Consider the following 56,996-nt stretch of genomic DNA (forward strand, 5'->3'; position numbering starts at 1 on the left):
TTTCGGCCGACTCCTGCGGCCCGGATTTCTGTCTCATCTTCGCTCCCTTGGCGGGCTACGATGTGCCAGAAATCCTCCTTAGGCAATTTCGCCGATATGTCTCATGGTTGCTGACGGGGAACAAGCGGCAGTCCGTCCGCGATGCACTGGAGTACGAGGCATTGGCCATATAAGGCCGGACAAGTCCGCTGATGAATCAGCGAGTTGCGGCTTCAACCCAAGAAAACAAACGACCATGCCAACAAAACACCGGACCGACAGGTCTGCCATGTACTGTGGGATCTGGTTTAGCGATTTCGGCTTTGTAGCCGTGTACCGCCTGATGCATGATTTGGCCGCGGGCCCTACAAACCTGGTCACAGGGAACTTGGAGCGGGAACTCGGCAAGGGCAAGAGATCCGCTTGACCGCACCAGCATTTTCTAACCATCTTTCGTGAGGCACGACTAAGAATGATCACTTCCCTGACCCCAGACCATATAGCGCCGCCGGCCAGTCACTACACTCACGGGTTCTATATCGCGCCGGGCGCTGCCTTGATGATGCTTTCCGGGCAACTGGGTGAGCGGCCGGATGGCACCTGCCCGGACAACGTCAACGCACAGGCCCGGATCGCTTGGTCAAACGCGCTTGCGATCCTGGACCAGAAAGGGTTCGGAATTGAGAATGTCGTCAAAGTCATCAGCTTCATAGTCGGGGAGGAAAACATCCCGGGATATGTCGAAGTGCATCGCGAGGTCGTTGGTGAACACCGGCCACCCTGGACACTGGTTGTTGTCCCGGCCCTTGGGCGGCGGCAGTACAAGGTCGAAGTTGATATTACTGCGGCTGGATGATCTGACTGCTCGACATATGTGGATGCCCATTGTTCCGATACCAGTGAAGGTCTGCCGACGGGTGCATCTAGTGGAAACATCTGTTTCGACAGCGCCGATTAAACAACGGCAATCCAGAACACTGACTTCATATCCGCATCATCAAACGCGGGCTTCGTCTGCAGTGTCGGCGTCTGATTGCCAGCTGTCGTCGCAGATGCAACGAATGGCTGCTTGGAGCCCGAGCTGCCCATTCGACAGAGCGCAGCGAAGGTCAGCTTTTCATGGCTTGGCCATAAATGCGGCTCGGATAGCGGCCTTCATGGCTTCGTGAGGCCCTTGGTCTTTCGGCTTGCTGGATCTCATAACCAGCTTGGAGGCAGGGGTGTTTCCGAAGCCCAATGCCTCGTTCACCACTGATAAACCTGCGTGAAGCGATGAGCGGCCGAGCAGACCCACTCCGATCCCAGCTTCTACTGCTGCAATCACTCCAGAGACGCTTTGGCTGGAGTAGACAACGCGATATGGCTGTGCACGGGCTCGCAATGAAATGACTGCCACGTCTCGCCACCAGCAGGCATGATCGAACAAGGCCACCGGAAGGCATTCATCGATCTGAAAATTCCGGTGCGCCGACGACACCCAACAAGTCGGGTCTTCATAAAGAATCTCCTCGTGGCTGGACGGGTGTTCGACCTCATACACCGCAAGGTCTAGCGAACCCTTGTCGAGGGCTTCGGGAAAGCTTGTGCTCAAGGCGCAGGTGACATCCAATTCGACTTTCGGGTGATGGCGGGTAAAAGTCGCAATGATCTCTGCGAGTTTGGTTCGCCCGTGATCGTCGGGTATCCCCAATCGTAGCTTCCCGCTTACAGTGTTCTGGGAAATCTCTCGCAGTGCCGCGTCGAGACGGGCCATCACCTCCTGAGCGACAGGAAAGAGCTTTCGCCCCGTGTCGCTCAGGGCCACCCCGCGACCGTGCCGGTCAAAGACTGGCTGACCCAGGATCGCTTCGAGACGTTTGATCTGAAGACTCGTGGCAGACTGGGACCGATGAATGCGAGCTGCTCCGTCCGTCACGCTTCCGGCCTCAGCCACGGCGACAAAGGTTCGGAGAAGATCGCTATCCAGATTATCCATCTATTTTCCCAATATCCGAAATCGAAACTATGCGTTTTACAGATGTCTTGTGCCGCAGTATTTTTCAAGGTCAGAGGAGTATCCCATGTCCGATCAGACCGCTGCCCACCGACCATCCAACCGGAAACCCCTTGCATGGGGCGTGTCTCTGCTGCTGTTGGCAGGCGTCGGACTTGCCTGGCCGGAACACGCCGAACCCGCCGCAAGGTTCGTCGTATGGGGTCTAATTGCCGTTGCTCCCATCGTCATTCCGGGCATCGTTCTTGCAGCCTGGATCATCGCCAGCGACGCTGATACCCACATCGCTGGCGCATTCGAGGGCAGGACGCTCAGAACGGTTTTGGCCGCGTCGTTGATCGGAGCCATCACGCCTGTCTGCGGTGTGACTGTGCTGCCCTTGATGGCCGGATTGCTGGCAGCGGGCGTGCCACTCGCTCCGATCATGGCGTTCTGGCTGTCCTCCCCGATAACGGACCCGGCGATGCTCGCGACAACCGCCGCAACTCTGGGTCTGAGCTTCGCGATTGGCAAGACGCTCGCAGCGTTCGGTTTGGGCCTGTTCGGTGGCGCGATCACCGGCCTTATCGCCAAGAAACCTTGGGCAATGAACGCGCTTCGAGATAACCGTCTTGCGCGTCAACTGAGTGCTGCACGATGCGGCGAGGATGAACCATTCGAACCTTGGGTTTGGCGGTCCGAGACGCGCCGGAGATCGTTCAGCAGACAGTTCTGGGCGACCACTCTGCTGATCCTGATCTGCCTGATCCCGGCATTTGCCGCCGAGTATGCCCTGAACGCCGCACTGACACCTGGGACACTGGCAGCCTATGTTGGCGAAGACAAATGGTGGGCCATACCGGCCGCTGTCTTCGTGGGCGCTCCAGCCTATATCGACGGGTACGCCGCGCTCCCGCTTGCGCGAGGGTTGATGGACAACGGCATGTCCGAAGGCGCGGCGATGGCCTTCCTGGTCTCGGGCGGCGTGGTCAGCATTTGGGGCGCGATGGCCATCGCTCCGGTTCTCAAACTAAAACCGTTCATGCTTTATCTGCTGCTTGCGATCCTTGGGTCGCTCGGAGCGGGGTATGTCTTCGGATGGGCCGTCTGAGGTTGAATGTGATCGGTAAGCAGACATTCAGCCAACGGCAGCAAGGTCCGCATTGCCGGCGTCTGGTAGCCAGCCGCCTTCGCAGATGCAACGGATGGCGGGTTCAGCGGGCTGCATCGCAGCATCCTATCAGCAGGTGAATGGCAGGTTCGGGCCGTTTGTGTCGACCAGGCACCAGCCAAGGTCCGGATCGGGATGCTGCGCCGCCGCAAGTCCGCTTAGAGCCCCAAGCGGACGTGTAGTCCTCATTTTGCATCGCGGATTTAACCGTAGAGTAAGCTGGTTGCAATCTATTGGCGAAATGTTTGCCAGATTGCTGAAGGCGAATTCAAAACTCTTCAACGTCCTCCTGGCCGTATCGGGGGCGGGGTCGCTGATTGCCTACGTTCTTTTATATTTCTTCGTGCTCAGTCCGTTCACTTGGTTTGTGTGGATCTTTCTGGCCTTGCCGGCCCTTCTGCTATTTTGGGCTCCGCCGCTGTTCTTTTTACTTGTTGTATATTGGCTGGTATCGAGGCCGTTTATGCGTCTGCCTCGCTGGGGTCGCAGGATCATCGGCCTGCTTCTGACACTTGTCCTTATAATCGCGGTTCCGCGATGGGTTAAATTTCATTTTGTAGAACAGGCGCGTGACCTTGTGTCCGGTGATAATAAACTTCAGCCGCAGCCCATTAAACCGGAAATCCTGGCGTTAGTGGTAGCCAGCCGATTGATGCTAAAGTCAGCAGTCTTCGCGGTTGTGGAGACTTTTGTCTACGGGTTCTGCTAAACGATGTTGCAGACGGTGTTGCACTATTCACAACGCGCGTGCTGCCGAAAACTCCCAATCTTTCTTCCCGCGGAAAGCTCTATCGACTGGTCCAGCAAGAAGATTGTCCCAAGGTTCGAATTTCCGAGGCACGCTGGATCCAAATCAGGGGCGAGCCACGGCGGCATCGTTTCAAGAATGAAGAATTGGTCCAACGCGCGGCGAATGAAGGATTTTGCATTGTCACTGAGGAAATCACCCTGTCCCAGGCCGACGTCGTCATTAGTAATGGCCTAGTGAAACAGGGCCTGGAGAATTCAGAAGTTGGCTTCAACCTACTTGCAGACACGATTTCAGCAAAGCGGACTCAACTGCACGTGAGAACCAACGGCATTTTGCGCGAGGCATACCGTGCAACAGATGTGACCGCTCAATTGCCCACAACTCCCCTTATTTTAGCATTCAATATGAATGAGGTGACTTATGGGTACAGATGGAAGCCGGGCTTCCTTCGTGCCGAGAGGAGATTGGCAGGGTCCCACAACGCCGGCCTCAGCAAGTTCCTAACAACCACGCTGGGGCTAGATTTGCGACTGACCGAACTCAATCAACCCTAGTATCAAATCTAAATTTGCCATACTCCGAAACTCCGGTTCCAGACGAGGTTAAGCTAATTCTGCAATTGGCTGGACGTCCGTTTTGTCCGCGCTGCCGACCTTGCCGAATTACCTGGTTGAGCAGTTGCGGCGAATGTCTCCTTCGACTGGCCGCACCGCAGCGAAGTGGAACCGGACGAGCGGCAGCTCCGGGCCGAAAGCTACAAAAGTCTTGCTCTATTTGAGTGTCCGCTTCAACGACTGTGCGGAAAAACCGTCATTCCCCTTCCCCAAAGGAGCCCCCCCTTCAAATCTCCGTCCGCATCCGGTAACCCGGGGCGAAGATGAGGCGGACGTGGGTGATGGGCAGGGGGCCGGTCCAGGTGATGCGTTCCATGGCGAAGAGGGCCGCGCCCGTGGTGGCATCCAGTTTGCGGGACAGGGTCTTGTCGGCATTGACGGCGAAGAAGGAAATGTCGCCGTGGCTGTAGGGCGCGTTGTGGACCAGCCATTCGTTGGCGCTGACGTCCTCGAACGTCATGTCGCGGGCCGCGGGGGCCGCTTCCAGATTTATGTAGCGTTCCTCGAAGACATAGGGCCGGTTATCGGCAAAGTGCAGCGTCTTCAGAAACAGAACGTCCGCGCCGAGGCTGACCTGGAACGCGCCGTGCAACATCGGCGGCAGGGGCCGGAAGTCCCTTTCCAGAAGGCTGTGCCGGTAGGTGCGGCCAAGGGCTTCGACTTCCTCACGCAGGATCGGGATGGTAAGTGTTGCCCGCTGGGGCGGGTTGAGCGCGACCCGCGTTCCCGCCCGGCGCTTGCGCACCACAAGGCCGCTTTCGGCCAGATCCCTGAGGGCGCGGTTGACGGTGGTGCGGGCGCAGCCGAACTCTTCCGCAAGATCGGCCTCATGGGGGATCTGCTCCCCCGGCTGCCAGATCCGGTCATGGATCCTGCGAAGAAGTTCCTCGCGTATCCCCGTCCAGGAATTTGTGTCCGCCAGCGCCAAGTCGTCTTATCCGTTCAAGTCGTTCTTCAAGGCCGTTTGTCGAAGCCGTTGTTCAGAGCCGTTTACAAAGCCCTTTTCAAAGCCTGGCGCGCAACGAGGCCATGGTGGCCCGGTATTTCGCGCGGATGGCGTTGCCTTTTACATGGTTTCCGCCGGAAACAACATGCCGGCCGGCAGACCACACGTCCGTGACCATCCGGTCATCACCGGCAAAAATCCAGGCATCCAGAATTTCGTCGCCGTCCCGGCCTTCCAGATCGATGGCCGTGCCATCCAGCGCGACGAGATCGGCCAGCGCGCCTTCCGTAACCTTGCCTGCGGCACGCCCCGCCGCCTGCGCACCGCCGGCGACCACGCCGTCGAACAGCACACGCCCGGTGGATTTTTCCTTCGTGGCGACAGAGGCCCGGCAGGTGTCGCGCAGCCGCTGGGAATATTCCAGCGTGCGCAGCTCTTCCGATAGCGCGATGCGGATGTTGGAATCCGAGCCAATGCCGAAGCGACCGCCCGCCGCCAGATAGTCGACACCATCGAAGATGCCGTCGCCAAGGCTGGATTCGGTGATCGGACACAGGCCCGCAATGGCGCCGGTCGCCGCAAGGCCTGCGGTCTCGCTGGAGGTCATCTGCGTGCAGTGGATCAGGCACCAGTTTTCAGACACCGCGTGGTTGGCCAGCAACCATTCCACCGGCCGCTGCCCCGTCGCCTTCAGAACCTCGTCCACTTCCGGGATCTGCTCGGCAAGATGCATGTGCAGCGGATTGCCACCGGCAAGGGCAACGGCGTTCTTCAGGCCGTCCGCGTCCACCGCGCGCAGCGAATGCGGGGCAACGCCAATGACCGCATCATCCGGCAGGGCCTTGAGCGCCTGGGACGCAAGCGCGTGCAGTTTCTGGAAGCGGTCGAAATCATTGCCGAAGCGGATCTGCCCGGCCGCCAGCGGCCGCCCGTCGCAACCGCCGAACTGGTAAAAGACCGGCAGATGGGTGAGGCCGATGCCGGTGTCGCTGGCGGCCGCCATGATGCGTTCCGACATTTCCGCCAGATTGGCGTAGGGCGCCCCGCCCGGCTGGTGGTGCAGATAGTGGAACTCGCCAACGGCGGCATAGCCCGCCTCCAGCATTTCCATCTGCACGAAGGCGGCAATCGCTTCCACATCTTCCGGTGTCAGGGCATCGAGAAAGCGGAACATGATCTGGCGCCAGGTCCAGAAACTGTCGCGGCTTTCGCTGCCGCGCCGCTCGCTCATGCCGGCCATGGCCCGCTGAAAGGCATGGCTGTGCAGGTTGACGGGCGCCGGCAGAAGAATGCCAACGCGCTCGCCCTCCGGCCGGGCCTCTCTTTCAACGGTGGCGATGCGGCCGTCCGGGCCGACCCTGACGGCGACATTTTCCGCCCAGCCATCGGCCAGAAGCGCCTTTTCCGCAAAAACCGTCGCGCCCGAAACTGTCGACATGCCGTCTTTTCCTCCGTTGACACGTTAATATGTGCATGCATATTATCTTATAACGCAATCTAATCAAGCCGGAGATGGACGTGCTCAAACGCCTCCTCACAAACGCCAGGCTGGCGACGCTCACCGCGAACGGAGCGCCCTACGGCCTGATTGAAGACGGTGCGCTGGTCACAGAGGGCGGCCGGATTGCCTGGATCGGCAAGGCCGCCGATCTGCCGTCCCACTACACATCGCTCAACGCCGATGATCTTGACGGACGGCTGGTAACCCCGGGGCTGATCGACTGTCACACCCATGTTGTTTTCGGCGGCGACCGGGCGCGCGAATTCGAAATGCGCCTTGAGGGCGCCAGCTATGAAGAAGTTGCCCGCGCCGGCGGCGGCATCGTTTCCACGGTCAAGGCAACGCGGGCAGCCAGCGAAAAGCAGCTTCTGGAAGCCGCCCTGCCCCGTGTTGATGCGCTGATTGCCGAGGGCGTGACCGCCATCGAGATCAAGTCCGGCTATGGCCTCGACCGGGAAACCGAGCTGCGCATGCTGCGCGCCGCCCGCAAGATCGGCAAGCTGCGCCCGATCACCGTCAAGACCAGCTTTCTGGGCGCTCATGCCATTCCGGCCGAATACAAGGACAAGGCCGACACCTATCTGGAAAAGATCTGCCTGCCCGCTCTGGAAGCCGCACATGCCGAAGGTCTGGTGGATGCCGTCGACGGGTTTTGCGAAGGCATCGCCTTTTCGCCGGAACAAATCGGCAAGGTGTTCGACAAGGCAAAAGAGATCGGCCTGCCGGTGAAGCTGCACGCAGAGCAGCTCTCCAACCTGAACGGCGCGGCGTTGGCCGCCTCCTACAGCGCGCTATCCGCCGACCACCTGGAATATCTGGACGAAGCCGGTGTCAAGGCAATGGCCGAAAGCGGTTCCGTCGCGGTGCTTTTGCCCGGTGCGTTCTATACCTTGCGCGAAACACAATACCCGCCGCTGGATCTTTTGCGCCAGCACAAGGTGCCTGTCGCGCTGGCAACGGACTGCAATCCGGGGTCATCCCCCCTCACCTCGCTGCTGCTGACCATGAACATGGGCTGCACCTTGTTCCGCATGACACCGGAAGAAGCGCTGGCCGGTGTCACCCGCGAAGCTGCCAGGGCGCTTGGTCTGGGTGACCAGGGCACGCTGGCCCCCGGCAACCGGGCGGATCTGGCAGTGTGGAACGTCACCCACCCGGCGGAGCTTTCCTATCGGATCGGCTTCAACTCTCTCTTCAAACGCATTTTCGGAGGCTCTGAATGAGCGCCCTCACCCTGACGCCCGGTGCCGTGACCCTGGCGGATCTGGAACGCATCTACCGCGAAGAACTGCCGGTGCGCATCGACCGGGCGGCGGAAGCCGCGATCAATCTTGCCTCCGAGCGTGTTGCCAAGGCCGCACAGGGCGGCGACGCGGTTTACGGCGTCAACACCGGCTTCGGCAAGCTTGCCAGCGTGAAGATCGCCCCGGAAGACACGGCAACCCTGCAGCGGAACCTGATCCTTTCCCATTGCTGCGGCGTTGGCGAACCGCTCGACAGAACCACCACGCGCCTGATGATGGTGCTGAAGCTCATGTCGCTGGGCCGCGGCGCGTCTGGTGTGCGCTTTGATGTGATGAAGCTGATCGAGGCGTGCCTGGCAAAGAACGTCACGCCGATGGTACCCTCGCAAGGGTCTGTCGGCGCATCCGGCGATCTGGCCCCGCTGGCCCACATGACCGCCGTCCTGATCGGCGAAGGCGAAGCCGACTTCGGCGGCACCCGCATGCCCGGCGGCGAAGCCCTTGCCAAAGCCGGTCTTAAACCGGTGGTGCTTGGCCCCAAGGAGGGCCTCGGCCTGATCAACGGCACGCAGTTTTCGACCGCCTGCGCGCTCACCGGCCTCTTCGACGCCTGGCGTCTGGCCGAAGCGACCCTGATGACGGCAAGCCTTTCCACCGACGCCATCATGGGTTCGACGGCGCCGCTCCTGCCGGAAATCCACGAACTGCGCGGCCATCGCGGCCAGATCGAAGTGGCAAGGGCCATGCGCGCCATCATGGATGGCTCGGAAATCCGTGAAAGCCACCGCGAAGGCGACACCCGCGTGCAGGACCCCTACTGCATCCGCTGCCAGCCCCAGGTGGCCGGCGCCTGTGTCGATCTGCTGCGCATGGCCGCCCGCACGCTGGAGATCGAGGCCAATGCGGCGACCGACAACCCGCTGGTGCTGATCGATGCCGACCGGATCGTCTCCGGTGGCAACTTCCACGCCGAGCCGGTTGCCTTCGCCGCCGACCAGATTGCGCTGTCCATTGCCGAACTCGGCGCGATTTCCCAGCGCCGCGTCGCGCTGATGGTCGACCCCACCCTGTCGTTTGACCTGCCGCCGTTCCTCGCCAAGGACCCGGGCCTGAACTCCGGCATGATGATTGCCGAAGTCACCACCGCCGCCCTGATGAGCGAGAACAAGCATCTGGCCAATCCGTGCTCGACGGACTCCACCCCGACCAGCGCCAACCAGGAAGACCATGTCTCCATGGCCGCCCACGGCGCCCGCCGCCTTGCACGCATGAACGCCAACCTCAGCCAGATCCTGGGGGTTGAGCTGCTGTGTGCCGCAGAAGGCATCGAGCACCGCGCCCCGCTGAAGACCAGCGCCTCGCTGCAGACCGTGGTGGACAGCCTCCGCGGTATCGTTCCCTCGCTGGAAAAGGACCGCTACATGGCGCCGGACCTTGAAACCGCGGCCGGCCTGATCCGCAGCCGCGAGCTGGTTTCGGCAATCTCAGCCGGCCACATGATCACGCTGGGAGACGCCCATGCAGCCGGTTGATGTCATTCGCGGAGACAGCCCGGTCGTTCTCGGCGTGCCCCACGCGGGCACCTTCGTGCCGGACGACATCAAGGCCCGTTTCAACAACACCGGCCTGAAGCTGGCCGACACCGACTGGCATGTGGACCGGCTCTATTCCGGCCTGCTGCCCGGCGCGACCATGGTGAAGGCCAACTTCCACCGCTACGTGATCGACGCCAATCGCGACCCGAAGGGTGTCAGCCTTTATCCGGGCCAGAACACCACGACCCTTTGCCCGACGACCGATTTCGACGGCCGCCCGCTCTACCACCCCGGCATGGAGCCTGAGGCGGACGACATCGAAGCCCGGCGGCTTGCCTGGCACGCCCCGTACCACGCCGCCCTTCTGGCGGAAATGGAACGGGTGCGGGCAAAACACGGCGTCGCCATCTTGTGCGACTGCCACTCGATCCGCTCTGTCGTGCCGTTCCTGTTTGAAGGCACGCTGCCGGATTTCAACACCGGCACCAACAACGGAACGACCTGCGCCCGCGCGATTGAGGCTGCCGTTGTCGGCTGCACGCAAGCAGCGGAAGGCTACACGTCGATCCTCAACGGCCGCTTCAAGGGTGGCTGGACGACACGGCACTACGGCCAGCCGGCCGAAGGCTTTCACGCCATACAGATGGAGCTCGCCCAGAAGACCCATCTTGCCACCGAAGACACGCCCTTTGCCTATGACGAGGCCAGGGCCGACCGGCTTCGGGTCCATCTCAGAAAGATTCTGAGCGCACTGGAAACCCTTGCGCCGACCTTGTTCCAGAACAACACCCAGGGAGCGAACAATGACTGATCGCCGCCACAACGCCCGCGACGTATTCCCGCCCACCGGCACCGAACTCAACACCAAGTCGTGGCTGACCGAAGCCCCGCTGCGCATGCTGATGAACAACCTTCATCCGGATGTGGCGGAAAACCCGCATGAGCTGGTCGTCTACGGCGGCATCGGCCGCGCCGCGCGCACCTGGGACGACTTCGACCGCATCGTCGCAAGCCTCAAGACCCTTGAGGAAGACGAGACGCTGCTGGTCCAGTCCGGCAAGCCTGTCGGTGTTTTCCGGACCCACAAGGACGCCCCGCGTGTTCTGATCGCCAATTCCAACCTGGTGCCGAACTGGGCCAACTGGGACCATTTCCACGAGCTGGATAAGAAGGGCCTGGCCATGTACGGCCAGATGACCGCCGGGTCCTGGATCTATATCGGCACCCAGGGCATCGTGCAGGGCACCTATGAAACCTTCATGGAAGCCGGCCGCCAGCACTATGAAGGCAACCTGAAGGGCCGCTGGATCCTGACCGGCGGTCTCGGCGGCATGGGCGGCGCCCAGCCGCTTGCCGCCGTCATGGCAGGCGCCTGCTGCCTTGCAGTGGAGTGCGACGAGAAAAGCGCCGACTTCCGCCTGCGCACCCGCTATGTCGATGAAAAGACCCACTCTCTCGACGAGGCCCTGGCGCTGATCGACCGCTGGACAAAGGCGGGTGAAGCCAAGTCCGTCGCCCTGATCGGCAACGCCGCTGATGTGTTCTCCGAGTTGGTGAAGCGCGGCGTGAAGCCGGACATCGTCACAGACCAGACCTCCGCCCACGACCCGGTCAACGGCTACCTGCCACAGGGCTGGACCGTCGCCGAATGGCGTGCCAAGGCCGAGACCGATCCGAAGGCCGTCGAAAAGGCCGCGCGCGCATCCATGAAGGTGCATGTCGCTGCCATGGTCGATTTCTGGAATATGGGTGTGCCGACGCTGGACTATGGCAACAACATCCGTCAGGTGGCCAAGGAAGAAGGCCTGGAAAACGCCTTCGCCTTCCCGGGCTTCGTTCCGGCCTACATCCGCCCGCTGTTCTGCCGCGGCATCGGCCCGTTCCGCTGGTGCGCGCTTTCCGGCGATCCGGAGGACATCTACAAGACCGACGCCAAGGTGAAGGAACTCATCCCGGACGACGAGCACCTGCACAACTGGCTGGACATGGCGCGCGAGCGTATTGCCTTCCAGGGCCTGCCGGCACGCATCTGCTGGGTTGGCCTCGGCCAGCGCCACCGTCTGGGCCTTGCCTTCAACGAAATGGTCCGCGACGGCGAGCTGAAAGCCCCGATCGTGATCGGCCGCGACCACCTCGACAGTGGCTCGGTCGCTTCGCCCAACCGCGAGACCGAAGCCATGAAGGACGGCTCGGACGCCGTGTCCGACTGGCCGCTTCTGAACGCCCTGCTCAACACCGCGTCCGGTGCGACCTGGGTGTCGCTCCACCATGGCGGCGGCGTCGGCATGGGCTTTTCCCAGCACTCCGGCATGGTCATCTGCTGCGACGGCACGGAAGACGCCGACCGGCGGATTGGCCGGGTGCTCTGGAACGATCCGGCAACGGGCGTGATGCGTCACGCGGATGCCGGTTATGAGATCGCGCTCGACTGCGCGAAAGAACAGGGGCTCAACCTGCCGGCCATACTGGGTCATCCTGCGTCCTGACGGACGCAGAAAGATGACCCGGCAACGAAAGTGCGATCAAGCACGGCGAGATGCTCCGATCCTTGAACCTTACAGAGAGGTAACACCATGAAGAGACGCGATTTTCTGAAAGCCGGTGCCACCGGCACGGCCGCCGTTGCAGCCTCCACCCTGGCTGCACCTGCCATTGCGCAGGATGTGCAGCAATGGCGCATGGTCACCGCATGGCCGAAGAACCTGCCCGGCCCGGGCGTCGCCGCCCAGATGCTGGCAGACCGCATCACCGCGCTCTCTGCAGGCCGCATCGAGGTGAAACTCTTTGCAGCCGGCGAAATCGTTCCGGGCAATGGCGTGTTCGATGCAGTCGGTCAGGGCACGGCCGAGCTCTACCACGCGGTTCCCGCCTATTGGGGTTCCAAGTCGAAGGGCATCCTGCTGTTCGGTTCGCAGCCGTTCGGTCTGACTGCTCCCGAACAGGCCGGCTGGATGATCCATGGCGGCGGCCAGGCGCTCTATGACGAGATCTACGCCCGATTCAACCTGAAACCGTTCCTGTGCGGCAACTCCGGTCCGCAGTGGGCCGGCTGGTTCCGCAACGAGATCAACAGCGTTGACGACCTGAAGGGCCTGAAGTTCCGCTCCACGGGTCTGGCTTCCGAAATGTGCTCCAAGCTCGGCATGGCGGTTCAGGCCATGAGCGGCCCGGCCATGTTCCAGGCGCTCCAGTCCGGCGCACTGGATGCCGGCGAGTTCATCGGCCCCTGGACCGACAGCGCACTCGGCTACTACCAGATCGCCAAGAACTACTATTGGCCGGGTGTCGGCGAGCCGTCTTCGGCAGAAGAATGTGCCGTCAACCTGGAAGCCTACAACGCTCTGCCGGCCGACCTGCAGGAAGCCGTGCAGCGTGCCTGCGCCAGCCTCTACAATGATGTTCTGACGGAATACAACACCAAGCATGCCCAGGCGCTGACACAGCTGGTCAACGATCATGGCGTGATGGTGAGAAAGCTTCCGGACGAGGTCATGGTTGCCATGGGCAATGCCGCCGGTGAAGTCATCGCCGACCTGCGTGTGGACGAAGACGAACTGGTGCAGCGTATCACCGAAAGCTTCCTCGCCTACCGCAAGCTTATGCGCGAATACATGCCTTATGCCGACAACGGCCAGATGAACGCGCGCTTGCTCGACTACAGGTACGACTGATCGGGGCGGCGTCGCACATCGGGGAAATCCGTTTCCCCGATGTGCCGGCGTTTCATCGCCCTGTCTTTCGCCTGAGGGGAACCAGTGGCCTGTCTGACAGATCGGCACCTTGTTCCGGCACGCGTGGCCGAACCTTCGAGACAGCGCTTCGCGCTTCCTCAGGATGAGGCTCTGGGTGGGGATGGGGATGGGTCTTCCTCGTGACTTGGCAAATGGACAAATCACGTTGCCCCTGCTTTCGTCATCCAATGGCTCGACCATGGGATCTATTCCGTTTCCTCTCCACCCCTGAGGTCGTTTCTAGGTAACGGCATGGTTTGCAGGGTCGAGCCCTGCAATGACGAATATCCGAGAGGTTTGAAACTGCGGAGAGGCCAGGAGGTTTGAAGGCGCCTATCAATGCCCCCCACTTGTCATCCCGGACGGAGCGAAGCGCAGATCCGGGATCCAGTACACCGCAGCCGAGCGGTGTTCAGCATTGGGGTCAACGGTTACTGGTTCCCCGCCTTCGCGGGGATGACAATAACAGAGACTTCGACACCTTACCCCGCAGGCGGCAGAGGGGCCGCAAGCGGATCGAGAAAGCAGGACAGATTGCGATGGAAAAACTGGCGGGCGCGCTGGAGCGTGTCAATTCGGTCATAGGCAACACGCTGTGCTGGGCAGCGCTGTTGATGCTGCTGCTGCAATTCGCCATCGTTCTGCTGCGATACGTCTTCGGCTACAGCTTCATCTTCCTCGATGAGGGCGTGCTGTATTTTCATGCGGCGATCTTCATGCTCGGCGCAGGCTACACGTTTCTCGTCAATGCCCATGTCCGGGTCGACATCTTCTATGCCAAGGCCAGCGAGCGCGCGAAGGCGTGGATCGATATCTTCGGTCACCTGTTTCTGCTGACGCCGGCGCTCGTCCTGCTGATCTGGTTTTCCTGGCCCTCCGTGCGCGGCAGCTGGGCCATTCTGGAAGGACCCATTTCCGTTGGCGGCATCCCCGCCTCCTTCCTTTTGAAATCCCTCATTCCCGCCTATTGCGTGCTGCTGCTGATCCAGGGTGTGGCCGCCTTCATCCGCGATGTTCAGAAGCTGAAAGGCGCTGCAGCATGAGCCTGCCTCTCGATCTCATCATGTTCGGCGCGCTTATCGCCTTCATCCTGATGGGCTATCCGGTTGCCTTCACCATTGCGGGCGTCGCCACGGGATTTGCCCTGCTCGGCTGGATGATGGGCGACTTCAACATCCAGCTGATGGGCGCCATGGGCCAGCGGTTCTTCGGTGTTCTCACCAACCCGGTTCTGACCGCGATCCCTTTATTCGTCCTGATGGGCGTCATTCTGGAAAAGAGCCGCATTGCCGAGGATCTTCTGGAAACCATGGGCCGTCTCTTCGGCCGCATGAGAGGCGGCCTCGGCGTTTCAGTGATGCTGGTTGGCGCCCTGCTCGCAGCTTCCACCGGCATTGTCGGCGCCACCGTTGTTGCCATGGGCCTGATCGCCCTGCCCACGATGCTGCGCAACGGCTATGATCCGAAACTTGCCTCCGGCATGGTCTGTACCGCCGGCACGCTGGGTCAGATCATCCCGCCGTCTACGCTGCTGATCATCCTGGCCGATGTCATGTCCAACGCCTTCCAGCAGGCACAATACGCCCAGGGCAAGTTCACCATCGAGACGATTTCGGTCGGCCAGACCTTTGCCGCCGCCATGATCCCGGGCCTGCTGCTTGTCGCCGTTTATTGTGCCTACATCGTCGGCCGGGCCTACCTGTTCCCAAACGACGCACCGGCCATGACGGAAAACATCGACAAGCCATCCGGACGCGAGATTGCCGCGGCCATCGTACCGCCGATCCTTCTGATCATCGCAGTGCTCGGCTCGATCCTCGGCGGCATCGCCTCGCCCAACGAGGCGGCTTCCGTCGGCGCTGTCGGGGCGATCCTTCTGGCAGGGCGCCGCCTCGGTGTTTCCTCAAGGCTCATCGTGCTGGCAACGGCCGCCCTCCTCACGCTTGCCGTCGCCGCGTCCCTCCTGCCAATCCGCCTGCAGCGCTCCGATATCACCACCGGTGGCTACGTCATTGCAGCGATCTATGCGGGGCTTGCGCTGTTTGCCCTGGGCGTCGTTCTGCACATACTGAAGAAGGCTTTCGCGGACGGGTTGTTGAAAGCCTCGATGCTCTCGACGCTGACTGTCACCTCGATGATCTTCGCCACGATCCTGATGGCCAGCTTCTTCTCGCTGGTGTTCGTCGGTCTTGGCGGGGAAGACCGGGTGCATGACATTCTGCAGGAAATGCCGGGCGGCCCGACAGGCGCGCTGATCTTCGCGATGCTGTTTGTCTTCGTTCTCGGCTTCTTCCTGGATTTCGTCGAGATTTCGGTGATCCTGCTGCCGGTCCTGATCCCGCCGCTGATCCTGATGGGCATCGACCCGATCTGGCTGACGGTGCTGATTGCCATCAACCTGCAGACCTCGTTCCTGACCCCGCCGTTCGGCTTCTCGCTGTTCTATCTGAGAGGCGCGGCCCCGAAGGAAATCACCACCGGTCAGATCTACCGCGGCGTGGTGCCCTTCATCGTCCTGCAGATTGTAGCCGTGGCCATCCTCTGGAGCTTCCCGATGTTCGCGACCTGGCTCCCCGGCTGGCTTTATTAGGAAGTCGGCGCCCCGGTAAAAATCTCGATACCCCCGAAAAGCCGCAGCAGAACCCGCTGCGGCTTTTTTGTGCTTATCTATGTCGTACATGGAGTTTCATTCTTTGACGTTTTACGTTATTTTTTCCCAAAGCTAGGGAGAAATAAAAAGAATGGACAGTTTCTGGGGCGCATTTGCCGGTGCTTTTGGCTTGGTTATCGCGCTGGATCCGGATCTGATGGAGATCATCGGCCTGTCCATGCGGGTCACCCTGACGGCTGTCTTTCTGGCCTGCGTGATCGGCCTGCCCCTCGGCGCTGCGGTCGGCACTTTCAATTTTCCCGGAAGAACGCTTCTGGCCGTCATTCTCAATGCGCTGATGGGCCTTCCGCCTGTCGTGGTCGGGCTGCTCGTCTACCTCGTGCTGTCAGCCTCGGGCCCGCTCGGGCCACTGCGTCTGCTCTATACACCGACAGCCATGATCATCGCGCAGATGGTGCTTGTGACACCGATCGTCGCTGCGCTGACCCGGCAGGTGATTGAAGATCTCAACCGCGAATATTCCGAACAATTCGCCTCGCTCGGCGTCGGTGCCTTCGACCGGCTGACAGCCATGCTCTGGGATGCCCGTTACAGCCTGCTGACGGTTGCCCTGGCCGGTTTTGGTCGGGCGGTCGCCGAAGTCGGGGCGGTCATCATCGTCGGCGGCAACATCAACCACGTCACCCGCGTGATGACCACCACCATCGCGCTTGAAACCTCCAAGGGCAATCTCCAGCTCGCCCTGGCGCTTGGCGTGATCCTGCTGATGATCGCCTTTGCCGTGAATGCCGGTGTCATGGCCTTGCGTGCCTCAGCCGCGAGGGCCGCCTATGCGTGATGCAGCTTTCGACACTCCGGGCGTCGCCTCCACGATGCCACACGGCCAGGTGGCACACAATCCCTTGCTGGATGTCAGACGTCTCGGGTTTTCGGCAGGCGGCGAAAAGCTGCTGCACGACGTGGACGTCGCCATTCGCCGCGGATCGCGCACCCTTATCATGGGCCCCAACGGCGCCGGCAAGAGCCTGCTGCTGCGGCTCATGCACGGTCTGCTTCAGCCGCAGGAAGGCGCTATCCTGTGGCAAGGCGGCCGAATGGACGCCACGGCCCGGCGCGCCCAGGCCATGGTCTTCCAGCGGCCCGTGCTGCTGCGCCGGTCGGTCATCGCCAATCTCAAGTTCGCCTTGAGCGTTCGCGGCCTGCGTGGCAACGAACGCGCCGAAAAGATCAGGACCGCTTTGGAAACGGCGGGGCTCAGCCACCTTGCACGCCGTCCGGCGCGCGTTCTGTCCGGCGGCGAACAACAGCGTCTGTCTCTGGTGCGCGCGCTCGCCTGTGAACCTGACCTTCTGTTTCTCGACGAACCCACTGCCAATCTCGACCCGGCCTCCACCGCTGCCATCGAAACCCTGATCCTGGAAGCCAATGCCCGCGGCGTCACCATCGTTCTGGTGACCCATGACGCCGGACAGGCAAAACGCCTCGGCGAGGATCTGGTGTTTTTGCAGGACGGCACCGTTGTCGAAACGGGACCCGTCGAAAAAGTGCTGGCCAACCCCAGAAGCGAACCCGTTCGCGCCTGGCGGGACGGCCGGCTTTACCTTGGACCCAACACCCAATCACTCAATAATTATCCTGGGAGAAAAAATTGATCAGAAGAGCATTTCTGGCACTCGCCGCTGCAGTCCTGACGACCGTATTCGTCGGTCAGCCGAGCTTCGCGGAAGACAAATTCATCGTCGTCCAGTCCACCACCTCGACCCAGAATTCGGGTCTGTTCGACTATCTGTTGCCGATTTTCAAGGAAAAGACCGGCATTGAAGTGCGCGTGGTTGCCGTCGGCACAGGCCAGGCCATCAAGAACGCCGCCAATGGCGATGGCGACGTCCTGTTCGTTCATTCCAAACCGTCTGAAGAAAAATTCGTCGCCGACGGTCTCGGCGTCTCGCGCTCCGACGTGATGTACAACGACTTCGTCATTGTCGGCCCGGCTGATGATCCGGCAGGTGTTGCTGGTTCAGAAGATGTCGTTGCGTCCCTGAAGAAAATCGCCGAAGCGAAGGCTCCCTTTGCCTCCCGCGGCGATGACAGCGGCACGCACAAGGCAGAGCGTCGCCTTTGGAAAGCCGCCGGCATCGACCCGACCGAAGGTTCTGGCGACTGGTACCGTGAAACCGGCTCCGGCATGGGCGCAACCCTCAACACCGGCACCGGCATGGGCGCTTATGTCATGACCGACCGCGCCACCTGGATCTCTTTCGGCAACAAGGGCGACTACAAGGTTGCCGTTGAAGGCGACCCGATCCTGTTCAACCAGTACGGCGTCATTCTGGTGAACCCGGAAGTCCATACCCATGTGAAAGCCGACCTCGGTCAGGAGTTCATCGACTGGGTCCTGTCCAAGGAAGGTCAGCAGGCGATCGCCGATTACAAGGTCGACGGCCAGCAACTGTTTTTCCCGAATGCGGACAAGGGTTCGAGCTGAGCCAGCCGGTCAGCTTCCTCATCTCCGAAGTGAGCGGAGCCAGATAGATTTCTGTGTCGCTTTCTCCGCTCAAACTTTCCCCCTTCTCTCGTGAGGAGGGGGATTTTTTTTGACCTTGCCTGTGGCAGAAGAACCTGCCTCAAGGTTCAAGTGTCGCCCTGGCACTTGCGACGCTCCCCAGTGTGACCAGCCAAATGTCGGAAGGTTCCTGACTGTTGCCGACTGTCGGATGCGTAAACGCCGGAGGGAGATTCAGGTGCACCTTTCCCTCGAGCAAACCCCGCCTTTATCCTCCAGCTTATTCCCCCAGCCGCACGGACGAACTGGTGTTGAAGTCAGCACTGGAGAAGCCCAGGTGCTCCAGGGCCTGGTTGGCACCAATGGCAATCACGATGATGGCGGCAAACGCGATGAGCATGGCTTTCATTGGGTATCTCCTTCGGATGGCGCCGTCGCCGATTTCAGATAGTCGATCAGATCATCGCGGTCTTGCTGTTCGACAATCCGCTGCATCGGCATCTTTGAGCCGGGAATATAGTGGTCCGGTCCGTCGAGGAAAAGCTGATCGATCGTCGTTTCCGACCAGATAATATCAGATCCCGACAAGGTCGCAGAATAAGGGTAGTCCGGCACTGTGCCCGCACGCCGGCCGAAGACGTTGTGCAGCGTGGGCCCGGCCTTGCGCGCCGTATCGCCGGTCAGTGCATGGCAAATGGAGCACTTCCTCGCGAATTGCCGTTCGCCGTTGGACATCTCTTCCGGCTTCTTCAGGAATTTCGGTGTCTCGGTTGCCATAGGATCGAACGTGGCAAGCTCTGCCAGAGGCCAGGAATAGACGATGTTCTCGATGCCGCCCGCATGCAACACATCGCCATCTTTGGAAAAGGCAAGTGCCCAGATCGGCCCCTTCAAGGCTGCGCGGAAATCCGTTTCCAAGGCCCAGGACTGAGTGTTGAACACGGTGATGTAGCCGTGACCGTCGCCGGTCGCGAGACGGGAGCCGTCGGGACTGACCGCCATGGCCAATATCGGGCGGCGTTCGAAGGAGAAGTCTTGCAGCCGCTCGCCCGTTTCAATATCGACGATCCGCGTCACCCCATCCTGTGAGCCATAGGCAAGCCAGCTTTCCCGCTCGCCCTCGCCGCCAACGGCCATGACGTTGATGCCGAAACCGTTGCGATCGATGACCCGTTTTTCACTGCTGCTTGCCAGATCCCAGAGCTTGATCGACCCGTCGACCGAAGCGGAATAAAGCTGCTGCCCGTCTCGTGAAAACGCGACCGCATTCACACCGGCAGTGTGCCCGGCCAGAAAGACCGGTGCGCCACTGTCAACCGGCCACAGGCCGACACGCGCATCCCAGCTCGCACTGGCAATCGTCGTCTTGTCCGGAGAAATCGCAAGTCCCATGATCTTGGCCGTATGCCCTTCCAGGACCTGGTACGAGCCATCGTCGGTGTCCCAGAGGATAAGGTCGTTGTCGTCTCCGCCTGAAACCAGGTGCCCGCCGTCAAGGAACTGGACCACCTTGACCGCCGCCGCATGGCCTTCCAGCCAGCGCGGGGCCCGGTCTGTCCAGATGCCGACAGAATTGTCGAAACTGGCGGTCGCCACCTGCCCGGTCTCAAGTGAGACATCGATGTCCATGATCGGACCGCCATGGCCTTTCAGCGTCTGGAAATCTGCAGCAAACCCCGCCGTTGAAACGCTGAGCGAAAAGGACAGCGCAGACAACAGGCGATGAAGGACCCTCGGTCCCCACTTGCGCAGAGATGGCCATGCCGGAGCGGCCCCGGTCACAAGGCCTGCTCGGCAATCCGGCAGGTTTTCCGTTCCAGCCGACAGTTCTTTCCTGCAGACCGAGCCGACCATCATCTCACATTGGCCTATTCAGCCGGAACCGCTTTGTCACCGCCGGAGTGTTTGGCGGCGGCGAGCTCTTCCGCTTCTTTCATTTCCTCCACCCACAAGCCGTGGTGTTCCTTCGCCCATTGCAGCTCAACCTCGCCGGAGCCCATGGCGTCGAAGGCGCCTTCCATGCCGATGGACCCGATGTAGATATGCGCCAGGATCAGCGCCATCATCAGAAAGGCAACGATCGCGTGCCAGAGCTGCGCGAACTGCATTTCCTCATGTGGTGCAAGTTCGCTCGGCAATGGGCCAAACCCGACCAGCTGAGGCAGGCCGATGGCGTTCAACTTTTCGAAGGTCGCGGCGAACATCGGCATTTCGAAGGGGAACAGCAGAGACAGCCCGGAAACGGAAATCGAAGCGCCCAGCACAATCACACCCCAGAACACCAGCTTCTGGCCAAAGTTGAATTTCTTGGCCGGTGGATGAACGCCTTTCTTGAACAGCCCGCCCCCGACTGCGATCCATTTCAGGTCCGTCTTGTTGGGAATGTTGTGGGCCACCCACATCACGAACACCATGATCAGGCCCAGCATGAAGGCCCAGCCGACGTTGTTGTGAATCCACTTGGAGAAATGCGCGGCAGGTGCGAACGCTTCCTTGCCGATCAACGGGATAATGACAAAGCGCCCGAACAGGGTCAGCAGGCCGGTGATCGCGAGCAGAACGAAGGACCCTGCCACCAACCAGTGCCCGAAACGCTCGATGGCCTTGAAGCGGGTGATGGTGTAGCCGGTCTTTTCGCCGTCGATGCGGATGCGTCCGCGAATGAGATAGAAAAGGGCCAGCAGAACGATGGTCGCGCCCAGCAGCCAGGCACCATAGGTCGCAAGCGGCCCCTTGCGCCATGCCAGCCAGCGCATACCGCCATCCTGCATGAGCACGGTCGCGGCGAAGCCGCCGGACGTTGTGGTCACGTCGGCGGACCCGTATCTCAGCGCCCGCCAGAGCTCCGGATCGGAGACGCCGCCACGCGTGCCGAGCTGCGAGGAGATGGCCGCCGCGTCGTTCGGATCGCCGGTATTGTTGCGGCGGAAGTCATAGTCGACCTTCTCGCCGCGCTGGCGTTTCATGATGTCTTCCAGGGTCTGTGCCCCGCCGGTCGCGGACCGGTCGGCGGACGTATCCTGCGCAAGCCCGGTTCCCAGACCAGCTCCAAGAAGGGTCAGAAGAACAAGCAAAGCCATAGTCACGCGTTTCATGACCGCAAACCTCTTTGTCGATTACAACCGGAGACGAGCGGGGCGGCCTCAAAGCCGCCCCGCTTACGTTTCTTTCAGGCATGCCCCGAGGCGTGATGGACGGTCCGGGTAAACCGGACTGTCCTCACCCTTCAGGATCAGCCGCCTTTCTGGCCGTAAGCAGTGCCCCAGCCCCAGGCGCCCGAGCCGAAGCCGCGAGCCACCACACGTTCACGGTAAATGGCCGACACGACGTCGCCATCGCCCGCGAGCAGGGCCTTGGTGGAGCACATTTCCGCGCAGAGCGGCAATTTGCCTTCCGCGATACGGTTACGGCCGTATTTCGCGAATTCTGCGGTGGAGTTGTTTTCTTCCGGACCGCCGGCACAGAAGGTGCATTTGTCCATCTTGCCGCGCGAACCGAAGTTACCCGCTTGCGGGAACTGCGGAGCGCCGAACGGACAGGCGTAGAAGCAGTAGCCGCAGCCAATGCACAGGTCCTTCGAGTGAAGCACCACACCTTCTTCGCTCTGGTAGAAGCAGTCCACCGGGCACACCGCCATACAGGGTGCGTCCGAGCAGTGCATGCAGGCCACGGAGATCGACCGTTCGCCCGGTTTGCCATCGTTGATGGTTACCACCCGGCGGCGGTTGATGCCCCACGGCACCTCATGCTCGTTCTTGCAGGCCGTGACGCAGGCATTGCATTCAATGCAGCGTTCGGCGTCACAAAGGAACTTTGATCTTGCCATTTGTTGTCCTCCTTACGCTGCCGAGATCTTGCAGAGAGTGGCTTTGGTTTCCTGCATCTGAGTCACCGAGTCATACCCGTAGGTCTGAGCGGTGTTGGTGCTTTCCCCGAGCACATAGGGGTCGGCACCTTTCGGATACTTGGACCTGAGATCCTCGCCCTGGTAATGACCGCCGAAGTGGAACGGCATGAAGGCAACGCCTTCGCCGACACGTTCGGTCACCATTGCCATGACCTTGACCTTGCCGCCTTCCGGGCCTTCGACCCAGACCTGCGCACCGTCCCGCACCCCGAGATTGTTGGCATCCCGCGGATTGATTTCGATGAACATGTTCTGCTGGAGTTCGGCCAGCCACGGGTTCGACCGGGTTTCGTCCCCGCCGCCCTCGTATTCGACCAGACGGCCGGACGTGAGGATGATCGGGAAGTCCTTGGAGAAGTCGTTCTTCTGGATCGACGCATAGAGCGTCGGAACACGCCAGAACGACTTGTCGGCATAGGTCGGATAGTCCGCGACCAGATCCCGCCGGTTGGAGTAGAGCGGCTCGCGGTGCAGCGGCACCGGATCCGGGAAGGTCCACACGACGGCACGGGCCTTTGCGTTGCCGAAAGGCGCGCAGCCGTGCTTGATCGCTACCCGCTGGATGCCGCCGGACAGATCGGTCTTCCAGTTGATCGTGGCCGTCTTCTCGTTGAAGTCGGACGGAACGGAGGTCATCGACTGTTCGCCGACTTCTTCGTTCTTGCCCGATGTCGCATCGCCCTCGCCATCAGCGGCGTTGGCCTGCTCCTGCTTCATCTCCAGGCCGACGATATTCGCCATGACCCGCCGTTCTTCGTCGGTGAGATCTCCATCCCAGCCGAGGTCGACCAGCATCTGCATGGTGAATTCCGGATAGCCATCCTGAATTTCCGCACCCGGATTGGAGACGCCCTCCGCCAGAAGGTTCTGGCCGTCGCGCTCCACACCGAAACGGGCACGGAAGCACAGACCGCCTTCAGCGACCGGCATGGACATGTCGTAGAGGTTGGCGGTGCCCGGATGTTTCATTTCCGGGGTCCCCCAGCACGGCCACGGCATGCCGTAGAACTCGCCGTCGTTCGGCCCGCCAACCGCCCTCAGGGTGGTGCGGTCGAAGGTGTGCTGGTTGGCCATATGGGACTTCAGCCGTTCCGGCGACTGGCCGGTATAGCCGATGGTCCACATGCCGCGGTTGAACTCACGCGTCAGGTCCTCGATGTTCGGCTCCTCGCCGTCCATCGCAATGTTCCGGAAGAGACGGTCGTCGAAACCGAATTTCTTCGCGAACTTGGCCAGAATGACATGGTCCGGCTTGGATTCGAACAGTGGGGCAACCACCTGCTCGCGCCACTGCAGCGAACGGTTGGAGGCGGTCACCGACCCGCGGGTCTCGAACTGGGTCGAGGCCGGCAGAAGGTAACAGCCGTCTGTGCGGTCATGCAGGATGGCCGAAACGGTCGGATAGGGATCGACCACGACCAGAAGGTCGAGCTTTTCCATAGCCTGTTTCATTTCCGGCAGACGGGTCTGGGAGTTCGGGGCATGGCCCCACAGAACCATCGCACGGGTATTGTCCGGCTGCTCCAGGTTGTCCTTGGCTTCCAGCACGCCGTCGATCCAGCGACTGACCGGGATACCCTTCAGGTTCATCATGGCCTTGTCTTTGCCGTCAGCACCCTTGATGGTGCCGAAGCGGCCTTTCAGCCAATCCAGATCTTCTTCCCAGACGCGCGCCCAGTGTGCCCAGGACCCGGCCGTCAGGCCGTAGTAGCCCGGCAGCGTATCGGCGAGAACACCGAGGTCGGTCGCGCCCTGCACGTTGTCGTGTCCACGGAAGATGTTGGTGCCGCCACCGGCGGTGCCCATGTTGCCCAGTGCAAGCTGCAGAATGCAGTAGGCACGGGTGTTGTTGTTGCCGTTGGTGTGCTGGGTACCGCCCATGCACCAGATCACGGTGCCCGGACGGTTGTTGGCAAGCGTCCGCGCCACGCGCTTCACCTGGCTTGCCGGCGCACCGGTCACACGCTCGACTTCCTCGGGCGTCCAGTTGGCAACTTCTTCGCGGATCTGGTCCATGCCCCACACGCGGGTGCGGATGAACTCCTTGTCTTCCCAGCCGTTTTCGAAGATATGCCAGAGAATGCCCCAGACGAGGGCAACGTCCGAACCCGGACGGAAGCGGACATATTCATCGGCATGGGCCGCGGTGCGGGTAAACCGAGGATCGCAGACGATCAGCGGTGCATTGTTCTGTTCCTTGGCGCGCAGCACATGCAGCAGGGAGACGGGGTGTGCCTCCGCCGGATTGCCGCCGATGATGAAGATCGCCTTGGAATTGTGGATGTCGTTGTAGCTGTTGGTCATGGCGCCGTAGCCCCATGTGTTGGCTACGCCGGCAACCGTCGTGGAGTGGCAGATGCGGGCCTGGTGGTCGACGTTATTCGTCCCCCAGTAGCCTGCAAACTTGCGGAACAGGTAAGCCTGCTCGTTGCTGTGCTTGGCAGAGCCGAGCCAGTAGACGCTGTCCGGACCGCTTTCGTCGCGGATCTGCAGCATCTTGTCGCCGATCTCGTTGATCGCCTCGTCCCAACTGATCCGCTTCCACTCGCCGCCTTCCTTTTTCATCGGATATTTGAGGCGGCGCTCGCCATGAGCGTGTTCGCGGACGGAAGCCCCCTTGGCGCAGTGGGCGCCCAGGTTGAACGGGCTGTCCCAACCGGGCTCCTGCCCGACCCAGACACCGTTGGAAACTTCGGCGATGACGGTACAGCCAACCGAACAGTGCGTGCAAATCGATTTAACTGTCTGAACTGCGTCGCCGGTGGATTGTGCCTTGGCTTTGGTGACCGTTCCCCCGGTCACAGTGATGGCCGCCAGGCCACCTGCGGCAAGACCGGATCCCTTGAGGAACGTACGCCGGTCAACCGACTTGTGTGCAGCGTCTTTCAGGATACTTGCACCTTGGGGGCGTCGCGCAACCCCATTGGTCTTTTTCCTAAGCATGTTGCCCTACCTTGCTTGTATCAAATTCTGATACGGCTGGGTTATGTGTGAACCGGCGTCCGGGCGTTTCGCAACCATGGCCGGGAAGGTATTACAGGGTCCGGTTAGAACCGGGCGCTGTCGTAGTAGGCACGGGTATGAACCGTATCCTGCATCTTGTCGGAAGCCAGGTCGGGCTCAGCCGCTTCAGCGGTGGTTCCGGCGGTAACCGTGGTGACGGCAACCGGGGCGGAAATCGCCGCCAGCTTCAGGAAGTCCCGGCGGCCTGTCCCCTCTTTCGGGTGTGCCGTTTCGGGTTGTTTCATTGTCGCATTCCTCCTCTAGTCAGAGAGATGGCGCAGCCACCCCTTTCAGATGCAACCGTCAGTTCGAGATCATGTCGAAGCCTTGCGCCTCGATTTCCATGAACTGGCGCCCCAACGATCCGACGGCGCCGTAGAACACTGAGGTTCCGGACGCTTCCAGATCGGTAAAGAAGTGTATTGCCCACGGTTCGATGTGGGCGTTGAAGAAGCTTTTCTGCTCGCTGAGAGACGTCACCTTGCCGAATCGGCCGAGGATCATCCCGGCCATCATCTCCATCAGCGAAGCGATGTTGTCTTCCGGTTCGTGCTTGTCTTCAGCACGTTCGATCCCGCGCTCCGCCATATCCTGACGGAGCTTGGCCAGCGGCTTTTCATTGAGAAATCCGGTCAGATAATAGCTGGCGTAGGGCAGCAGTTCTCCGCGCCCGAGGCCGATGAAAAGGGCATTGAATTCACGTTCGGCGGTTTCCGGCGTCGTTACCGCGGCAATTCTGGAAAGCGCACCAAGGGCATTGCCAAGCGACGTGTCGCCACCCTGCAATCCGGCGATCTGCTCAAGCAGCTCCGCCCCGGCCGGGCGCGCGAGCACCAGTGCCAGAAAGTCGTATAATTCGGACCGGGCCTGATCTTCCGGTTCGATAATGAATTCCCTCGCCACAACGGCCATTCTAGCCTTTATCCTCCCACACGCACGCACGCGGTGCTTTTCTGGCGCAACATCTTCTTAGACTTTAGTATTAATCGAAGTCGAACCGCATTCGGCGCCGCTTCGGCGGGCGCTCTTCTTCGACTTCGATCAGTGCTGTTTCTTCGGCCACAATAGTTCCAATTTCACTAATTTGCACCGGCTCGTCTGTTTGCGTCAATCGAATAGATGTTTTTCCATTTTCGTCATCAGTACATTGCGTAGCGTCAAGTTCTTCTTGCTGCACTGCAGCAGAATCACTTTGTCCGCGAAGCATTTCACTGTTCTCGGCCGATGACGTTTCCGGCTTTTCTGACGTTGCGGTTTCAACAACCTGCTTCAAGAACCCCCGACCGACCTGATAGGCGGTCTTCACCACCTGACCGGCGGTTGCAGCATCGGTGTAATCGTCTTCGTAGTCATTCAGACCGTCGAGATTGGCAAGGACGGGATTCGACACCCAGAGACGGCGCAAGGCCCGCCGGCGCAGCCGCTCCGGCACGGTCTTGGCAAGAAAGCGGGTAAAATCGTCATCCTTCTCGAGACTGTCCGGATCCGGCAGTCCGAGTTCTTCCAGGATTTCCGCGTCGCTCTTTTCTTCCAGTTCGACGCGTTTCGCAGCTTCAAGCTCCGCATCGCGGCGCTCGATCTCCGCAGCTTCGGCTTCGCGCACCGCAGCCTTGCGCCTCGACCAGAAATCCCGTGGCTTGTCGTCGCCGGAACTCACTGCAAAGTATCCTTCTTGCGGGCACCCGGCGCCCGGTAAACATCGGCAAGCTGGCGGATGCGCGGATCCCCGACACCATCTTCCTCAAGGTCGATACGGTGCATGTCGCGCTGGCGCTTGTAGAAGATTTCCTCTTCGTGGTGCATATCCACAAATTCCCGGATCCAGGCAATAAGTCCCGGTGGCATCGGCACTTTTTCAACAACAACCTCGGCGGAGTCCGTGTAGTCCAGACCTTCGTGGGCCGACGCCGTCATATGAAGCACTTCAATGGGGATCGCCGGTTCCAGTTCCGGCGCGTCCCGCATGACAACATAGACCGAAGGCACCTTGTCGGACAAAGCGATCAGATAGGCTTCGGTCTGGGTGTGGTGCAGTTCCAGGCTCAAGGTCACGGCATGATACTCGATCACATCGCCGTCGGCCCGCAGCATTTTCCAGTCCGCAGGCGCCGCCCCCGGCAACAGGGATACGGGCAGCCAGGTCCATTTCTGCCAGCGTGTCACGCCAGGCCGCCTGCGCACCACCACGCCAACAGGCATGACGCGCGTTCTTTCCCTCGTCACGGACAAACCTACCTTCCCGTACACCGGTTCACTCCGGCGCTGTATTGAACTTCATCTAGATGCTGTAGCAAGCAACATAAATTTCAAGGCCCGCGGAAGTCGAACTTGACGCGCACGCTTCCGCCCCCTTGATATGTGGTTTGGAAATGTCTGACAAATCACTGAAGAATCGATTTCGGACAATCCGGGGAGAGGACGCGCACACAATGACGCAACCAAGGCTTCTGCTATGCGATTGCCTGAATACTCAGGTTATCGACGCCGGGCAGATTGAACAGGCCACAGGACTGTCCTGTTCAAAGATCCACACAGAACTTTGCCGCGGCGAAGCACCGCAGGCTGCCGAGGCGCTTCAGGCGGGAAATGTGATCGTCGCCTGCCAGCAGGAACGCCTGGCGTTCGAGGATCTGGCGGCCGACCTTGAAGTGGAAGAACCGCTTTTTGTCGATCTGCGCGACCGCGCCGGCTGGACCGCCGATAGTCGCAGCGCGTCTCCCAAGATGGCCGCTTTGATCGCCGAAGCGATCCTGCCCTCCCCCGGCGCGAAGGTTGTCGACGTCACCTCTGAAGGCACCTGCCTGATCCTTGGCGGCGCCGAAGCAGCGCTCGCCGCAGCGGATCATCTGTGCGAGCTCCTGAGCGTCACCGTGCTGCTGGACCCTGCCGACGAGCTTCCCCTTGCCGACGACCGGCGTTTCGACATCGTTCGCGGCCAGGTAACAACGGCAACGGGTGCGCTTGGCCAGTTCAAGGTCGGTTTCGATGCCTTGCAGGAACGCGTTCCCGGTGGACGGGGCGCCTTCAACTGGACCGATCCCAAGAGCGGCGCGCGCACGGGATGCGACATCATTCTGGATCTTCGCCGGGCGCAGCCGCTTTTTCCCGCCCCGGAAAAGCGCGAGGGCTATCTGCGGGTAGACCCGGGCAATGCCGCCGCCCTCACCAAGGTGTTGCTGGAAGCCTCGCAACTTGTCGGCACCTTCGAAAAACCTCTTTACGTCCGCCTGGACGAGCAGCTTTGCGCCCATTCCAGAGCCCGGAAAACCGGCTGCACGCGCTGTCTCGATCTCTGCCCCACTGGCGCCATCACCCCAAACGGCGACCATGTATCGGTCGATACGATGGTCTGCGCCGGGTGCGGAAGCTGTTCTGCAGTCTGCCCGTCCGGTGCCATCAGCTATGACGCGCCCCCGGTCAGCAACACCTTCCAGCGTTTGCAGACCCTTGCAACCACCTGGCGGAAACTGAGTTCCGACACGCCGCGCCTGCTCGTTCACGACGGCAACCACGGTGCGGAGCTGATCCGCCTCGGCGCAAGATACGGCAAGGGACTGCCAGCGGACGTCATTCCGATGGAGATGGAGGCTCTCGCCAGCTTCGGCCACGCGGAAAGTCTGGCAGCACTTGCCTGTGGGTTCAGCGATGTGACCCTGTTGCTGTCGCCCGCCACGGAAAAGGAAGGCATCCCCTTCCAGACCGAACTGGCCAACGCAATTGCCGGCAACGAACGCGTGTCGATGGTTTCACCCACCGATCCGGACGAACTGGAAGAGTTTCTCTACCGCGAACAGCAGCCGGTTGCCGCTGTGCAGCCGATCCTGCCGCTTGGCTCGCGCCGGCAAATCACACGCCTTGCGGCCAAGGCACTCAACGACCCGGGCAAGGTCATTCCGCTTCCCGCGGGTGCCCCCTACGGTGCGGTCGAACTGGATCACGACGCCTGCACGCTCTGTCTGTCCTGTGTGTCACTCTGTCCGTCCGGTGCGTTGAAGGAAAACCCCGACGCGCCGCAGTTGCGCTTTCAGGAAGACGCCTGTCTGCAATGCGGCATCTGCACGACAATCTGCCCGGAAAAAGCCCTGTCTCTGGACCCGCGGCTGGACCTTTCGGACGACGCGCTGCGGGCAAAGGTTCTGAAGGAAGAAGAGCCGTTCAACTGCATTGAATGCGGCAAGCCTTTCGGCGTCCGCTCGACCGTGATGAAGCTGACGGAAAAGCTCGCCGGCAAACATTCCATGTTCCAGAACAACAAGGCCATCCAGCTCATTCAGATGTGCGACGATTGCCGCGTGAATGCCGTCTATCATTCGGAAAACAACCCGTTTGCGTCAGCGGAGCGTCCGCGTGTACGCACATCGGACGACTACATCAGCAAACGGCGCGATCATTGAACCGGATGAGACGAGATCATTGGTATTGGATCGGCGCGCCGAGGTCTGCCGGGGGAATGCGGGAGACAAAAGCCAGGATCGCGTCGAGGTCCTCAAGCGTCATCTGCACCGGCACGATGGGCGATGGCCTGGTGATGTCGAAGGGCTCGGTGACACCGTCGATCACCGTGAAAGCCGGATGCGGGTTGAGTGCGAAAAACGCCTCGAACCGCATTTGCCAGTCGGAGAAGCTGCGCATCACCGCAAAGGAAGGCGACGAACCGATGGTCGACAGGCGCGTTGCTTCATTGACCATGTGGCATCGCCCGCAATGGAGCACGGCCAGTTGTTCGCCGCGAATGGCATCGCCGGAGAGCAGCACCGGGCCGGAATCATCTTCCTGCTTCAGCGCGGCGGTGAAAACCTGTTCGCCATTCTTTTCAAAGGCATCGACCGTTCGCCGGCCGATGTCGCCGGTCAGCCAGTCCCGAAAGCGGGCTGCATGTTCATTGGCCTCGTCAAGGGTGACAAGAGCCCAGGTCTTGCCCAACCCGGAGAATACCGCCCGCCCCGAAGTGTTCCCCGAAGAGCCGTCGGAAAGACGCAGATCGGAAGGCTCGGTATCATCGACGATTTTAATGCGGATACCGGTCTTGAGAGAAAAGCGCGGCAACAGATATTGGAGGAAGCCGGTTTCGGCGATGGCCTGCGGCACCCCCAGCCGGAAGGACCGCGACTGGGCCATCCCCGGCGCATGCAACAGCATGCCGGACAACAGGGCGACGGCGAGAATGATCAAGGCACGGCAGCCCACGCGCTTCCTCCCTCACGTTGCTGGCCACATGCGCTAGGGTAGGTTTCAATTCGGCGCGCAGTCAATGCGCACCGCATTCAACAGGAGAACAAGATGAGCGACGATTTCAACATGTCCATGCGCAAGTTCCTGAAGCAGGTCGGTGTGACCTCGCAGCAGGCAATTGAAAAAGCCGTACGCGAGGCTGGCCCGAGCGCTGGAAAAACCTTCGAGGTGAAAGCCGTGGTCACGATCGAGGAACTCGGTCTCGAACACGTGGTCACCGGTGAAATCGAAGGGCAGGACTAACGTGCCGCTGACGCGTGAAGCCGCCCTGTCGGTTCTGAAAACGATCAAGGACCCGGCCACCGGCGAGGACATTGCCGGTTCCGGCATGATGCGGGCACTTCAGGTGAACGGCGGTTCGGTTCGCTTCGTTCTGGAGATCGACCCGCGGCGCATGGCCGAGATGGAAGCTCTCAAGACCGAAGCGGAAACGAAGCTCGAAGCTCTGGAAGGCTGCGACAGCGTTCAGGTGATCCTGACCTCTCATTCAGACCAGCCTGCCGCCCAACCCGCAGCGCCCAAACCGAGCGAACCCCAACCGATCCGGGCAAAACCGGCGGCACCCGGCGCCACCGGTCCGCAGAAGGTGCCGGGCATCGACCGGGTGATCGCTGTTGCCTCGGGCAAGGGTGGCGTCGGCAAGTCGACCGTTGCGGCCAATCTTGCCTGCGCATTGGCCGCCGAAGGCCGCAAGGTGGGTCTGCTGGATGCCGATGTCTACGGACCATCGCAGCCAAAGATGCTGGGCATCTCCGGACGGCCGACCTCGCCGGACGGCCAGATGATCCTGCCGCTGCGCAACCACGGCGTCACCATGATGTCCATCGGCCTGATGACTTCGGGCGACGAGGCCGTCGCCTGGCGCGGGCCGATGCTGATGGGCGCGTTGCAGCAGATGATGACCCAGGTGCAATGGGGCGCACTCGATGTGCTGATCGTCGACCTGCCGCCCGGCACCGGCGATGTCCAGATGACGCTCTGCCAGAAATTCGCCGTCGATGGCGCGATCATCGTTTCGACACCGCAGGACGTTGCCCTAATCGATGCGCGCAAAGGCATCAGCATGTTCAACCAGATGCAGGTTCCGCTCATCGGCATGATCGAGAACATGTCGACCCACATCTGCTCCAACTGTGGCCACGAGGAACATGTCTTCGGCCACGGAGGCGTTGCCGAGGAAGCGGAAAAGCTCGGCGTTCCCCTGTTGGCCGAGGTCCCTCTGCATCTCAACATTCGCCTGGCCGGCGATGGCGGCACGCCGATTTCGATCAAGACACCCGAAGCCCCGGAAGCCTCCGTGTTCCGCCTGCTCGCCCGGACCCTGATTGCGGAGGGCAACGCATGAGCGAGGTGCAGTTTCCGCCGCTGTTTCAGGGAGAAGCCCTGACTGGCCAGGCCGACCCCTTCGAGCGCGCCCTGGCGCTTGCCATCACTGGCACGGACCCCGGCACGGTTGTCTATAACCTTGGCGGGGAAGGTCTGCGGGCCGCGCTGATCTTCGCGCCGGAAGTCTCGCTGGAACAGGCCATGGCTGTCCTGCCGGTCTGCGGTCTGGGGTTTCAGGCAGCCCTCGGCACGCTTGCGCCGCCGGAGGTGGCCGTCCACCTGGAATGGGATGGGCGGATCCGCGTCAATGGCGCGGTTTGCGGACGCATGCGCATCCGGGCCTCCACAGAGGATCCGCAGGCCACACCGGACTGGCTGATCCTTGGCCTGGAGCTCAACATGACCAGCCGGAAATCAAGTCCCGGCAAGGATCCGGACCGCACGTGGCTGTCCGAAGAAGGCTGCGGCGAGATCACCGCCGACCAGCTTCTGGAGTGCTGGGTGCGCCACAGCCTCTACTGGCTCAACCGCTGGCTTGACGACGGCCCGCGCCCCGTCCATGCCGAGTGGCGCGGCCTTGTTTGGGCCATGGGCGAAACTGTGGAAGTCGAAGGAACCGCCGGCACGTTCGTCGGCGTCGACGAAAATTTTGGTATGCTGCTGCGAACGGATAAGGACACGGTCCTGATCCCGCTTTCCAGCCGTCTTGAGGAATAATCGGATGAAACTCGCCCGCGCCATTCACCTGGATGACAGCGACCGCAACGTCTTCTTTTCGCCGGCCCGCACCGGCGAATGGTGCCTGTCCGGCGGTTTCGAGTTTTCCGACTGGACGGAAGCCGACCTGACTGGCAAGGCCCGCCAGGCCTTCGCCAACGGCTGGCTGGGGCTGGAGACGTTCGGCCGGGCAACCTTCGTCGCCGTCACACCCATCGGGGAAACCGAATTTACGGCCCTGACCGAGCGCCTCGCACAGCATTTCGTCGACATCTACGGCGCTCCGTCCGTGGAGGCCGCGCTCGGTGTGGCCCATCAGGAGCTGGCCTATATGGCGGAACTCTGTGAAGAGCACCCGGAAAACACGCTGATTGCCGTTCAGCGGGAGCTGACCGAAGACGGCGTACGTGAATCTTTCCGGACAATCGCCGCTCCTGAAGCGAAGCTGGACATGGTCGCCGTCCATGGCGACATCGAATAGCTCCTGGTCTTCTGGCCGGATGCCGTTCCGACGCCCGGCACCTGCCAGCCCCGAAGACAGGGATGATTAACCAGAAAGTTTCAATAATCCCGATTGCACGTCATAATATTGATCTCTCCGGTGCGTTGCGCGCATCATGCAGCCGCTTGTTTTGATTTCAGATTCTTCCCAAGGATGATTGCCCATGTCCCGGCACACACTCTCCCGCCGCCTGTTTCTCGGAACTGCGACCGCTGCCCTGACGGCCCTGCCGCTGCGCGGTTTTGCGCAGGAGCTTTCCCCCGCCCAGACACCTGGTGTTGAAGCCCCGCCCGAGCAGATTGCAAAAGCCATCGCCGAGCTTGACGCAATCGTGGCCGACGTGATGGAGCGCAGCAAGCTTCCGGGGCTGGCCATTGCCGCCGTCCATCGTGGGCAAACCGTCTATTCCAAGGGCTTCGGCGTGCGCCGCCTTGGCGGATCAGACCCCATCTCGCCGGACACGGTGTTTCAGCTTGCGTCCCTGTCAAAACCGGTGGGGTCGACCGTTGTCGCGCGCCAGGTCAGCAAGGGCGTTGTCGCCTGGAACAGCCGGATGCGCGATCTGTTGCCCTGGTTCGAATTGTCCGATCCCGACCGCACCGAAAAGCTGACCATTGGCGACCTCTACAGCCATCGTTCCGGCCTGCCCGACCATGCCGGTGACGATCTGGAAGACCTCGGCTTCGGTCGCAAGGAAATTCTGGAACGCTTGAGACTGCTGCCGCTGGCACCGTTCCGCATTTCCTACGCCTATACCAACTTCGGCCTGACCGCCGCCGCCGAGGCCGTTGCAGAAGCCTCCGGCACAGATTGGAGCAGTCTCTCGGAAGAAGCGCTCTACCGGCCACTCGGCATGACCTCGACCAGCTCCCGCTTCGCCGACTACATGGCGGCCGACGACCGCGCCATCCCTCACAGCCGCGACGGTGACGGCTTTGCCCCGCTGTTCCAGCGCGACCCGGACGAGCAGTCACCTGCCGGCGGGGTCAGCTCAACTGTGAACGATCTGACCATCTGGCTGAAGATGCTACTGGCAAATGGCGAACATGCCGGTACCCAGCTCATCGCACCGGAAGCGCTTCTGCCGGCCCTCAGCCCGCAAAGCTTTTCGGACCGTCCCCAGAGCCCCGATGCAAGATCCGGTTTTTACGGTTACGGCTTCAATGTCGGTACAGACCCGTCCGGCCGTGTCCGGATCGGCCATTCCGGTGCATTCCTACTGGGTGCGGGCACCTGCTTTGCGATGATCCCCTCGCTCGACCTCGGCATTGTCGTTCTCACCAACGCAGCCCCAGTCGGGGCCGCCGAAGCCATCGCCGCCTCCTTCACCGATCTGGCACAGCTCGGTTACATCACCCGGGACTGGTACGCTGGATATTCGAGCAGGTTCGAAGGCTTCTACACCAAGCTCGGCAGGACCGTGGGCCAGGAACGTCCGGCGGATGCAGCCCCGACGCCTTCGCAAGACCGTCTCACCGGCACCTATTCCAACCCGTATTTTGGCGAGGTCGAGGTCAAGGCCGAGGGCGAAAACGTGGTGCTGACGGTAGGACCGAAACAGATGCAGTTTCCACTGCAGCCCTGGAATGGGCCGGTAATGGTGTTCGATGTCACCACCGAAAACGCGCCGGCAGGGTCCCGCTCGACGGTCGTCTTCAACGATATTTCGAATGGCCCGGCCGAATCCATCGAGATCGAGCTCTTCAGCGAAACGGGGCCCGCGCTCTTCGAAAGGATCTGACGTCACATCAGGGCGGCGGGTTTCACAGAAGAAACGTGCCGGTCAGTCGCAAGGCCGCATAGCCACCAACGGAAACGCCGGTCACCTCGCCGTCTGCCGTGCTCAGGACCGTCCTGACGATGCTCGGACGGCCCATCTCGACACCCTGCTCGGTCAACAGAACCGCTTGCCCGCCAACGCCGGGCAGGAGTTTCCCGGCCCGGACCAATTCGCAGGCCAGCGCGCCATTGGTGGTGCCGCTGGCCGCCTCCTCCGGATCGCCGACACCATGGCACAGGTCCCGCAGACGAACCTTCGCCTTGCCCACCCTGAGCCCCGTTCGGCACCAGACGCCCATCGTGTCGATGGACCGCGCCTGGCTGAAACGGCGCAAACCGTCATCATCCGGACGAAGCGCCACCAGAGCGCCGGTGTCAGCCAGTTCGATGAAAACATGCCGAAGGGCCGTCGAGGACGCCGCAACGCTGATCACTCCGGAGGGATCGATCCCGAGCAATGGCGCGATCTCGTCTGCGCTCGCCTCGTTCAATCCGAACTTCGGCAAAGGCTGCTGCATGGTGACGGCCCCGTCCGAGGCTATTTCGACGTTGATCTCACCCGCAGGTGTTTGCTGAACGTAGCTGCCGGGCCCGATCCGTCCGTCCTCCAGCATCGCCGCAAAAATAGCCACGGTAACGTGGCCACACATGGCCATTTCCGACCGGGCCGAATGAAACCGGACCTCGATCCTCTTTTCGGATGTCTGCCGGACAAAGCCGGTGGTCGGCGCGCCGAGATCCGCCGCGATCCGCTGGCGGGCGTCCGGCCATAGTGGCGTATCCTCGAAGACGACACCGCCGATGTTGCCACCCCGTTCGTCGGCTGCAAAAGCGGCATAAAGGCGGACGGGTAACTTATCCATTTCGGATTTCTCACGCTGCGGGGGCTGGAACGAAACCGCATCCGACCATGCGAGAGAAGGTGGGGCAACACTGACGGCATGTTATCCAAAGATAGGAAACCGCCAGTGCGAGACGTCAATTATTCATCACGAAATCGTCACGCGGGGGCCCCGCCATTTTATTTCCATGTGATCGCATTCAGAACCAAGTATCTGCCAGCAGAAAAGCCAATTTCAGGAAAGTGATCGCGTCATGAATACGATTTCCAGCCAACGTCAATACGCTGGCGTTCTGCCGGCCTTGAACTTCCATACGCTCGGTCTGATGTTCATCGCAGGTTTCTTTGCAACCAATGCCTTTGATCTCTGGGGCCAGATGATCAGCCCGGCCCTTGGGTTTGCGACCCTTTCACCGCACGGCCTTGCCAAGAGCCTGCTTGGTAGCCTGGGTTTGCCGAAGGGCGATTTCGCCGGATACTTCGTCCATTTCTATGTCGTCGGCCTGATCGGCTATCCGATTGGCTGGATGTTTATTTTCGCGCCGTTGTGGCAACGCGTTTTTGGCACCACCCACTGGCTTCTGCCGTCCGCAATTTATGGCTTTGGCCTGTGGGTCTTCGCCATCGGCGGCATCACGTCGGTTGCCGGACTGCCCTTCTTCCTGAACTTCACCGGCATCGCCTGGGTCGCCCTTGTTGGCCATGTCCTTTACGGCATCGTGCTGGTGGCTGTGCTGAAGCTGATCGAACGCAGCCAGGGCGCCTGACCCCGACAAAAGAGACGAACCCGCGGTCTCTCTCGCCCGAATGTGCGGGAGACTGCGGGTTACTTCGGCAACAACTCAATTGAGAACGCCGCTAAGCTGTCAGTTTCCAGGCTTCAGATCAGTCCGGAACGCCCCGACAATCAGGCCAGCCATCTGATCGTGAAGGTCCGCACGAGGTCGGCCACCGCCATCGGTGCACAAAGTGTCCGTTTCGCCTACTGATTTCATGAAGGCAAGCGCATCGGCCTTGCACACCGGCAGAAAGCTGAAATGGACGGCATCCGCGATGTGATCCAGTTCGGCGTCCGGGGCAGCCTCAGCCAGATGTGCGGAGCGCACACCCACGTCGATCTTCCCGGCGACACCCAGGTTGAGAAAATGCAGTGGGATGTCGATACCGGCGAAACTCTGCTCGTTGAAAGCATCTGCAACCGATGGATCGACAGCGACAACCGATGTGATCCTGGCATCCCTTCGGTCTTGTTCGAACAAGGTCTTGTCGATCGTCCGCAGATCTAACGGCTCGACCTTGATTTCCTCGCCGTCGCGAAACGCCCTCCCGCCCTTGAACCAATAGCAATCCGGCATTTGAGGGTTGGTGTCGCAATAGTCGGCATAAGCCTCCAGACTGGCCGTTGCACCTGCGCTTTCCAGAACGGCGGCTCCGCCAAGGGAGAATCCCAACAGGCCGATTTTCCCCGGATCGATTGACGTCGACCAGTCCGGATCGGCAAGCAGCTTGTCGAGCACCCTTGCAAGATCATCCGTCCGCTGCCAGAGCTTCGGCGTGTCTTCCGGCGTGGAATCGCCGCTGGTGGTGCCTGGATGGTTGGGACCGGCGACAATGAAGCCGTCGCCGGCAAGTTCGCTTGCGATCCAGGCCATCTTTTCGACCGACGCTCCCGACCCATGCGACAGCAGGATCAGCGGAAAGGAGCCGCCCACCTTGACGGCATCTTGCAGGGCAGGTGTTCCTTCGAAGATCCTGTCATCGCCTATGAGCACCTGCTCGCCGCCCGATTGGGCCGGATACCAGACCAGGACGGTGAGATCCTCGCCCCTGGCTTTCGAAGTTACCGTGATCTTTTGAACACCCACCGGCTCTTGAGCCTTGGCAGGCGCGGTGACGGCCAACGTGAGAACCAGAGGCAGGAGAAGAGATTGTATTTTCATGACGTGGCTTTCAGTCAGTGGAGCAATGACTGAATTCTTGCTAAGGCCTTCATCGAAAGCGTCCTCTTTCGCGATTCAGTCACTCCGGATCGTGATCAAGGTCCCCGCTGTCGCCCCACTGAGGTGCCTTGCCCGTGCTGTTCGTTCCCCTGCCTTTCGTCAACGCCTTGCTGCTGGTGCTGGTCTTCGTGTTCCTGAAGAAAAGCAATGGTGCAGCCGCCACGCGCGCCTTCCTGATGCTGATTGCCTTGTGCTGCCTGCAATCCATCGTTCTGGGCCTGCGCTGGGGGTACAACGTCGAAGCGCTGCGCTTCGTGCAGCCGCTGCTCGCCGCTCTGCTTCCGCCGCTTGCCTATGAAAGTTTTCGTGGTCTTGTCGACCGGGCCGCGCCCGGACCGCTTCGCCTGGCAGCGGCGCCGCTGGCAGCACTCGTCACGCTCGGGCTGATGCTTGCGGCGCCTCTCTTGCTGGACGGGGCGCTGATAGTGCTGTTCCTGGCCTATGCCGTGGCCCTGGCAGGGATCGCGTGGCGCGGACCGGACGGCCTCGGCCTTGCCCGGCTGGACGAAGCCGCCGCGGCCCACCGCGCCCTGTGGCTGGCTGCCTTCTGCCTGTGCCTGTCCGCCGGCTTCGATCTGGTCATCCTGCTCGATTTTGAACGCTCGGGCGGCAGCCATGCAGCGCTTCTGGTCAGCAACGCCAATATCGTCAGCCTTCTGCTGATCGGGCTTGCCGCCCGAACGGCAGGCCAGGCCCAGACGGAGACTAACAACGAGCCGGAACCCGCGGTCCAGACCGCCACATCCGAAGACGCTGAAATCGTCGCGCGGGTCGACGCCCTGATGACCGCGCAGCACCTTCACCGCGACGACACACTCAACCTCTCAAGACTTGCCCGCCGTGCCGGTCTGCCCGCCCGCCAGGTCTCACAGGCCATCAACCGGGTTCGCGGCATGAATGTCTCGCGTTATGTGAATAATTTCAGGGTCAAGGATGTCTGCACCGTGCTGCAGCAGGAAGACGTGACCGTCACCGAGGCCATGTACCGCGCGGGATTTTCGACCAAATCGAACTTCAACCGCGAATTCCTGCGCGTGACCGGAATGACCCCGGATCAGTGGCGGAAGGCGGAAGGCCGCCACAGCGAGCAGAAAAGCCAATAAGCGCACCAAGCGTCAGCAGGATGCCCCCGGCATTGACCTCCCGGACGCAGCGAAGCGAAGATCCGGGAGGACGAAAGAAGGGCTAAAAAAACAAAAAGGCGCACCGGATACCGGTGCGCCTTCGACTTCAATATGTCCTGCTTCAGACAGTGCCCTGCTGAGCCTTGTCGAAAATTTCCAGCGCACCGTCCTTGGTCAGCGGAACCGGGTTGCCGCCTGCGGTCGGGTCGACAATTGCCATCTCCGCAATCAGGTCGCGTTTGCTGTCATCGACGTTAAGACCCGACAGCGTGTGCGGCACGCCGAGGTCTTCACGCAGTTTCAGGATCGCGTCGAGCACACCTTGATACCCACCCGAGATGCCAAGGAAACCGCCAAGACGTTCGAATTTCTGTTCGATGGCCGGTTTGTTGAACTGCAGCACATAGGGCATGAACACCGCGTTGGTCATGCCGTGGTGGGTGTCGTACAGCGCGCCGACAGGGTGGGAGAGCGAATGGATGGCCCCAAGACCCTTCTGGAAGGCAACAGCCCCCATGGCAGCGGCGCTCATCAGATGACCGCGAGCCTCAAGATCAGCCCCATCGGCCGCAACCTTCGGCAGGTTCTCGAACACCAGCCGCATGCCTTCCAGCGCAATGCCTTCGGACATCGGGTGATACATCGGTGCGGAATAGGCTTCCAGGCAATGTGCCAGGGCATCCATGCCGGTGCCGACGGTGATGAAACGCGGCATGCCGACCGTCAGCTCTGGATCGCAGATAACGATGGCCGGCAGCATTTTCGGGTGGAAAATGACCTTCTTTGTGTGGGTCGCCTCATTGGTGACGACACCCGCACGGCCGACTTCCGAGCCGGTTCCTGCGGTGGTCGGCACGGCCACGATGGGTGCGATGCCGTCCGGATCGGCGCGTTTCCACCAGTCGCCGATGTCCTCGAAATCCCAGATCGGCCGGCTCTGGCCGGACATGAAGGCAATCAGCTTGCCGGCATCAAGCCCCGAGCCGCCACCAAACGCGATGACACCATCATGGCCACCGGCCTTGTAAGCCGCGACACCGGCCTCGATGTTGCTGTCGACCGGGTTCGGCTTGACGTCGGAAAAGACCGCGGCCTGAAGGCCATCGGCTTTCAGGCTCTCGATTGCGGCAGCGACCATCGGCAGGCCGGCAAGGCCCGGGTCGGTCACCAGCAGCGGATTGGACATGCCAGCGGATTTGACCGCTCTGGGCAGTTCCTTGATGCGGCCGGCACCGAAACGAACGGAGGTCGGATAGGACCAGTTGACGGAAGGAAGTGAGCTCATGGGTGTCTCATGGGTTTATGTTGGTAATCATGGTCGGGCTGCCCCGACCTGTTTCCGCGTATGTCGCCAAGTGCTTCAACAGCCGCCCTCTTTTCCCTTGGACGGAGACATCCCCTACAAGGAAGAAGAGGAGAGCAAGACCAGCGGCCCGATTGCCTTCCAGGCGTAAGCCCGGTCTTGCCCGATCGTTTGTCAGTTGCGCCTCAATGTTCCAGACGGAAGTGGAACGACTTTGGCTGGGTCAGGTTGTGGAAGCCGATTTCGGAAAGGGCAGCGCCCTTGCCGGTGTCCTTGACGCCGGTCCACACAAGGGCCGGGTCGAGATAGTCGCAGCGGTTCATGAACACGGTGCCGGTCTCGATCCTGTCGCCGATTTCGCCGGCAGCCTGAGCGTCTTCGGTCCAGATGGAAGCCGTGAGGCCATAAGGGCTGTCGTTCATGAATTGCAGCGCTTCCTCGTCGTCCTTCACCTTCATGATGCCGACGACCGGGCCGAAGCTTTCCTCGCGCATCACCGACATCTGGTGGTTGACGTCCGTCAGCACCTGTGGCGCCAGATAGGGCGTTCCTTCCTTGTCGGCTTCGAACTTGGAGGTGTCGATATGCGCCTTCGCGCCCTTGCGCAGGGCTTCATCCGTCTGCTCGCGGATCCAGGCAGCAAATCGTGCCTGGGCCATCGGGCCAAGGGTGGTCGCCTCGTCCAGCGGATTGCCCAGCTTGTACTGGCTGGTCAGATCCACGAAGCCTTCAACGAAGCGGTCGTAGAGGCTTTCATGCACATAGACGCGTTCGATGCCGCAGCAGCACTGGCCGGCATTGTAGAAAGCGCCGTCGACCAGATTCTCGACCGCATAGTTCAGATCGGCATCGGCCCGCACATAAGCCGGATCCTTGCCACCCAGCTCCAGGCCGAGCGTTGCGAAAGTGCCGGCCAGGGCCTTTTCGATGGCACGCCCGCCGCCAACAGAGCCGGTGAAATTGACATGGTCGATAAGACCGGAGCCAAGCAGTTTTTCCGTTCCCTGGTGGGTCAGAACGATGTTCTGGAAGACACCCTTCGGCAGACCGGCGATCTCGAAAGCCTTGGCCAGGCGTTCACCGACCAGAAGCGTCTGCGCGGCATGTTTCAGAACGATCACATTGCCCGCCATCAGTGCCGGCATGATCGTGTTGATGGCCGTCATGAACGGATAGTTCCAGGGCGCGATCACCATGACGATGCCAAGCGGCGCGCGGCGCAGGTACCGCTTGAAGCCCGGCTTGTCGGTGCGCTCCACATCAGCCAGCGCTTCGGCCGCGATGTTCGCGCAATATTCGGTGCGCTCGATGGTGCCGCCAAGTTCGCCGCCGAAGCGGATCGGCCGACCCATCTGCCAGGCCAGTTCCGGCACCACTTCGTCGTTCATCGCCTTCAGCGCTTCCAGCGCCTTGAGGCAATAGGCGACCCGTTCGGCAACCGGCAGGGCAGCCCAGCCCGGTTGCGCGGTCCGCGCCGCGGAAACAACCCGATCAACCGCGGCATCGTCGAGCGCCGGGCGTTCGGCATAGACCGAACCGTCGATTGGGGAAATCAGCTTGATGATATCTGACATTTTGAACCTCTCAGAACCGCCTCTACGGACGGCTTGTTGAAAGTGGTTGGCTCTGTTTATTCCTGAAGTGCTTTCATCCGATCCCTCATCCTGAGGAAGAGCTTCAGCGCTGTCTCGAAGGATGGGCCGCACACTCTTTGAATAAGTGGCCCATCCTTCGTGACGGACCTTGCGGTCCTCCTCAGGATGAGGTGAGCGGATGGTGCTTCTTCGCCTCTTATGCCCGCTCGAAACCGCGGGCAATTTCGTAATCGGTGACCACGCGATCGAACTCCTCCAGCTCCCATTCGGCAGCGCGGGCATAGTGGTCAATGACCGCATCGGAGAAGGCTTCCCGCAGGAATTTCGACCTGCGCAAGGTCTCGCGTGCATCGCGCAGGGTGTGCGGAATTTCCTTGGCCTTGCGCGCATCATAGACATCGCCGGTGGTCGGCGCGTCGAGTTCCAGCTTCTCTTCCATGCCCTTGATGCCGGCGGCGATCTGAACTGCCAGCGCCAGGTAGGGATTGAGGTCGGACCCGCCGATACGGCATTCCACACGCAGAGCCTTGGTGCCCTCGCCGCAGAGCCGGAAACCGGCGGTGCGGTTATCGACCGACCACACGGTCTTGGTCGGCGCGAAGGTGCCCTTCTGGAAGCGCTTGTAGCTGTTGATGTAGGGCGCCAGGAAATAGGTGTAATCCGGCGCATATTTGATCAACCCGGCCATGTAGTGGCGCATTATCTGCGACATGCCGTATTCGCCCTTGGCATCCACGAAGACGTTGTTGCCGTCCGTGTCGAACAGCGACTGGTGTACATGGGACGAGGAGCCGACACGCGAATGATGCCACTTGGCCAGGAACGATGCGGAGCGTCCCTTTGCCCAGGCGATTTCCTTCACCGCATGTTTGGCGATGGTGTGATATTCGGCCGTGTCGAGAGCCGGAGCATATTTGATGTTGAGTTCTTCCTGCCCCGCTTCGGCTTCCCCCTTGGTGTTCTCCACCGGAATGCCGGCCGCGTAGAGGTGATTGCGCACCGGGCGCAACACGTCCTCTTCCTTGGTGGTCTGCAGGATATGATAATCTTCGTTGTAACCGGAGATCGGCTCCAGATTACGGTAGCCGTCCTTGCGCAGGTCCTCGAAACTCTTCTCGAACAGGAAGAATTCCAGTTCGGTCGCCATGATCGGCGTCAGGCCAAGCTCGCCGAGACGCGCCACCTGCGTTTTCAGCATGGCACGCGGTGAATGCGGCACCTCCTCGTGAGTGTGATGGTCGAGGATATCGCATATCACCATGGCGGTCCCCTCCAGCCACGGCACCCGCCGCAGGGAGCCGAGATCCGGTTTCATGACATAATCGCCATATCCGCCCGACCAGCTCGTCGCCGCATAACCTTCGACCGTGTACATCTCCAGATCGGTGGCCAGCAGATAGTTGCAGCAATGGGTCTCGTGATAGGCACTGTCGACGAAATGCTGGGCATGAAACCGCTTGCCCATCAGCCGCCCCTGCATGTCGACGATACAGGCAAGCACCGTATCGATCTCGCCGGAGGCGACGAGGGATTTGAGGGCATCAAAGGTCAGGTTCCCGGACATATGGTGTTTTCCGCTGGTCTAAATCTCGAGAGGAACAATCGGCAAAAGAGGCCCCGGAGAGACAGACCTCCCCGGAGCCCGTGAGCATTGGTGTTAGCCAAAGTTGTAAGGAGGTCCAGCCTGGTTGATGACCTGGTTGTATTCCTCGAAGATCGAGATGATCTTGGCCTGGAGTTCACCTTCCTCGGCGACCTGTTTCCAGAAGTCCTTGGCGGCATCTTCCACTTGCGCCCATTCGGCGGCCGGAACCGTGCGCAGCTTCAACTTGTCACCCCGGGCCCGAAGACGCGCTTCGCCACCCCAGTACCACTGGTTCCGGTAGGTATGGCTGGCTTCGGTTGCCGCCAGAACAAGCTGCTTCAGGTGATCCGGCAGATCCGCCCAGCGTTTCTGGTTGACGAACCAGGACCCGATCCAGGCACCGGAAATGTTGTTGGTCAGGAAGTAATCGGTCACATCCGCCCAGCCGACCGTGTAGTCTTCGGTGATACCGGACCAGGCCATGCCGTCCAGTTCGCCGGTCTGCACAGCCACTTCCGCATCTTCATACGGAATGGTGACCGGAACAACGCCGAACTTGGACAGGAACCGGCCGGCGGTCGGGAAGGTGTAGAGCTTCAGACCTTCCAGATCGGCAACGGACTTGATTTCCTTCTTGGTGTTGAAGTTGCACGGGTCCTGCCCGGCAGAGGAAATCCAGGAAACGCCGACTTTTTCGTATTCGGAGCGCCAGATGTCGGCAAGACCGTATTGGTTGAAGAGAACCGGCACATCCAGAATATGCTTGGTCGCGAACGGGAAATACCCGCCGAACTGGCGCAGCGGGGTCGGCGAGGCCATGGAGTCATCGTCCGAATGCACGGCGTCGATTGTGCCGCGCTGCAGCGCCTGGAACAATTCGCCCGTCGGGACGATCTGATCGGCGTAGTAAAGCTCGATCTGCAGTTCACCGTTGGAGGCATTGTTGACGTAGTCCACCATGGGCTTCGTCACCTGCTCGCCAAGCGCGCCGCCGGCATAGGTCTGCAGACGCCACTTGATGGGCTCCTGGGCAAGGACAGCCGGAGCTGCCAGAGTGGAGGCACCGGCGGCAGCAGCCGTGCCGAGCCCGGCTTTTCTAAGAAAATCACGTCTATTGGTCATCATAGTTCCCCTATGTGAATGTGCGGTCCAAACGGCAAGCCGGATTCCCGGTTCTGTATGTTGCCGCGCGTCAGTGTCTGTTTTCTCCAGACTTTTCTTTATTGTCCCGGTGCCCCTACTTGGCATAGACCAGATTGGGCAGCCAAAGAGCGATTTCCGGGAAAAGCATCACGATCACGAGCGCCAGGATCATCACCAGAACGAACGGCAGGATCGAGCCGTAGATATCGCGCATGGAGATGTCCTTGGGCGCCATGGCGCGCATCAGGAACAGGTTGTAGCCAAAGGGTGGCGTCATATAGGCGATCTGGGTGGTGATCGTGTAAAGAACACCGTACCAGATCAGGATGTCGCCACGCGGCATGCCCAGATCCAAAGATCCGACCAGCGGCACATAAAGCGGAGCGACAATCACCAGCATTGCCGTGTCGTCCAGAAAGGTGCCCATCACCAGAAACGACAGCTGCATGAGGATCAGGATCATCCAGGGGGACAGGCCGAGCTGTTCTGTGAACAGGCTTTCAATCGCCTTCACCGCCCCGAGCCCGTCAAAGACGGCGCCAAAGCCGAGGGCCGCCAGAATGATCCACATGAACATGCAGGAAATGCCGAGCGTGTTCTTCAGACACAGGGTCAGGATGTCCAGCGTCAGACGGCGGCGCAAAATGGAGGCGATCAGCGCGGTAAGCGCGCCGACGGCGGACGCTTCCACAAGACTGGTCTTGCCCATCACGAAGGGCACCATCATGGCCGCGAAAATGATGATAGGCAGAAGACCGGCCAGCAACAGACGGTATTTTTCTGCCCTGGGCACATTCCGCTCGTCTTCCGGCAAGGCCGGACCAAGTGACGGCTGAAGGCGGCAGCGAATGGCAATGTAGATGATGAACAGTGCAGCCATCATCAGCCCCGGAACCGCCCCGGCGAGCCAAAGCTGGCCGACAGGTGCCCGCGCGATCATGGCGTAAAGCACCAGAACCACGGAGGGTGGCACCAGAATGCCAAGGGAGGAGCCCGCCTGGATCACCCCCGTGACCATGCGCTTATCGTATTTGCGTTTCAACAGCTCCGGCAGGGCGATGGTTGCCCCGATGGCCATTCCGGCAACCGACAGGCCGTTCATGGCGGAGATCAGCACCATCAGCAGGATCGTGCCGATGGCCAGCCCGCCATTGATCGGCCCCATCCAGACATGGAACATCTTGTAGAGGTCGTCGGCGATCTTGGTCTCCGACAGGATGTAACCCATGAAGATGAACATCGGCAACGTCAGCAGCGGATACCACTTCATCAGCTTCATGGCTGCCGAGAACGGAATGTCACCGCCACCCGTGCCCCAAAGGGCCAGGGAAGCAATGGCGGCAATCGCACCGATGGCGCCGAAGACACGCTGCCCCGTCAGGAGCATCAGCATCATCGACGAGAACATGAGAAGAGCGATCATCTCATAGGACATCAGATCGTCTCTCCCTTGATCCGGGCGATATCTTTCAGGAATTCAGCGAAGACCTGCAGCAACATCAGAAAAAAACCAATGATCATGATGAGCTTGACCGGCCACAGATAAGGCCGCCATGAGGTCGGGCTGCGCTCGATGTAACCCATCTGTTCCCGCGCGGCTTCCGGCCCGCCAGTGAGGAAGGCAGTGATCAGGTCCTTGTAGAAGGTGAAGGGGTCCTGCTGAAAATGGCCAAGCGAATAGGCAAAGGAATTGAGCGCCCCGTAAAGAAGGACGCCCAGATAGAAGATCAGCAAAAGCACGGTGAAGGCATCGAACCAGGCCTTCTTCTTCACGCTCCATTCCGCATAAAACAGATCCATGCGCACATTGGACCCGAGCTGGATGGAATAGGGCCCACCCAGAACATAGTAAGCGACCATGGCAAATTGCGCCATTTCCAGGGTCCACATGGACGGGCTGAAAAACGTCTTTGAAACGGACGACCACAGCAGAATGCCGGCCATCACGAAGAGACCCCACATGACGGCCTTGCCAAGCCTGCGATTGAACCCGTCCACGGCCCGGACGTAAATGCGTGCGACCTTAAACATTCAGCCCTCCTTCGGCCGCAGCGCGCAGAACCGGCGCCAGCAACTCGGACCAACGCGCTTCCTCTTCCGGCGTTTTCACTTCGTCATTGCGGATTTCGATCATCAGGCACGGCAGCTTGCGGTCCTCGCCGTGGCGGCGGATGGTGTAATAGACACCATCAGACGGCGCATAAGGCTCATTGTCGCCAACGGTCAGGTCTCCCCGTCCCTTCAGCGCCGCCAGAACCGGATCCGCAAGACGCCGGTCGTTGTCATAGATCAGACCGATTTCCCAGGGCCGGGACACGCCCTTGTAGACCGGGGTAAACGAGTGAATAGAGACCACTGCCGTCGGTAGCCCGCTTTCGAGCCGCTGGCTGATCACCTTGTCGATGGCATCGTGAAAAGGCCGGTGGGCCAGATCGAGACGAAAGTTTTTTTCATCGGCCGCCAGATTCTGGTTGCCCGCAATCTGGGTGGTTTCACTGAGGCACGGGATCAGATCGGCCCGGTTTTCCTCGCGGTTGCAGTCGATGATGAGGCGCGAAACGGTGGTATGCACCAAGGGAGCGTCAAGGCTTTTGGCCAGACCCCTGGCAACACCGAGCGCCCCCGGGTCCCATGCGATATGCGCGATCTTGTCCGCGTCGGTGATACCGAGCGATGTGTCATAGGGAGGCGGAAAGAAGTTGGATGCGTGATCGCATACAAAAACGAAAGGCCCCACTCCCTCCGCATTTTCAACGGCGACAGCCCGCGCCATGCCTCCGGTCTGGGGATTCAAACCCATTCCCAACTCCCTGAAAGATCGGCCCTGCGATTTTGTAATGTTTATTACAGGATTGCCGACTTTGATAACTTCTGTAATATTTGATACGCAGATTGCAGCGGCTGTCAAATGAAAATCGGCACCGCGGACCGTCATAAAGGCCGACGCCCATGGAACGTCCTCTTGTGGAAGATATTCGCGACCGTCTGGACGAATTCACCGCGACGGAAAAGAAGGCGGCGCATGCCTTGCTGGCCAATTACCCGATGCAGGGCCTGGGCACCGTGGCCCAGTTTGCAGAGGCCGCCGGGGTCAGTTCCCCCACCATCCTGCGCTTCGTCGGCCGCCTGGGATTCCCCGGATTTGCCGAGTTCCAGCGCAAGCTGCGCGGCGAACTGGAAAGCCAGCTCAATTCACCGCTGGCCCGCAGCGCCAACATGGAGGAAAACCCTGTCGGCGATCCGCACGTCAGCCAGCTTCTGGACAATGTGCGCGAGACGTTTGCACACCTGCCGAAGGGTGAACTCACCGGCCTCATCAAGCTGCTGTCGGACGAGCGCAAGCATGTGCATCTGATCGGCGGCCGCTTTACCGATGGCCTCGCCCGCTACATGGCGGCGCATCTGCGGATCGTACGGGCCAACGTAAACCATGTCGCCGGACAGCAGGGCAACTGGCTCGACCAGCTCATCGGCATCGGCCAGAAGGATGTGGTCGTCGTCTTCGACATCCGTCGATATCAGGCTGAAATCATCCAGTTCGCCGAAGCAGCTGCCCGCCAAGGGGCCACGGTGGCGCTTGTCACCGATAGCTGGATGTCCCCGGTCGGCCGTATCGCCAGTTTCGTCTTGCCTGCGCGTGTCGCCGTTCCCTCCCCCTGGGACTCATCCCTGGCACTCATGGCGATTGCCGAAGTGCTCATCACCGGGGTCACCCGGGAAAACCAGAAATGCGCTCAGGAACGCATGCGCGCCCTGGAGAAACTGCGCAACGACATCGATCCCTCGACCGAGGGCCGCGCCATGGGACCGGATATCTGACCAGGCACGAACCGGCCGGAACCATGCACGATCGAAGATCGGTTCGCTCGCCGGAAACGACTCACCTATACTCGCCGCTATCACGGCCCTGCTGACCATGGAAGCGGGCCCCTGACAGAAGCTGCGCCAGCCGGTCCGGCAGGCCCTGAACCGGCAGGCCTGAACAGGGAGCGAGATCCATCGCAAGTGACGCGCCCCCGAAAGGTGCCGTTTTCCGGCCCGTTATCCGTTCGACACCACGCGCCTTTATCCGGCAGGGCGATCGGCTGCTGGTGCAAGACAAGCGTCATCCCGTCAAGGGCTGCTATTTTACCCTGCCCGGCGGCAAACAGGACCCGGGTGAAACGCTTGAAGCCTGTTTGAAGCGGGAATGCGCGGAAGAAATCGGCGCTGAAATCACCGTATCGCATCTGATGTATGTGGCGGAAGTTTATCGGCGGAAACAGACGGCGAAAGACTATCAGCACCAGCTCGATTTCATCTTCGCCTGCAGTGTTTCGGAAGACTACGAACCGGTTCTGGGGCCTCATCCGGACCCGCATCAGGTCGGGACACGCTGGATAGGCTTTGAAGACGCTCAACAGCTACGTCCACTTTATGTCACAAAACTGTTTTCACTTGGCTGTACGCGGGAGCCCGAAGTCTATCTCGGATCCTATAATGATTAATGCCCCAAAGACCATCCGGGAGAATATCCGTTTTCTGTGCGCGGAAATCGATGGTCAGCTCATACAGCTTGAAGCTTTCTTCAAGGAACCGGCGGCTGCCACGGCACGGCGGATAACGGACCGGGCCGGCTATGCCCGTAACCTGAAAAGCCGGATTTTGGCGGCCTGTGTCCAACAGATGGCCGGAGCCGGCAAGACCGACCGCAAGCACCTTGCCTTGCGAAGCCTGGAGTTTGTCGCCACCGACCTTCTGCGCATAGCTAATCTGGTGCGCCAGTCATTGCGCCATGCCGAATGCATCGAGACCTTCGCTACCCTGGAGCCCCGTCGCTATCCGGCGATAGTCAGCCGGGTTCGTGAAGGTGTCGCCCGCATCGAGGATGCCTGCCTTAGCAGGGACAGCGAAAAAGCCATCGAGATCGGTCAGCTTCAGAACAAGATCGAGGCCGACTACCGCAAGCTTTTCAAGGTCTACACGCGCGGGATGCGCGACCCGGACCGCTCGCCCGCCGACATCGCCAACAGCCTGCTTGTTGCCAGCGAGTTTCAGCGCATGGGTGAAGCCCTGCGGTCAATCAGCGAAGCGCTGATTTCCGCCAACCTGGGCCAGGCAGTCAATTTCGAGCGCTATTTCACCCTGCAGAACCTGATGTCGGATCTGGGAACGGCACGCGAAGACCTCACCATCGAAATGCTCGCCGAAACCCGGTCGGGCAGTTCGATCTCCGCCATCAAGGACAAGAAGACCGAAACGGTTGCAGCCGTCTTCAAGGATGGCGACAAGAGCAAGGTCAAGGAAGAGCGCCAGGGCGTGAAAAGCTGGCATTCGATCTATCCGGGCCTGGCGCCGAAAATCCTCTCCTACCGAAAGCGCAACCAGTCGGCAGCGCTTCTGATTGAACATCTACCCGGATTGACCTTCGAACACATCATGCTGAACGAAGGCGACGCTTTGCGGGACAGGGCGCTCACCAGTCTCTCGCGCACCCTGAAGGACATTTGGAAACAGACGCGCACAGCGGAACCTGCGGAACTCGGCAGCATGCAGCAGCTTGGCAAGCGCCTTGAGGAGGTGCGAAGGGTTCATCCGCACTTCAGGAATACCGGCATCCGCTTCGCCGATGAGACCCTGCCTTCCATCGACAGCCTGATCGATGAGGCAGCCGCCCGCGAGGCCCAGGTCACTGCGCCCTTTTCCGTCTATATCCACGGCGACTTCAACGTCGACAACATCCTCTATGATCCGGGTGAAAACCGGATTCACTTCATTGACCTGCATCGCTCCCGTTACATGGACTACGTCCAGGACGTTTCGGTTTTCATGGTCTCGAACTACCGGCTTCAGGCACTCGACCGGGAAACACGCCGCCGGATCAGCGAAGTCACGCTTGCCTTCTACAAGTCCGTGCGGGGTTTCGCCCGCAAACAGGGCGACGACACATTCGAATTCCGGCTGGCGCTTGGCCTTGCCCGGTCCTTTGCCACATCGACGCGGTTCATCCTGGACAAGTCTCATGCGCGGCGCATGTGGCTGCGGGCCCGATACCTGATCGAACAGGCGCTCGCCTGCCCACCCGGCGCCGAGGCCCGGTTCCGACTGCAGATGAAGGAGATTTTCGTTGACTGACCTCAGGATCGCAGTTGTCGGCATTCCCGGCAAATGGTCGACGGAAGTTCTGGCGGATGCCCTGGAAGCGCAAACCGGCTACCGCTGCGTTGTCGACATGGCCGATGTCGTTCTGGACCTGGACAAGAAGGCGCTCGTCGCCGGTCAAACCGACCTTTGCGGCCTCGACGGTATCGTGGTCAAGAAGATCAGCCAGACGTACAGCCCGGCAACGCTGGACCGGCTGGAAATGCTTCGCGTTGCCGAAGGTGCCGGCACCAGGGTCTTTTCCAGCACCAGATCCATCCTTGGCCTGGTCAACCGGCTGAGCTGCACCGTAACCCTGGCGAATGCCGGCATTCCCATGCCCGCAACCTGCGTGACCGAAAACGCAGAAGACGCCTTGGCCGCGGTTCAGAGGTTCGGCGGCGCTGTTTTCAAGCCGCTGTTTTCGACAAAGGCACGCGGTATGACGCTGATGGATGCAGCCGAGGGCGAAGCCGCCCTCCGGCAAAAGATCGCCTCGTTCAAGGCCGAGAACCCTGTCATGTATCTGCAACAGAAGGTCAACCTGTCCGGCAGGGATCTCGGCATGGTGTTTCTTGGCGGGACCTATTTGGGCACCTATGCCCGTGTGGCCCAGACCGACAGCTGGAACACGACCATCCTTCACGGCGGCAAATACGAACCCTTCGAAGCCGATGCCGAACTGATCGAGCTGGCGCGCCGCGCGCAGGAACCCTTCGATCTCGATTTCACCACTGTCGACGTCGGTCTGACGGACGCGGGACCGATCGTCTTCGAAGTCTCGGCTTTCGGTGGCTTCAAGGGTGCCCTGGAAGGCGCCGGCATCGACGCTGCCACGCTTTATGCCAACCATGTAATTGAAAAGGTGCGCGGATGACCGGCATTACCGTTCAGGACATTGTCGACGCCCTTTCGCCGGAAAAGGAAACGCAGAACTGCGATCCGGTGTGCCTCACGGTCGGTGGCCATGTGGTTGAAGTGCGGTGTAAATCCCCGGCGCTTCTGGCCGAATTGCTGCGCTATTTTCAGCATGTGATTTCCGCACCGAGCACACCGGACCGGATCGTCCACGTGCTGGGTCCGGCGGAATTGCCCTTCGACCCGCAATTTACCGACTGGGAAAGGGAAACGGGAAAATCCGGCCGCAAGGATGCCATCTGCGACCTTGAAAACGGGCGCCTGATCCTCAAGGTCCGCACCGGCCTGCAGTTCCTGCAAACTCCCAACTGGGCGATTGCCTTCGGACCGACGGACGATCACCCCAACCAGGTGATCAACTTCATCAACACCCAGTTTCTCAACCACTTCCAGCGACAGGGCTGGGTCGCCTGCCATGCGGCAGCCGTGCGTACGCCCACGAAGGGGCTTGCGATTTCCGGCCTGTCCGGCGGCGGCAAGTCCACCTCCATGTTGCGGCTGATGGAACTCAGTGGCACGCAATATGTCACCAACGACCGCCTTCTGGTGCGCAATGCCGGCAACAGCACCGATGCGCTCGGCATCCCGAAACTGCCGCGCATCAACCCCGGCACAATCGTCACAAACGCCCGGCTCACCGGTCTCATCGACGAGGAACGCGAGGAAGAACTCCGCAACCTGGAGCCGGACGAGCTCTGGCATCTGGAAGAAAAATACGACCTCTTCATCGATGACATCTACGGCCCCGGCCGCATCTCCCACGATGCCCGCCTGACCGATTTCTGGGTGCTGAACTGGTCTCGCGACAGTGCCGAGGCTACCGAAGTCAGCAAGATCGACTTGAAAGACCGGCTGGATCTCCTGTCGGCAATCATGAAAAACCCCGGCCCATTCTATCAGACCCCGCAAGGGCCTTTCTGGCCGATGAAGACATCGCTCGACACGCAGGCCTATCTGGCAGCACTAGAAGGCGTACAGGTGTGGGAAGTAAAGGGACTGATTGATTTCGACGCCCTGTTCCAGGCTGGTGCGGACCTTCTGGGACAAACACCATGACGCCCCGTTTTGCCATTCTGGTGCGTCATGGCGCCTATCGTCAAAAGCCGGACACCCCAAGTGCCCTGCAGCCATACGCTTTGACCGATACCGGCAAGACGCAGGCGCAAGAGGCGGGCACCGAGATTGCAGCCATCGCGGGGCAAGACGGCTTCCGGCTGGCACCGGAAATCCTGTGCTCCCGCCAACTCCGGGCCTGGCAGACGGCAGCGCTTCTCGGTCAGTCGCTTGGCGAAACCCTCGGATCTGACGTCACGATCACCGAGGACGAAGCTCTTGCCGAACGCAGCGTCGGTGCCCTTGCCAACCTGACCCTTCCGGAAATCGAACAGGTGATCGCAGACGACCCGCGCACCGCACCGCTGCCGGGAGACTGGAAATCGAACAGCCATCACAGACTGCCGGTCCAGGGTGCGGAAAGCCTGATGGACGCCGGGGAGCGCGTGGCGGCTTTCATCGAGCAGAAGATGGCGGACCTGAAAGACGAAGCCGGCCCCAATGCGCGGATCTTCGTTGGACACGGCGCGTCCATGCGCCATGCCGCCCACTGCCTTGGTGTTCTGGCCTTTGACCAGATCCGCCAGCTCAGCATGCACCACGCCCGTCCTGTCGTCCTGAAGCTGGAGCGCGACGGCACCTGGGCGCACCACGGCGGCGCCTGGAAACATCGCCAGCCACTTGAAACCGCAACGGATTGAACCGGATTGCTGCCATGATGACCCATCTGCCACTGACCCCGCTTCTGCCGCCGATGGATAAGGCCGAGGCCATTGATCTCGGACTGCCGGAAAGCTGCGTTCCCTGGCCGCTGGCACCGGTCGAGAGTCTGCCGTTCGACCGGCACACGATAGAAAACGCCCCTCCCGGTGTTGTTGGCAGTCTTGCCCGGGCAAATGCCCTTGGCCCGTGGGACTGGCCGGACAGGCCGGTTATCTTCATTTCCGACCTGCATGCGGATGCGGAAAGCCTGTTGAGGTCCCTGACGGCGGCCCGCGCAATCCAGCGCACCGGCGACGGCCTGACCGACTTCCACCTGACACCCTTCGGGCGGAGCTGCCAGATCATCATCGGCGGCGATTGCCTGGACAAGGGCCCGAGCAATCTGGACCTCCTCGACAGTCTCGGTGCGCTGCTGAAAACCGGCGCCGACGTCATCCTCCTCGCCGGCAACCACGATTTGCGTCTTTACCTTGGCCTTGAAGCCCTGACCGTGAAGCGCAGCTCACTCAACGCCCATATGTTCGTGCGTATGGGCAAGAAGGTGATGCCGCTTCTGAAGGAAGTTCATGACCGGTATGTCGACGATACAACGGATCTCGACACTCTGCCCGACGAAGAGACGTGCTTCTCGCTGATGGTTCCGGGAAAGAAATGGACCAGACAGTTTCCGAAGGTCGCTTCCCGCTATCTGAGCGACGCGGCCATCCGCAAGGAAATGCAGCGCCTCAAGAAGAAGACCGACAAGTTTGCGGAGCATGCCGCCGAGGCCGGCCTCACCATTCGTGAGCTTTACGCCGCCGCGCTCAAGTGCCGGGAGCTGTTCGTTGAGCCGGGTGGCCGTTACGCTTGGTTCTTTCAAAGCCTCAAGGCAGTCCACCAGAGTGGCTCTCTGCTGTTCGTGCATGCCGGTATAGACGACCAGATGGCAGCCCAGATCTCGGCGAAAGGCGTTGCGCATGTGAACCGCCGCTTCCGGAAAGAAAGCCGGAAAGACCCCTTCGTCTTCTATTCCGGCACCATCGCCAACCTGATGCGCACGAAATACCGGGATGTCGACCACCCCCTGACCGAAACCGGCGTTGACGATCTCCACCTTGCTGGCATCAGAATGCTGGTGCAGGGACACGTCAACCGGCACAGCGGCCAGGAACTGACGTCCAAACACGGCCTGTTACATCTGGAAGCCGACATCACGCTCGACCGGCATTCGCGAAGCTCTGAAGGGCTGGAAGGCATCGGCACCGGAGCCACGATCATCTGCCCGGATGGCAATATTCTCGGGATCAGTCGGGACTATCCTCATGCCAAGCTGTTCAACCCGGCGTATATCCTCCAGCAACATGGGGTGTCGTCATGATGGAACGCAAGGGCCGTTTCCGGCACCAGTCCCTGCAGGACAAGAAATCGATCCAGAAACTGCTCGACGCCATAAAGCGCGGCATCGCCAAGGGTGAACTGCAATTTGGCGATGACACCGGCGAGATTACCCTGCACCCGAAAGGCCTACTTGCCCTCAGAGTGACAGCCACCACGGAAGACGACCAGTCCCGCCTGGACCTTCGCATCACCTGGACCAACGATGGCCAGGACAAGAAGGACAACGGCAAGCTGAAGGTGAAGGGCGGCTCGTAAAGCCAGGCCCGGACCAACCAAATGTGCCAAAAGCCGACATCCACCCGCTGATAGTGTGCTGCGACGCAACCCGTCGAAGCCGCCGTTCATTGCATCAGCGAAGCCGATTGGCCGTCAGATGCCGGCACTGCGGGACAAAGCGTCCCTTCTGGAAACTCCGTCAATGTCTGCTCAGATGGTCGTCGTCGAGAGCAGCAACGCGGGGCTGAAGCAGACATCGTATTATACTACTTGTTTAATTAACAAGATTGTATAATAACAATGGATATGACTGAGTCCGAACAACTCGACGCCACCTTCGCAGCATTGGCCAATCCAACCCGTAGGGCGCTTCTTGCGCATCTGGCCAAGGGGGAGGCCACTGTGAATGCGCTTGCGGAACCGTTCGACATGACGCTCCCTGCCGTGTCGAGACACATCCGTGTTCTGGAGAAAGCGGGTTTGGTCACACGCGGGAAAGATGCGCAATTCCGACCGTGCAAACTGAATGCAGCCCCTTTGCGCGTCGTCGCCAATTGGGCCGACCAATACCGCGAAATTTGGGAGCTCCGCTTCGACGCGATGGACAGTGTCCTGCAATCAATGAAGGAAAAGCCATGAGTGATCTGCAAAGCTGGGTAAAGATTGAGCGTGAGCTTGACGCGCCAATCGAAGATGTCTGGGCCATGTGGACTGACCCAGAGCTGTTCAAGTCATGGTATGGGCCGATGGGGATGTCAGTCCCAACCGCAGAGATGGATGTCGTTGTCGGTGGGACGCGCAAGGTTTGCATGGAGATGACCTCGCCGGAGCGCACGATGTCGATGTGGTTCACGGGAGTCTACAAGGAGGTCCGCAGACCGTCGCGCCTTGTCTATACAGAGAGCATGTGCACCGAGGACGGCACGATTATTTCGCCGCAGAGCATGGGAATGCCAGAAGGCACACCCGACATCACCGAGGTGATCATCGAACTGAACGAAGTCGATGGAAAGACCGTGATGACGATGGCCCATGTCGGTGTTCCCGAAGGGTCTGCGGGCGAAGGTGGTTGGAAACAGGCATTCGACAAACTCGCGGAACGCTTGGCAGCTCAGGAATAGGCTTGGTAACTCGCTAGATCGGCCCTGGTCGGAACTTCCTGCACGGCGCAGCACACCAGAGCGGTCATTCGTCCTAGACGCAGCATCGGTGTCCATGGGCTCGTAGCGGACTTACTGCGGCGCGGCGGATCGACTGTATCCAGTCAGGTTCTCCGGCGACACTTCCTGCCCCACCCGTCGCCGTCCCTCCGGAGAAGGAAGGGAAACCCGCCTGGCGGTCCGGAAATCAATTTCCGGGCGGGAGAAGAAAGTCCCTCTCACACAGAGACGCAAAGGCTGGCGTCTACTGGATCCCGGTCTTGGCGACGCCAAACCGGGATGACAAGGGGCGTGATTTGGTGTGCCGAAGACGCCGGAGCGGACTCTTGCCTGTGGAACGATGCTGGTCAGGCTGCGGCGCCCTTGGCGGTGGCCGCAACCGCCTCAGGCTTGCGGCCGTAGCTCCAGTAGGCGGCGCAGGCGCCTTCCGAGGACACCATGCACGCCCCCATCGGATTGTCCGGTGTGCAGACCGTACCGAACAGCTTGCATTCGGTCGGCTTCTTCACCCCGCGCAGGATGGCCGGACACTCGCAGGATTTGACCTCGCGCGACTCCTTCGGACTGAGGGCAAAGCGCTTTTCGGCATCGAAGGCAGAAAAAGCCTCCCGAATTCTCAAGGCACTGTCTGGAACATAGCCAAGACCGCGCCATTCAAAGGTTCGCCGCAGCTCCAGCACTTCGTCAACCAGCCTCTGCGCCTTGCGATTGCCTTCCCGGGTCACGACGCGGGTGTACTGGTTTTCCACCTTGTGCCGACCTTCATTGATCTGACGGATCAGCATCAATGTCGACTGCATCACGTCGAGCGGTT

General features: G+C 60.7%; 55 protein-coding genes (1 of these 55 running past the window's edge). 32 read left to right on the top strand and 23 right to left on the bottom strand.

Annotated elements, in window-relative coordinates:
• Positions 1-451: 451 nt before the first annotated feature.
• Complete coding sequence (locus FMN63_RS04345) at positions 452-835, top strand: RidA family protein (RefSeq protein WP_148582734.1); 384 nt, start codon at positions 452-454, stop codon at positions 833-835.
• Positions 836-1,096: 261 nt separating this feature from the next.
• Here the strand turns inward: FMN63_RS04345 and FMN63_RS04350 are convergent, their stop codons facing one another.
• Positions 1,097-1,954, bottom strand: a complete 858-nt coding sequence (locus tag FMN63_RS04350; RefSeq protein ID WP_148582735.1) for a LysR substrate-binding domain-containing protein — start codon at positions 1,952-1,954, stop codon at positions 1,097-1,099.
• 85 nt (positions 1,955-2,039) lie between these two features.
• Here FMN63_RS04350 and FMN63_RS04355 point away from each other — a divergent pair, with 85 nt between their 5' ends.
• From FMN63_RS04355 to FMN63_RS04365, 3 genes are all read left to right on the top strand, one after another.
• Complete coding sequence (locus FMN63_RS04355) at positions 2,040-3,062, top strand: permease (protein ID WP_148582736.1); 1,023 nt, start codon at positions 2,040-2,042, stop codon at positions 3,060-3,062.
• A 301-nt stretch (positions 3,063-3,363) separates the two neighbouring features.
• Entirely contained in the window at positions 3,364-3,831 is a 468-nt protein-coding gene (locus FMN63_RS04360; protein WP_148582737.1) for a hypothetical protein, read from the top strand.
• A 38-nt stretch (positions 3,832-3,869) separates the two neighbouring features.
• Complete coding sequence (locus FMN63_RS04365) at positions 3,870-4,427, top strand: hypothetical protein (protein ID WP_148582738.1); 558 nt, start codon at positions 3,870-3,872, stop codon at positions 4,425-4,427.
• A 286-nt stretch (positions 4,428-4,713) separates the two neighbouring features.
• On the opposite strand, the gene hutC is transcribed toward FMN63_RS04365, so the two are convergent.
• Positions 4,714-5,415: a histidine utilization transcriptional repressor HutC gene (gene hutC / locus FMN63_RS04370; protein WP_148582739.1), complete on the bottom strand. Its 702-nt coding sequence runs from the start codon at positions 5,413-5,415 to the stop codon at positions 4,714-4,716.
• Positions 5,416-5,491: 76 nt separating this feature from the next.
• Positions 5,492-6,871, bottom strand: a complete 1,380-nt coding sequence (locus FMN63_RS04375) for a formimidoylglutamate deiminase (protein ID WP_148582740.1) — start codon at positions 6,869-6,871, stop codon at positions 5,492-5,494.
• Positions 6,872-6,945: 74 nt separating this feature from the next.
• Between FMN63_RS04375 and hutI the strand changes: the two genes are divergently transcribed.
• From hutI to FMN63_RS04425, 10 genes are all read left to right on the top strand, one after another.
• Entirely contained in the window at positions 6,946-8,157 is a 1,212-nt protein-coding gene (gene hutI / locus FMN63_RS04380; protein ID WP_148582741.1) for an imidazolonepropionase, read from the top strand.
• Positions 8,154-9,710, top strand: a complete 1,557-nt coding sequence (gene hutH, locus FMN63_RS04385) for a histidine ammonia-lyase (RefSeq protein WP_148582742.1) — start codon at positions 8,154-8,156, stop codon at positions 9,708-9,710. The genes hutI and hutH overlap by 4 nt, the downstream gene beginning before the upstream one ends.
• Positions 9,697-10,524 carry an N-formylglutamate deformylase gene (hutG, locus tag FMN63_RS04390; protein ID WP_148582743.1) on the top strand — a complete coding sequence of 276 codons (828 nt, stop codon included), beginning with the start codon at positions 9,697-9,699 and terminating at the stop codon, positions 10,522-10,524. The genes hutH and hutG overlap by 14 nt, the downstream gene beginning before the upstream one ends.
• The gene (hutU, locus tag FMN63_RS04395; RefSeq protein WP_148582744.1) at positions 10,517-12,199 is read left to right on the top strand and encodes a urocanate hydratase; all 1,683 of its coding nucleotides are present in this window, start codon (positions 10,517-10,519) and stop codon (positions 12,197-12,199) included. Before hutG ends, hutU begins: the two co-directional genes overlap by 8 nt.
• Before the next feature lie 87 nt (positions 12,200-12,286).
• Positions 12,287-13,384: a TRAP transporter substrate-binding protein gene (locus tag FMN63_RS04400; protein WP_148582745.1), complete on the top strand. Its 1,098-nt coding sequence runs from the start codon at positions 12,287-12,289 to the stop codon at positions 13,382-13,384.
• A gap of 599 nt (positions 13,385-13,983) precedes the next feature.
• Positions 13,984-14,487 carry a TRAP transporter small permease subunit gene (locus FMN63_RS04405; RefSeq protein WP_148582746.1) on the top strand — a complete coding sequence of 168 codons (504 nt, stop codon included), beginning with the start codon at positions 13,984-13,986 and terminating at the stop codon, positions 14,485-14,487.
• A complete protein-coding gene (locus tag FMN63_RS04410; RefSeq protein WP_148582747.1) occupies positions 14,484-16,034 on the top strand; it encodes a TRAP transporter large permease in 1,551 nt (516 codons plus the stop codon). The genes FMN63_RS04405 and FMN63_RS04410 overlap by 4 nt, the downstream gene beginning before the upstream one ends.
• Before the next feature lie 151 nt (positions 16,035-16,185).
• Entirely contained in the window at positions 16,186-16,893 is a 708-nt protein-coding gene (locus tag FMN63_RS04415; protein WP_148582748.1) for an ABC transporter permease, read from the top strand.
• A complete protein-coding gene (locus FMN63_RS04420; RefSeq protein ID WP_148582749.1) occupies positions 16,886-17,707 on the top strand; it encodes an ATP-binding cassette domain-containing protein in 822 nt (273 codons plus the stop codon). The genes FMN63_RS04415 and FMN63_RS04420 overlap by 8 nt, the downstream gene beginning before the upstream one ends.
• The gene (locus tag FMN63_RS04425) at positions 17,704-18,540 is read left to right on the top strand and encodes an ABC transporter substrate-binding protein (RefSeq protein ID WP_148582750.1); all 837 of its coding nucleotides are present in this window, start codon (positions 17,704-17,706) and stop codon (positions 18,538-18,540) included. Before FMN63_RS04420 ends, FMN63_RS04425 begins: the two co-directional genes overlap by 4 nt.
• Positions 18,541-18,838: 298 nt before the next feature.
• Here FMN63_RS04425 and FMN63_RS29800 read toward each other — a convergent pair whose 3' ends face one another.
• The 9 genes from FMN63_RS29800 to FMN63_RS04465 all read right to left on the bottom strand — a co-directional run bounded on the left by FMN63_RS29800 (position 18,839) and on the right by FMN63_RS04465 (position 27,667).
• The gene (locus tag FMN63_RS29800) at positions 18,839-18,967 is read right to left on the bottom strand and encodes a hypothetical protein (protein ID WP_286192542.1); all 129 of its coding nucleotides are present in this window, start codon (positions 18,965-18,967) and stop codon (positions 18,839-18,841) included.
• Entirely contained in the window at positions 18,964-20,415 is a 1,452-nt protein-coding gene (locus FMN63_RS04430) for a c-type cytochrome (RefSeq protein ID WP_209000933.1), read from the bottom strand. Before FMN63_RS04430 ends, FMN63_RS29800 begins: the two co-directional genes overlap by 4 nt.
• Positions 20,416-20,426: 11 nt before the next feature.
• Positions 20,427-21,653, bottom strand: a complete 1,227-nt coding sequence (locus tag FMN63_RS04435; RefSeq protein ID WP_162854990.1) for a formate dehydrogenase subunit gamma — start codon at positions 21,651-21,653, stop codon at positions 20,427-20,429.
• A gap of 137 nt (positions 21,654-21,790) precedes the next feature.
• Positions 21,791-22,384: a formate dehydrogenase FDH3 subunit beta gene (gene fdh3B, locus FMN63_RS04440; RefSeq protein ID WP_148582751.1), complete on the bottom strand. Its 594-nt coding sequence runs from the start codon at positions 22,382-22,384 to the stop codon at positions 21,791-21,793.
• Between the two features lie 12 nt (positions 22,385-22,396).
• Positions 22,397-25,408: a formate dehydrogenase subunit alpha gene (locus FMN63_RS04445; RefSeq protein WP_148582752.1), complete on the bottom strand. Its 3,012-nt coding sequence runs from the start codon at positions 25,406-25,408 to the stop codon at positions 22,397-22,399.
• Positions 25,409-25,512: 104 nt separating this feature from the next.
• Positions 25,513-25,713: a twin-arginine translocation pathway signal protein gene (locus FMN63_RS04450; RefSeq protein ID WP_148582753.1), complete on the bottom strand. Its 201-nt coding sequence runs from the start codon at positions 25,711-25,713 to the stop codon at positions 25,513-25,515.
• A 58-nt stretch (positions 25,714-25,771) separates the two neighbouring features.
• A complete protein-coding gene (locus FMN63_RS04455) occupies positions 25,772-26,380 on the bottom strand; it encodes a TorD/DmsD family molecular chaperone (protein ID WP_148582754.1) in 609 nt (202 codons plus the stop codon).
• Between the two features lie 70 nt (positions 26,381-26,450).
• A complete protein-coding gene (locus FMN63_RS04460; protein WP_148582755.1) occupies positions 26,451-27,125 on the bottom strand; it encodes a DUF3306 domain-containing protein in 675 nt (224 codons plus the stop codon).
• A complete protein-coding gene (locus FMN63_RS04465) occupies positions 27,122-27,667 on the bottom strand; it encodes a DUF3305 domain-containing protein (RefSeq protein ID WP_148583090.1) in 546 nt (181 codons plus the stop codon). Before FMN63_RS04465 ends, FMN63_RS04460 begins: the two co-directional genes overlap by 4 nt.
• A 230-nt stretch (positions 27,668-27,897) precedes the next feature.
• On the opposite strand from FMN63_RS04465, the gene FMN63_RS04470 reads away from it, so the two are divergent.
• The gene (locus FMN63_RS04470; RefSeq protein WP_148582756.1) at positions 27,898-29,862 is read left to right on the top strand and encodes a 4Fe-4S binding protein; all 1,965 of its coding nucleotides are present in this window, start codon (positions 27,898-27,900) and stop codon (positions 29,860-29,862) included.
• Positions 29,863-29,878: 16 nt separating this feature from the next.
• Here the strand turns inward: FMN63_RS04470 and FMN63_RS04475 are convergent, their stop codons facing one another.
• Positions 29,879-30,655 (bottom strand): hypothetical protein, encoded by a 777-nt coding sequence (locus tag FMN63_RS04475; RefSeq protein WP_209000935.1) that lies wholly within the window; start codon positions 30,653-30,655, stop codon positions 29,879-29,881.
• A 93-nt stretch (positions 30,656-30,748) separates the two neighbouring features.
• On the opposite strand from FMN63_RS04475, the gene FMN63_RS04480 reads away from it, so the two are divergent.
• The 5 genes from FMN63_RS04480 to FMN63_RS04500 all read left to right on the top strand — a co-directional run bounded on the left by FMN63_RS04480 (position 30,749) and on the right by FMN63_RS04500 (position 34,986).
• Entirely contained in the window at positions 30,749-30,943 is a 195-nt protein-coding gene (locus FMN63_RS04480) for a DUF6494 family protein (RefSeq protein WP_148582757.1), read from the top strand.
• 1 nt (position 30,944) lies between these two features.
• On the top strand, positions 30,945-32,045 hold the full coding sequence (locus FMN63_RS04485; protein ID WP_148582758.1) for an Mrp/NBP35 family ATP-binding protein: 1,101 nt from the start codon (positions 30,945-30,947) through the stop codon (positions 32,043-32,045).
• Positions 32,042-32,743 carry a biotin/lipoate--protein ligase family protein gene (locus FMN63_RS04490; protein ID WP_148582759.1) on the top strand — a complete coding sequence of 234 codons (702 nt, stop codon included), beginning with the start codon at positions 32,042-32,044 and terminating at the stop codon, positions 32,741-32,743. Before FMN63_RS04485 ends, FMN63_RS04490 begins: the two co-directional genes overlap by 4 nt.
• Before the next feature lie 4 nt (positions 32,744-32,747).
• Positions 32,748-33,224 (top strand): DUF6505 family protein, encoded by a 477-nt coding sequence (locus FMN63_RS04495; protein WP_148582760.1) that lies wholly within the window; start codon positions 32,748-32,750, stop codon positions 33,222-33,224.
• 184 nt (positions 33,225-33,408) lie between these two features.
• Positions 33,409-34,986 carry a serine hydrolase domain-containing protein gene (locus FMN63_RS04500; RefSeq protein WP_148582761.1) on the top strand — a complete coding sequence of 526 codons (1,578 nt, stop codon included), beginning with the start codon at positions 33,409-33,411 and terminating at the stop codon, positions 34,984-34,986.
• Between the two features lie 22 nt (positions 34,987-35,008).
• Here the strand turns inward: FMN63_RS04500 and FMN63_RS04505 are convergent, their stop codons facing one another.
• Positions 35,009-35,887, bottom strand: a complete 879-nt coding sequence (locus tag FMN63_RS04505; protein ID WP_148582762.1) for a PhzF family phenazine biosynthesis protein — start codon at positions 35,885-35,887, stop codon at positions 35,009-35,011.
• Between the two features lie 232 nt (positions 35,888-36,119).
• Here FMN63_RS04505 and FMN63_RS04510 point away from each other — a divergent pair, with 232 nt between their 5' ends.
• Positions 36,120-36,632 carry a hypothetical protein gene (locus tag FMN63_RS04510; protein ID WP_148582763.1) on the top strand — a complete coding sequence of 171 codons (513 nt, stop codon included), beginning with the start codon at positions 36,120-36,122 and terminating at the stop codon, positions 36,630-36,632.
• Positions 36,633-36,731: 99 nt separating this feature from the next.
• On the opposite strand, the gene FMN63_RS04515 is transcribed toward FMN63_RS04510, so the two are convergent.
• Positions 36,732-37,805 (bottom strand): alpha/beta hydrolase family protein, encoded by a 1,074-nt coding sequence (locus tag FMN63_RS04515; RefSeq protein WP_148582764.1) that lies wholly within the window; start codon positions 37,803-37,805, stop codon positions 36,732-36,734.
• Between the two features lie 134 nt (positions 37,806-37,939).
• On the opposite strand from FMN63_RS04515, the gene FMN63_RS04520 reads away from it, so the two are divergent.
• Complete coding sequence (locus FMN63_RS04520; protein ID WP_209000936.1) at positions 37,940-38,968, top strand: helix-turn-helix domain-containing protein; 1,029 nt, start codon at positions 37,940-37,942, stop codon at positions 38,966-38,968.
• A gap of 142 nt (positions 38,969-39,110) precedes the next feature.
• On the opposite strand, the gene FMN63_RS04525 is transcribed toward FMN63_RS04520, so the two are convergent.
• From FMN63_RS04525 to FMN63_RS04555, 7 genes are all read right to left on the bottom strand, one after another.
• Entirely contained in the window at positions 39,111-40,274 is a 1,164-nt protein-coding gene (locus tag FMN63_RS04525; protein ID WP_148582766.1) for an iron-containing alcohol dehydrogenase, read from the bottom strand.
• A 203-nt stretch (positions 40,275-40,477) separates the two neighbouring features.
• The gene (locus tag FMN63_RS04530; RefSeq protein WP_148582767.1) at positions 40,478-41,866 is read right to left on the bottom strand and encodes an aldehyde dehydrogenase family protein; all 1,389 of its coding nucleotides are present in this window, start codon (positions 41,864-41,866) and stop codon (positions 40,478-40,480) included.
• Between the two features lie 217 nt (positions 41,867-42,083).
• Entirely contained in the window at positions 42,084-43,451 is a 1,368-nt protein-coding gene (locus FMN63_RS04535) for a glutamine synthetase family protein (protein ID WP_148582768.1), read from the bottom strand.
• Between the two features lie 93 nt (positions 43,452-43,544).
• A complete protein-coding gene (locus FMN63_RS04540; protein ID WP_148582769.1) occupies positions 43,545-44,594 on the bottom strand; it encodes a TRAP transporter substrate-binding protein in 1,050 nt (349 codons plus the stop codon).
• 115 nt (positions 44,595-44,709) lie between these two features.
• Entirely contained in the window at positions 44,710-46,050 is a 1,341-nt protein-coding gene (locus FMN63_RS04545; RefSeq protein WP_148582770.1) for a TRAP transporter large permease, read from the bottom strand.
• Complete coding sequence (locus tag FMN63_RS04550) at positions 46,050-46,646, bottom strand: TRAP transporter small permease subunit (protein WP_148582771.1); 597 nt, start codon at positions 46,644-46,646, stop codon at positions 46,050-46,052. The genes FMN63_RS04545 and FMN63_RS04550 overlap by 1 nt, the downstream gene beginning before the upstream one ends.
• Positions 46,639-47,415: an N-formylglutamate amidohydrolase gene (locus tag FMN63_RS04555; protein WP_209000937.1), complete on the bottom strand. Its 777-nt coding sequence runs from the start codon at positions 47,413-47,415 to the stop codon at positions 46,639-46,641. The genes FMN63_RS04550 and FMN63_RS04555 overlap by 8 nt, the downstream gene beginning before the upstream one ends.
• Before the next feature lie 149 nt (positions 47,416-47,564).
• Between FMN63_RS04555 and FMN63_RS04560 the strand changes: the two genes are divergently transcribed.
• The 10 genes from FMN63_RS04560 to FMN63_RS04605 all read left to right on the top strand — a co-directional run bounded on the left by FMN63_RS04560 (position 47,565) and on the right by FMN63_RS04605 (position 56,143).
• Positions 47,565-48,434: a MurR/RpiR family transcriptional regulator gene (locus FMN63_RS04560; protein ID WP_148582772.1), complete on the top strand. Its 870-nt coding sequence runs from the start codon at positions 47,565-47,567 to the stop codon at positions 48,432-48,434.
• Positions 48,435-48,682: 248 nt separating this feature from the next.
• The gene (locus FMN63_RS04565; protein WP_286192548.1) at positions 48,683-49,102 is read left to right on the top strand and encodes an NUDIX domain-containing protein; all 420 of its coding nucleotides are present in this window, start codon (positions 48,683-48,685) and stop codon (positions 49,100-49,102) included.
• Positions 49,095-50,729 (top strand): phosphotransferase, encoded by a 1,635-nt coding sequence (locus tag FMN63_RS04570; protein WP_148582774.1) that lies wholly within the window; start codon positions 49,095-49,097, stop codon positions 50,727-50,729. Before FMN63_RS04565 ends, FMN63_RS04570 begins: the two co-directional genes overlap by 8 nt.
• Positions 50,722-51,612, top strand: coding sequence for a GAK system ATP-grasp enzyme (locus FMN63_RS04575; protein WP_148582775.1), 891 nt, complete (start codon positions 50,722-50,724; stop codon positions 51,610-51,612). Before FMN63_RS04570 ends, FMN63_RS04575 begins: the two co-directional genes overlap by 8 nt.
• Positions 51,609-52,709 (top strand): HprK-related kinase B, encoded by a 1,101-nt coding sequence (locus FMN63_RS04580; RefSeq protein ID WP_148582776.1) that lies wholly within the window; start codon positions 51,609-51,611, stop codon positions 52,707-52,709. Before FMN63_RS04575 ends, FMN63_RS04580 begins: the two co-directional genes overlap by 4 nt.
• Positions 52,706-53,407 (top strand): histidine phosphatase family protein, encoded by a 702-nt coding sequence (locus tag FMN63_RS04585; RefSeq protein ID WP_148582777.1) that lies wholly within the window; start codon positions 52,706-52,708, stop codon positions 53,405-53,407. Before FMN63_RS04580 ends, FMN63_RS04585 begins: the two co-directional genes overlap by 4 nt.
• Positions 53,408-53,421: 14 nt before the next feature.
• A complete protein-coding gene (locus FMN63_RS04590; RefSeq protein ID WP_209000938.1) occupies positions 53,422-54,786 on the top strand; it encodes a metallophosphoesterase in 1,365 nt (454 codons plus the stop codon).
• Positions 54,783-55,061 carry an amphi-Trp domain-containing protein gene (locus tag FMN63_RS04595; protein WP_148582779.1) on the top strand — a complete coding sequence of 93 codons (279 nt, stop codon included), beginning with the start codon at positions 54,783-54,785 and terminating at the stop codon, positions 55,059-55,061. The genes FMN63_RS04590 and FMN63_RS04595 overlap by 4 nt, the downstream gene beginning before the upstream one ends.
• A gap of 267 nt (positions 55,062-55,328) precedes the next feature.
• Complete coding sequence (locus FMN63_RS04600) at positions 55,329-55,661, top strand: ArsR/SmtB family transcription factor (protein WP_148582780.1); 333 nt, start codon at positions 55,329-55,331, stop codon at positions 55,659-55,661.
• Entirely contained in the window at positions 55,658-56,143 is a 486-nt protein-coding gene (locus FMN63_RS04605; RefSeq protein ID WP_148582781.1) for an SRPBCC family protein, read from the top strand. The genes FMN63_RS04600 and FMN63_RS04605 overlap by 4 nt, the downstream gene beginning before the upstream one ends.
• Positions 56,144-56,529: 386 nt before the next feature.
• Here the strand turns inward: FMN63_RS04605 and hypD are convergent, their stop codons facing one another.
• On the bottom strand, positions 56,530-56,996 hold the final stretch of the coding sequence (hypD, locus tag FMN63_RS04610; protein WP_148582782.1) for a hydrogenase formation protein HypD. Its footprint extends 688 nt past the window's final position; only the last 467 of its 1,155 coding nucleotides appear in the window; its start codon lies off the right edge, out of view; its stop codon occupies positions 56,530-56,532.

Source organism: Stappia sp. BW2, assembly GCF_008107695.1.
GTDB lineage: Bacteria > Pseudomonadota > Alphaproteobacteria > Rhizobiales > Stappiaceae > Roseibium.

Bases quoted from the DNA above. Each gene is read 5' to 3' on its own strand.
- FMN63_RS04540 (WP_148582769.1), bottom strand. From the start codon at position 44,594: ATGACCAATAGACGTGATTTTCTTAGAAAAGCCGGGCTCGGCACGGCT.
- FMN63_RS04525 (WP_148582766.1), bottom strand. From the start codon at position 40,274: ATGAGCTCACTTCCTTCCGTCAACTGGTCCTATCCGACCTCCGTTCGT.
- FMN63_RS04465 (WP_148583090.1), bottom strand. From the start codon at position 27,667: ATGCCTGTTGGCGTGGTGGTGCGCAGGCGGCCTGGCGTGACACGCTGG.
- hutU (WP_148582744.1), top strand. From the start codon at position 10,517: ATGACTGATCGCCGCCACAACGCCCGCGACGTATTCCCGCCCACCGGC.
- FMN63_RS04420 (WP_148582749.1), top strand. From the start codon at position 16,886: ATGCGTGATGCAGCTTTCGACACTCCGGGCGTCGCCTCCACGATGCCA.
- FMN63_RS04355 (WP_148582736.1), top strand. From the start codon at position 2,040: ATGTCCGATCAGACCGCTGCCCACCGACCATCCAACCGGAAACCCCTT.
- FMN63_RS04595 (WP_148582779.1), top strand. From the start codon at position 54,783: ATGATGGAACGCAAGGGCCGTTTCCGGCACCAGTCCCTGCAGGACAAG.
- FMN63_RS04505 (WP_148582762.1), bottom strand. From the start codon at position 35,887: ATGGATAAGTTACCCGTCCGCCTTTATGCCGCTTTTGCAGCCGACGAA.
- FMN63_RS04605 (WP_148582781.1), top strand. From the start codon at position 55,658: ATGAGTGATCTGCAAAGCTGGGTAAAGATTGAGCGTGAGCTTGACGCG.
- FMN63_RS29800 (WP_286192542.1), bottom strand. From the start codon at position 18,967: ATGAAAGCCATGCTCATCGCGTTTGCCGCCATCATCGTGATTGCCATT.
- FMN63_RS04580 (WP_148582776.1), top strand. From the start codon at position 51,609: ATGACCGGCATTACCGTTCAGGACATTGTCGACGCCCTTTCGCCGGAA.
- FMN63_RS04535 (WP_148582768.1), bottom strand. From the start codon at position 43,451: ATGTCCGGGAACCTGACCTTTGATGCCCTCAAATCCCTCGTCGCCTCC.
- FMN63_RS04585 (WP_148582777.1), top strand. From the start codon at position 52,706: ATGACGCCCCGTTTTGCCATTCTGGTGCGTCATGGCGCCTATCGTCAA.
- hutH (WP_148582742.1), top strand. From the start codon at position 8,154: ATGAGCGCCCTCACCCTGACGCCCGGTGCCGTGACCCTGGCGGATCTG.
- FMN63_RS04570 (WP_148582774.1), top strand. From the start codon at position 49,095: ATGATTAATGCCCCAAAGACCATCCGGGAGAATATCCGTTTTCTGTGC.
- FMN63_RS04345 (WP_148582734.1), top strand. From the start codon at position 452: ATGATCACTTCCCTGACCCCAGACCATATAGCGCCGCCGGCCAGTCAC.
- FMN63_RS04550 (WP_148582771.1), bottom strand. From the start codon at position 46,646: ATGTTTAAGGTCGCACGCATTTACGTCCGGGCCGTGGACGGGTTCAAT.
- FMN63_RS04405 (WP_148582746.1), top strand. From the start codon at position 13,984: ATGGAAAAACTGGCGGGCGCGCTGGAGCGTGTCAATTCGGTCATAGGC.
- FMN63_RS04530 (WP_148582767.1), bottom strand. From the start codon at position 41,866: ATGTCAGATATCATCAAGCTGATTTCCCCAATCGACGGTTCGGTCTAT.
- hutG (WP_148582743.1), top strand. From the start codon at position 9,697: ATGCAGCCGGTTGATGTCATTCGCGGAGACAGCCCGGTCGTTCTCGGC.
- FMN63_RS04470 (WP_148582756.1), top strand. From the start codon at position 27,898: ATGACGCAACCAAGGCTTCTGCTATGCGATTGCCTGAATACTCAGGTT.
- FMN63_RS04490 (WP_148582759.1), top strand. From the start codon at position 32,042: ATGAGCGAGGTGCAGTTTCCGCCGCTGTTTCAGGGAGAAGCCCTGACT.
- FMN63_RS04400 (WP_148582745.1), top strand. From the start codon at position 12,287: ATGAAGAGACGCGATTTTCTGAAAGCCGGTGCCACCGGCACGGCCGCC.
- FMN63_RS04545 (WP_148582770.1), bottom strand. From the start codon at position 46,050: ATGTCCTATGAGATGATCGCTCTTCTCATGTTCTCGTCGATGATGCTG.
- FMN63_RS04515 (WP_148582764.1), bottom strand. From the start codon at position 37,805: ATGAAAATACAATCTCTTCTCCTGCCTCTGGTTCTCACGTTGGCCGTC.
- FMN63_RS04450 (WP_148582753.1), bottom strand. From the start codon at position 25,713: ATGAAACAACCCGAAACGGCACACCCGAAAGAGGGGACAGGCCGCCGG.
- FMN63_RS04455 (WP_148582754.1), bottom strand. From the start codon at position 26,380: ATGGCCGTTGTGGCGAGGGAATTCATTATCGAACCGGAAGATCAGGCC.
- FMN63_RS04500 (WP_148582761.1), top strand. From the start codon at position 33,409: ATGTCCCGGCACACACTCTCCCGCCGCCTGTTTCTCGGAACTGCGACC.
- FMN63_RS04510 (WP_148582763.1), top strand. From the start codon at position 36,120: ATGAATACGATTTCCAGCCAACGTCAATACGCTGGCGTTCTGCCGGCC.
- FMN63_RS04480 (WP_148582757.1), top strand. From the start codon at position 30,749: ATGAGCGACGATTTCAACATGTCCATGCGCAAGTTCCTGAAGCAGGTC.
- FMN63_RS04430 (WP_209000933.1), bottom strand. From the start codon at position 20,415: ATGATGGTCGGCTCGGTCTGCAGGAAAGAACTGTCGGCTGGAACGGAA.
- FMN63_RS04410 (WP_148582747.1), top strand. From the start codon at position 14,484: ATGAGCCTGCCTCTCGATCTCATCATGTTCGGCGCGCTTATCGCCTTC.
- fdh3B (WP_148582751.1), bottom strand. From the start codon at position 22,384: ATGGCAAGATCAAAGTTCCTTTGTGACGCCGAACGCTGCATTGAATGC.
- FMN63_RS04560 (WP_148582772.1), top strand. From the start codon at position 47,565: ATGGAACGTCCTCTTGTGGAAGATATTCGCGACCGTCTGGACGAATTC.
- FMN63_RS04360 (WP_148582737.1), top strand. From the start codon at position 3,364: ATGTTTGCCAGATTGCTGAAGGCGAATTCAAAACTCTTCAACGTCCTC.
- FMN63_RS04600 (WP_148582780.1), top strand. From the start codon at position 55,329: ATGACTGAGTCCGAACAACTCGACGCCACCTTCGCAGCATTGGCCAAT.
- FMN63_RS04415 (WP_148582748.1), top strand. From the start codon at position 16,186: ATGGACAGTTTCTGGGGCGCATTTGCCGGTGCTTTTGGCTTGGTTATC.
- FMN63_RS04590 (WP_209000938.1), top strand. From the start codon at position 53,422: ATGATGACCCATCTGCCACTGACCCCGCTTCTGCCGCCGATGGATAAG.
- FMN63_RS04555 (WP_209000937.1), bottom strand. From the start codon at position 47,415: ATGGGTTTGAATCCCCAGACCGGAGGCATGGCGCGGGCTGTCGCCGTT.
- FMN63_RS04350 (WP_148582735.1), bottom strand. From the start codon at position 1,954: ATGGATAATCTGGATAGCGATCTTCTCCGAACCTTTGTCGCCGTGGCT.
- FMN63_RS04435 (WP_162854990.1), bottom strand. From the start codon at position 21,653: ATGAAACGCGTGACTATGGCTTTGCTTGTTCTTCTGACCCTTCTTGGA.
- FMN63_RS04445 (WP_148582752.1), bottom strand. From the start codon at position 25,408: ATGCTTAGGAAAAAGACCAATGGGGTTGCGCGACGCCCCCAAGGTGCA.
- hutI (WP_148582741.1), top strand. From the start codon at position 6,946: ATGGACGTGCTCAAACGCCTCCTCACAAACGCCAGGCTGGCGACGCTC.
- FMN63_RS04375 (WP_148582740.1), bottom strand. From the start codon at position 6,871: ATGTCGACAGTTTCGGGCGCGACGGTTTTTGCGGAAAAGGCGCTTCTG.
- FMN63_RS04495 (WP_148582760.1), top strand. From the start codon at position 32,748: ATGAAACTCGCCCGCGCCATTCACCTGGATGACAGCGACCGCAACGTC.